The organism is Mycobacteriales bacterium (assembly GCA_035690485.1).
Classification (GTDB): Bacteria; Actinomycetota; Actinomycetes; order JAFAQI01; family DASSKL01; genus DASSKL01.
On sequence record DASSKL010000019.1, the window covers coordinates 1 to 42,906 of the forward strand.

Here is a 42,906-nt window from a genome sequence, read left to right on the forward strand (position 1 = left end):
CAGATCTCCGGGAGGCCACGATGGCGCGAGTCAACACCTACCTGAACTTCCAGGGTCAGGCCGAGGAAGCGTTCACCTTCTACGCCAAGATCTTCGGGACCGAGATCAGCATGCTCAGCCGGTTCGCGGACATGCCCGCCGCCGGGCCCGCAGAGTTGCCGGCCGACGAGCGGAACCTGGTGATGCACGCCGAGCTGCCGATCCTCGCCGGCCACCTGCTGATGGCGACGGACATGCTCCGGTCGATGGGGCACGAGACCCGGATCGGCAACAACACGACGCTCTGTCTCGACGTGGACAGCCGGGAGGATGCCGACCGGATCTACGCCGCCCTGGCCGACGGCGGGTCGGAAGGCTCGCCGATGGCCGACATGCCGTGGGGCGCCTACTGGGGCGTGACCCTCGACCGTTATGGCATCCGCTGGATGATCAACCACATGCCGGCATCCTGAGGCGTCGAGACCATGGGCCGTCTGGTGGTCATGCTGTCGATGTCGCTCGACGGGTTCTTCGAGGCCCCGGGCGGTGACATCTCCTGGCACGACGTGACCGAGGACCTGCATCAAGACATGAACGCGGTCCTCGGGGCGAGCGGTGGACTGCTCAACGGGCGTCGCAACTGGGAGCTCATGGCGGGGTTCTGGCCGCACCTGGGCTCCGACGAGCCCGAGGTGATGCAGGAGTTCGCAGCGATCTGGAAACGTGTCCCCCAGCACGTGTTCTCGACGACGCTGGACCACGTCGAGCACGGCGCCGTTCTGCACCGCTCCGTCGACGTCGTTCCCGCACTGAAGGAGCAGGCCGACGGCGACCTGTACGCCGGCGGCGGGACCCTCGCCGGCGAGCTGGCCCGCCGGGGCTGGGTCGACCGCTACGTCCTGCACGTCACCCCGGTCGTCCTCGGCGCCGGGACCCCGCTCTTCGCCCCGGGCGAGCGGCAGCGGCTACGTCTGGTGGCCCACAAGACGTACGACGGCGGCGTGATGCAGCTGCACTACGACGTAGCGCGGTGATCGGCGACCGGGAGCCCCCGGTGAAATCGTCGCGGCCGCCGCACCTGCTCGGGAGAGCGAGGGCGGCGGCCGCGACGTTCAGTTACGCAGAAATCATCATCAGCTGCAGCCGCTGGTGCTGCCGCAGCTCTCGCAGACGTAGCAGCTACCGGCCGGCCGCATCTTGACCCCGCAGGTCATGCACAGCGGCGCGTCGGCCGCCGTGCCCTGCTGGGCCTCGATGAGCTCGGTCGACGACCGTGCCTCGACCGGTGCCGGCCGCTCCCCCGGCTCGTGCGGCGTCCCCAGCGGCACCGAGTCGCGCAGCGTCTCCGGGTCGATGTCCTCATCGGAGGGCGCGGTCGCAGGCGCTGCGTCGTAGGAGGTCGCGACATGGGCCGCCCGCTCCTCAGCGGTGAAGATGCCGAGCTCGGCCCGCTGCTCGTAGGGCAGGTAGTCGAGCGCCAGCCGCCGGAAGATGTAGTCCATCACCGACTGCGCCATGCGGATGTCGGGGTCGTCGGTCATGCCCGCCGGCTCGAACCGCATGTTGGTGAACTTCTGGACGTAGGTCTCGAGCGGTACGCCGTACTGCAACGCGATCGAGATGGCGATGGAGAAGGCGTCCATGACACCGGCGAGCGTCGAGCCTTGCTTGCCGAGCTTGAGGAAGACCTCGCCGAGGCCGTCGTCGGGGTAGGAGCCGGCGGTCAGGTAGCCCTCGGCGCCCGCGACGGAGAACGACACCGTCTGGGACGGCCGCTTCTTCGGCAGCCGCTTGCGCACCGGCCGGTGCTCGTGCACCTCTGCGTCGGCAACGGCTTCATCCTTCTTGGCCTTCGCGTCGGTGAGCGGCTGGCCGACCTTGCAGTTGTCGCGGTAGATGGCCAGCGCCTTGAGGCCGAGCTTCCAGCCCTCGAAATAGATGTTCTCGACTTCCTCGATGGTCGCCGACTCGGGCATGTTGACCGTCTTGGAGATCGCGCCACTGATGAACGGCTGCACCGCCGCCATCATCCGGACGTGACCCATGGCGCTGATCGACCGCTCCCCCATCGCGCAGTCGAACACCTCGTAGTGCTCGGGTCGTAGCCCGGGCGCGTCGATGACGTTGCCGTGCTCGGCGATGTGCTCGACGATCGCCTCGATCTGCTCCTGCTGGTAGCCGAGCTTGGCCAGCGCCCGCGGCACCGTCTGGTTGACGATCTGCATCGACCCGCCGCCGACGAGCTTCTTGAACTTCACCAGCGCGAGGTCCGGCTCCACGCCGGTGGTGTCGCAGTCCATCATCAAGCCTATGGTGCCGGTCGGAGCGAGAACTGACGCCTGCGCGTTGCGCCAGCCGTTCTTCTGACCGATCTGCAGGCAGTCCTGCCAGGCCTTCGTCGCCGCGTGCAGCACCCGCGCGTCGTCCGCGCCCACCGGCTTGATGGCGTCGTTGGCCGCCTGGTGCTTGCGCATCACCCGGGCGTGGGCCTCGGCGTTGCGCTCGTAGCCGTCGTAGGAACCGACGACGCCGGCCAGCTCGGCGCTGCGCTTGTACGCCGTACCGGTCATGAGGCTCGTGATCGCCGCGGCGAGCGTCCGGCCGCCCTCCGAGTCGTAGGCGTGGCCCGTTGCCATCAGCAACGCGCCCAGGTTGGCGTAGCCGATGCCCAGCTGCCGGTAGGCGCGGGTGGTCTCCCCGATCGCCTCGGTCGGGAAGTCGGCGAAGCAGATGGAGATGTCCATCGCGGTGATGATGAACTCGACAGCCTTGGCGAACGTCACCGTGTCGAACGTGTCGTCGTCGCGCAGGAACTTCAGCAAGTTGAGCGATGCGAGGTTGCAGCTCGAGTTGTCGAGGTGCATGTATTCGGAACAGTTAGCGACGACCACACCACTGACGATGTACGAGTGGTTGCGTGGCTCGGTGAGGTTGTAGGTCGTCTCGAACCCCGCGAACTTGCGGGACCGCATGCTTACCGTCTCGTCCACGTCATAGACACGGTGAGAGTCCGTAACGTGCCTGAGGCGCTCGGCCTTCGAGGGCAGCGTGAACCCGATCTCGGCCGCGAAGTCGCGCAACGACCTGCCAGCAATGCGAAGGTCAAAAGACGGCCCGTTCTTGGTCCCGGTCTCGTAGATGCGCGACGCAATGCCATAGGTCGCAAGCAGTTCCTGTACACCGAGAAGCAGCTCTTCGGAGCGACTCCCCAGACCGACATAGCGCGTGCCCTTGGTCTCCTCGTCGACGACGCAACCATCAGCGTCGAACAGGCCCTGCAAGAACGCGGTGACAGCGTGCTCGGGTGCCTCAAACAGAGCATCAGGAACGGTCTTGCCCGAGGCTCGGCTGGAAGTCACTCCGAGCGCCTCAACGAACGCCTTGAAGGCCTGACGCGTAGTGCGCAGCTGTGCGGTGCCGTTGGCCTGGGTGCTGGGCTTCGCGGCAAACCCGGTGATCTTGGTCAGCAGATCCTGGTGCCGAGGGAGAACGACTGCTTGCTCCTCGGCCGAGCCGTAAACCGTTACTGCACCATCGTCCGTGACGCAGCCATCGCCAACGAGCCATCCCAGGAAATGGGCGAACTGCTCGTCCCACTTTTCTGGCAGAGCCATCTGCCCGCGCCCGCGCGCCAAGGAGGCCGCCTCGTGAGCCTGTCGAGGAAGCGCATCCGAGGCGAACACGCGATGAGCCCGGTGGAATGAACGCACGACCTTGTCGTCGCTGGTGAGATCCTCTGCCCGCACCCACCCCTTCGTCGTCCACACGCGATGGTTGGGGGTGCAACGAAGACGCGAACCGTCGGAGAATCGCAGCTCGAATACCTCGTTCGTCCCGGTCACCATGTAGCGAGTCGGGTTGGTGGCGACGACACGGGCAGCAGGATCCGTCTCACTGGTGAGGTCATTGGTGTAGACGGCAAACTGCTCGCCCCGGGCCGCGCGAGTGACGAGGTCACCGATGCGGATGAGGCCCTGGTCGGTGACAACACGCTGGTCTGCCGGGAAACACGGGTTGGATGCCGTGATGCGGCCGGTCTCCGGCGAGGTGTGCCAGTCGTTGATCGTGTCGTCGTACTGGATGCCGGGGTCGGCGCACTCCCAGGCGGCCTGGGCCATCTGCCGGAACAGCGTCTTGGCGTCGACCGTGTCGATGGTCGAGCCGTCGGTGCGCGCCCGCAGGTGGAACTCCTTGCCGTCCTCGACGGCGCGCATGAACTCACCGGTGACGCGCACGGAGTTGTTGGCGTTCTGGTACTGCACGGAGACGATGTCGCGGCCGCCGAGGTCCATGTCGTAGCCGGCGTCGCGCAGCGCGCGGATCTTGTCCTCCTCGCGCGCCTTGGTCTCGATGAACTCCTCGATGTCGGGGTGGTCGACGTCGAGGATCACCATCTTGGCCGCGCGGCGGGTGGCGCCGCCGCTCTTGATCGTGCCGGCGCTGGCGTCGGCGCCGCGCATGAAGCTGACCGGGCCCGACGCGGTGCCGCCCGAGGACAGCAGCTCCTTCGAAGAACGGATCCGCGACAGGTTGAGACCGGCGCCGGAGCCGCCCTTGAAGATGAGCCCCTCCTCGCGGTACCAGTTGAGGATCGAGTCCATGGTGTCGTCGACCGCGAGGATGAAGCACGCGCTGACCTGCTGGGGCGCCGACGTGCCGACGTTGAACCACACCGGCGAGTTGAAGCTGAAGACCTGGTGCACGAGCATGTGCGCGAGCTCGTGCTCGAAGACCTCGGCGTCGTCGGGGGTCACGAAGTAGCCGTGCTCCTCGCCGGCCGCGCGGTAGGTCTTCACGACCCGGTCGACGAGCTGCTTGAGGCTCCACTCGCGCTGCGGGGTGCCGACCGCGCCGCGGAAGTACTTCGTCGTCACGATGTTGACCGCGTTGAGCGACCAGAAGTCGGGGAACTCCACGCCGCGCTGCTCGAAGTTGACCGAGCCGTCGCGCCAGTTGGTCATCACGACGTCGCGACGCACCCACGTGACCTCGTCGTAGGGGTGGGTGCCCGGGCGGGTGTAGACGCGCTCCACCCGCAACCCGCGGGCAGCCCGGCGGTCCTGGGTGCTGCCACGGCCGGAGTTGCGGGCAGTGCCGCTGGCGGTCTCGGTCATGGGTCTCCTCTTCTGAACACAACGTCTGCGGCGCCGGGGGCCATCCCCGTTGCGGCCGGTGGTTCACGGTTGTCAGTGGTACGGCGGTGCGGTGCTGCGACGGATCACGTCAGGACGCTCGGGCCGGGCCGCCGTTGGGTCGGCACCGCCCCCGGGAGTCAGGGGGAAGGCCGGCCTAGGGCACGGCGAGCAGCTGCGCCGGGGGCGGTGCCGGGTCGGGGGCGCCGGTGTCGTCGTGGGGCGGCGACGTCGGCGGGGTCGCGGGGCGACCCGCGTGGGCGGCGCGCAGCGCCGCGATCTCGGCCTCGAAGTCGGCCAGGGACTCGAACCCGCGGTAGACGGACGCAAACCGCATGTAGGCCACCTCGTCGAGATCGCGCAGCGGGCCGAGGATCGCCCGCCCGACGTCCTGCGCGGGCACCTCGGCGGCGCCGCGGGAGCGGATCTCGTCCTCGACCTGCTGGGCGAGGACGGCGAGCTGGTCGTCGCTGACCGGCCGACCGGAGCAGGCACGGCGGACGCCGTCGAGCACCTTCAGCCGGGAGAACGGCTCGGTCGCCCCGGAGCGCTTGACCACGGAAAGGCTGGCGGTCTCGACCGTGGTGAACCGGCGCTCGCAGGACGGGCACGCCCGGCGGCGACGGATCGCCGCCCCGTCGTCGGCCTGGCGGCTGTCGACGACCCGGCTGTCGGGGTGGCGGCAGAACGGGCACTGCATCGTGCCCCCCTCTCCGCGCTCACGGCGCCTGCGACGGCCCGGTCTGTGGGTCACCCTGTGCGCAAGCTGTGGGTGACCTGTGGCTAACCGGGCACAACCTGTGGACGACTTACATCCGTGTAACTACTAGATGTTGTGACCGTAGGCCGCGGCGACCCGGCGCGCAAGCGCGCACCGCAAACTCCTCGGAAGATTTCCCAAAAGCGCAGGTCAGGCGGGCGTCATCCGCGTGTCGGGATCACCAGCGACTGCCCGGCGCGCAGCTCCGGGGAGCTCATGCCGTTGAGGTCCATCAGGCGCTGGACCGTGATCCGCGGGTCGTTGCCCGGGGCCACCCGAGTCGCCACCTGCCACATCGTCTCGCCGGGCCGCACGGTCACGTGGGTCACCTGCGCGTGCCGGCTCGGGGTGCCGGCGTCGCTCGAGGCGCGCCCGAGGGAGAAGGTCGCGAGCAGCAGCACGGCGAGGACCAGGACGAGCAGCACCCGGCCGCGCCGGGTCAGCCGGCTGCGCCGGGCCGGCCGACGGACACCGGGCGACCGCCGGCGCTCGGGCCGGGTCGGGTCGCGGTGGGGCGTCGACACGGCCGCAACCGCCGCGGTGCGGGGCGCGGCGGACAGCGCCGCCCGCCTCGCGCGCGGCTGCACCCGGGCCGTCGAGCTGCGCAGCGGCCGCATAGCGGACGGCCGCATCGGGCAGGGCCGCAGCCGGCCCGGCGCAGCCGTCGTCGGGACGAGGGTGGGGAAGGTGGTGCCGGCCATGCTCGCCTCCAGTGCCACGTCGAACGACTGTTCGATCGAACGTCTGTGCGATGTTGTACCACCCCGGCCCGACAAAATCACGACACGTTCGAACAGATGTTTGATCAGCGGGTCGATCCGCACTACCGTGACCCGCGGTGATCAGTCGAGGCAGGGAGGCACCCATGACCGGCCGGGTGAGCGGCAAGGGCACGCGCGGCGCGGGCCCCAAGGGCGAGGTCCGGGACTTCCCCGACGGTCCTCCCGGCGAGGACGGGCTGACTCCTCGCCAGCGCCGGGTGCTCGAGGTCATCCGTGACTCCGTCGAGCGGCGCGGCTACCCGCCGAGCATGCGCGAGATCGGCGAGGCGGTCGGCCTCACCAGCACCAGCAGCGTCTCCCACCAGCTGGCTGCCCTACAACGCAAGGGATTCCTACGCCGCGACCCCAACCGGCCGCGCGCCGTCGAGGTCCGTCACGCGGCCCGACCCGGCGACCGCCCCTACGACGAGACCGGTTCCGGCGACGACCGCCCGGCGCCCGCTTACGTGCCGCTCGTCGGGCGCATCGCGGCCGGCGGCCCGGTGCTGGCCGAGCAGGCGGTCGAAGACGTCTTCCCGCTGCCCCGCCAGCTGGTCGGCGAGGGCACGCTGTTCCTCCTGCAGGTGCGCGGCGACTCGATGGTCGACGCCGCGATCGCCGACGGCGACTGGGTCGTCGTGCGCCAGCAGCAGGTCGCCGAGAACGGCGAGATCGTCGCCGCGATGATCGACGGCGAGGCGACCGTCAAGACCTACCGGCGCCGGGACGGCCACGTGTGGCTCATCCCGCACAACCCGGCCTACGAGCCCATCCCCGGCGACGGCGCCACCGTGCTCGGCCGCGTCGTCGCGGTGCTGCGCCGCGTCTGATCGTCGTCACCGGCCGGCCGGGCAGCGGGGATCGTGAGCGGCACCGCCGTACGCAGCGGGCCGGCCAGCAGCGCGGCGTAGGTGCGCAGCAGCCGGGGCGTGCCGCGCCGCTCGTCGGCCATGACCAGCGCCCCGATGACCACTCCGCCGGCGCTGATCGCCACCGTCGTGGCCCAGCGTGGCGGCGAGCCCAGCGCGTCCTGGGTGATCTCGCCCGGCGGTGCGTCCAGCGTCTGCGGCGGCGACCAGTCGCCGACCGCCGTGCGCAGCGTCATCGCGGCCTCGCCACCGGTCACCGCGTAGAGCGCGAGCGTGCTGGTGCCCGCCGCGCGCGCCACGGCCAGCAACGACTCCTCCAGCACCGCGTCCGCCTCGCCGGCCGCCACGCCCGCGGCGGCCACGTCGAGCACGCCCTCGAGCTCGGCGCTGCGCTCGGCGAGCAGCCCTTCGAGCCGCGCGTTCGTGCGCTCCAGCCGGTCGAGCAGGGCGCCGTTCTCCGCCTGCAGGCGGCGACGCTCGAGCCGGGACTTCACCGACGTGACGATGCGGTCCGGGCGGACCGGCTTGGTGAGGTACTCGTCGACCACGCCGACCGCGTTGATCGCGGTCTCCAGCGTCGAGAACCCCGTGATCAGCACGACGGGCAGGTCGGGATCGCCGCGCTTGAGCTCGCCGACGACCTCGATCCCGGTCATGTCCGGTAGCCGGTGGTCGACCACGGCGACCAGCGGCGTGCGCTCCTCGGCGGCCCGCACGGCGGCGTTGCCGGTGCCCACGCCGTACGCCACGATGCCGGCGTCGACGAGGATCTCCACCACGGTCTCGCGCATGCCGTCGTCGTCGTCGACGACGAGCACGTAGTCCTCGGGAAACATCAGCGCCCCCTCACGCGGCAACGACTGCGCGCTCGACGAGCTGCAGGAGCATGCGTACCGGGAAGGGTTTCTGGACCACGGCAAAGGCGTCGGCGTCGACGGCCTGCGCGAGCTGCTCGTCCAGAGCGTAGGCCGTCATCAGGATCACCTGTGGCGGCGGCGGGCCCATCCGCTGCAGCACGCTGACGCCGTCGAGCTCGGGCATCCGGACGTCCATCACGACGACGTCGTAGTCCTCGACGGCGAGCCGGTCGAGCGCGAGCCGGCCGTTGGCGGCGACGTCGACCTTGTGCCCGGCGGTCTCGAGGATGTCGGTCAACGTCTCCCGCATCCCGAGCTCGTCGTCGACGACGAGAAGCCTGCTCATGCACCGTCTCCCCCTGCGCGCGAGCTGCGCGCCTCCCCCGTGTTGACATCCGCAGCAGGCGACGGCGGCTGGCGCGGCCCGGTCAGCATCGGCAGCACGACGCGGAACTGCGTGCCGGAACCGACGGCGCTCTCGCAGAGCAGCCGGCCGCCATGCGCCTCGACGATGCGCCGGGACACCGCGAGCCCGAGGCCGACGCCCTTGGCCTTGGTGGTGAAGAACGGCTCGAACAACCGGGCGCGGGTCTCCTCCGTCATGCCCGCACCGTCGTCGGCGACCAGCAGCTGCACGGCGCCGTCGGACTGCTCGATGCCGAGCGTGACGGTGCCGGTCTCGCCGATCGCCTGGTAGGCGTTGGTCAGCAGGTTGAGGATGACCTGCCGGAGCTGGTCGCGGTCCGCCGACAGCGCGGGGAGGCCGTCCACGGGGCGGCGGACCACGGCGATCTGGGTCGGCGGCGGCGCCACCGAGAGGGCCTCGTCGACGAGCGCCGGCAGGTCGACCGGCTCGCGCACCGGCTCGCGAGCGCGGGCGAACTCCAGCAGGTCCGACACGATCAGCGAGGCCGCGGTCACCTCGCGATCGGCGGTGTCCAGCTGCCGCGTCACGTCGTCGGACGGCGGCCCGCCGCGCGAGAGCTTGGTGCGCAGGAGGAACAGGACGTTGGTGAGTACGCCGAGGGGGTTGCGCAGCTCGTGCCCGACCGCCGACGCGAGCTGGCCGATGCCGGCCAGCCGCTCCTTGGCCACGAGCTCCATCTGCGTCTGCTCGAGCTCCTGCAGCGACGAGCGCAGCTCGGCGGTGCGTTCGCGCACGAGCGCCATCGCGTAGCGGCGGCGCCGGACGAGCACCTCGACCATCGCGGTGCCGACGAGCCCGAGGATCAGGCCGAAGCCCAGCACCACCCACGGCACGGCGTGCGCGGCCGTACCGGCGAGCACGCCGCGGGCCTGGGTGACGAGCAGCCACTGCAGGTCGGCGCCGGCGATGGACTTGCCGACCGTCACCTTCGCGGTGTGACCGGTGAGCGGCAGGTGCTTGGTCGTCGCCAGGATGATCTGACTAGGAACCGCCGTCGGGGTCGCGTAGAGGACGGCAGTCAGCTCGTGGAACGGCTGGTTGGGTCCGTCGCTCGACGCGTTCGGCGTCACCGCGCTGGCGCTGTAGACGGCGTAGCCGCCGCCCGCCATGGCCAGCCCCAGCCGGCGCTCACCGCCCTCGGAGTAGAGCGGCGTCGCGGTGAGCTTGCCCTCACGCGCGGAGGCCTGGATCGCCTCGAGACGCACGGGGTCGGTCACCGTGGCACCGACCGCGTCCGGCGCCTCGCCCACGCGGGCGACGACCGTGGGAGCAGCGCCGACCTTCAGCAGCTCGACGTAGACGAAGCCCGGAGCGCCCGGCTTCGGCCGCAGCTGCTTGCCCGCGATGCCGTCGAAGGCTGCGGGCGTCGGGGCGACCGCGGCCACCGCGATCATGCCGCCGAGGGTGGCGGGAAGCGAGCTCAGACTGCCGTCCAGCAGCGCCTGCGCCTCGCGGGCGCGCTCGGAGAGCAGCCGGTGCTCCTGGTCGTCGACGACGCCCCGCAACGCGAAGAACCCGCCGAACGACGCGACGAGGAACAGGGCCAGGACGGCGGCGGAAACCGGGCGCAGCCGAGCCGCACCCCGCTCCAGCCCGTCGGCCACCGCAACCTCCCGCGAACCGGACCAGATCAACCCCCGCCAGCGCTCACTATGGGGGCAGAACCGGACATCCACCATGACCCGAAAGGACCAATCACTCACGGTGAGCGTGCGGGAAGTGACCCTGCGTGACCACTCGCCGGGCTCTCGGAAAGGGCCTCGGGGGGTCAGTCGGCCGTGGCGACGGCGTAGGCCGAGAGCTCCTCGGCGAGCCACCGCGGCACCCGGGCGTGCATCTCGGTGCCCTCGCCGGTGTGCTCCTCGTCGAGCACCTCGCCGGAGTCGTGGATGCGCGCCACCAGGTCGCCGCGCGTGTAGGGCAGCAGGACGTGGACGCGGGCCGCCGGGCGCGGGAGCACCGCCTCGATCGCCGCCTGCAGCTCGGGGATGCCGGCGCCGGTGTGGGCGGAGACGCAGACCGCGTGCGGCTCGCGGCGCAGCAGCCGGGCGACGACCAGCGGGTCGGCGATGTCGGCCTTGTTGACCGCGACGATCTCCGGGATGCGCAGCACGGCGCCGTCGGAGTCGATGTCGGCCAGCACCTCGCGTACGGCGGCGAGCTGCGACTCGGGGTCGGGGTGCGAACCGTCGACCACGTGCACGATGACGTCGGCCTCGGCGACCTCTTCGAGCGTGGATCGGAAAGCCTCGACGAGCTGGTGCGGCAGGTGCCGCACGAACCCGACGGTGTCGGTCAAGGTGAAGACCCGGCCGTCGGACGCCTCCGCGCGGCGCACGGTCGGGTCGAGGGTGGCGAACAGCGCGTTCTCGACCAGCACGCCGGCTCCGGTCAACCGGTTGAGCAGGCTGGACTTCCCGGCGTTGGTGTAGCCCGCAATGGCGACGCTCGGCACCTCGCGACGGCGGCGGCCCGACCGCTTGGTCTCCCGGGTGTGGGACATGCCGGCGATGTCGCGGCGCAGCCGGGCCATCCGGGCCCGGATCCGCCGCCGGTCGGTCTCGATCTTGGTCTCACCGGGACCGCGGGTGCCGATGCCGCCGCCGGCGGCGCCGACCCGACCGCCCGCCTGCCGGGACATCGACTCGCCCCAGCCGCGCAGCCGCGGCAGCAGGTAGGACAGCTGGGCGAGCTCGACCTGCGCCTTGCCCTCGCGGCTGGTCGCGTGCTGGGCGAAGATGTCGAGGATCAGCGCCGTACGGTCGATGACCTTGACCTTCACGACGTCCTCGAGCTGGCGCAGCTGGCCGGGGGTCAGCTCGCCGTCGACGATCACGGTGTCGGCGCCGGTCGCGACGACGATGTCGCGCAGCTCGCGCGCCTTGCCGGAGCCGACGTAGGTCGCCGGGTCCGGCCGGTCGCGGCGCTGGACCATCCCGTCGAGCACGACCGAGCCGGCGGTCTCGGCCAGCGCCTTGAGCTCGATCAGGCTGTTGGCGGCATCGTCGGCCGAACCGTCGGTCCAGACGCCGATGAGCACGACCCGCTCGAGGCGCAACCGGCGGTACTCGACTTCGGTGACGTCCTCGAGCTCGGTGCTGATGCCGACGACGCGGCGCAGCGCGCGCCGGTCCTCGAGGTCCAGCTCGCCGACGGACGGGGACGTCTCGTCGCCGAAACGGTCGTCGTAGGCATGGTCATCGGCCGGCTGCTCGGGCGCCACGAGCGGCTCGAAGCGCTCGTCGGGTGCGGTGGTCATCGATCTCTCAACGTCGCGGGCCGGCTCGGTCATCCCGCGCATCGTGACACGCGCGGCGGCCAGCGGGCATCCGAGTTAGACCCGGTCAACCGCGCAGCACGCCGTCGGCGACGAGGACGGCCGGGCCGCTGAGCAGCACCCGCCGGTCGGCGTCGACGGTGATGGTGAGCCGGCCACCGGGGACGTCGACGTCGTACGTCGCGGGCAACGGGTCCCCACGCCGCTCGCGCACGGCGACCGCCGCGGCGCAGGCGCCGGTGCCGCACGACTGGGTCTCGCCCACGCCGCGTTCGTGCACCCGCATGGCGAGGTGGCCACGGCCCCGCTCGACGACGAACTCCACGTTGACCCCGGCCGGGAACACCGGCACGACGTCGGGCACCTCACACAACGGGCCTGCGTCATCGAGCGTGCCGACGACGGCGACCGCGTGCGGGTTGCCCATCGACACCCCGGTCGCAGGCCAGTGGCGGGTGCCCACTGTCACCGTGAACGCGCCCTCGATCGGGGCCCAGCGGCCCATGTCGACGGTGACGTCACCGGCCGCGGGCACGCGCACCGTCTTGACGCCGTCGCGGGTGGCGACCGCGAGCTCGCCGGGCGCGGCGAGGCCGGCCTCGACCAGGTAGCGGGCGAACACCCGGATGCCGTTGCCGCACATCTCGGCGACCGACCCGTCGGCGTTGCGGTAGTCCATGAACCAGTCGGCGGCACCGGCGTCGGCCGCGGCGTCGGGCTCCGCGGCGGTGCGGACCACGCGCAGCACACCGTCACCGCCGATCCCGGCACGGCGGTCGCAGATCGCCCGGATCGCCGCAGCGTCGAGACTCAGCGTTCCGTCGGGGTCCGGCAGCACGACGAAGTCGTTGCGGGTGCCGTGCCCCTTGACGAACCGGACGCCGTCGAGGCCCACGGCTCGATGCTAGTGCTCGATCAGCCGGTCGGCTCGCCGTGCGGGCCGCGCCAGCCGGTGCCCCGGGTCAGCATCCAGCGGGCCCGGTCGCCGCGCTGGGGGCCGCTGAACAGGTAGCCGAGAGCCCGGTCGCAGCCGAGCTCGCAGAGGCGGGCGCCCTCGGCCCACGACTCGACGCCCTCGGCGACGACGTACTTGTCGCGGGCGTGGGCGAGCCGGATGACCGACGCGACGATGTTGTCGTCCTCGAGGTCGGAGCCGACGCCGCGCACGAAGCTGCGGTCGAGCTTGACCGCGTCGATGGGCAGGTCGTCGAGCGTGGCGAGGGTGGAGTACCACGTGCCGAAGTCGTCGATCGCGGTCGCGGCACCGGCCACCCGAAGCTCGCGCAGCAGCCGCGCGGCGAGCTCCGGCGCCCGGCCCACTGCCTCCTCGGTCACCTCGACGCCGAGCGCGCCGCCTGGGAGCCCGGCGCCGGCGATCAGGTCGGCAACCATCTCGACGAAACCCGGGCAGAGCAGCTGGGCCGCCGAGATGTTGACCCACAGCTGGCGCTGCTCGCCGCCGGGGCGCGGCGGCAGCCGCTCCCACGACCGCAGCTCGTCGACGCAGCGTCGCAGCACCCATTCCCCGATCCGCGGCGCGAGCCCCAGGGAGTCGGCGATCGGGAGGAAGTCGCCGGGCCACAGCAGCCCGCACAAGGGGTGCTGCCAGCGGATCAGCGCCTCCATGCCGACGACCGCGCCGCTGGCCAGATCGACCTCGGGTTGGAAGTGCAGGACCAGCGTGTCGTCCTCGAGCGCCAGCGGCAGCGACGCGGTCACCGCCGCCGAGAGGTCAGGCGGCAGCGAGGAGGGCCGGGCGGCCGGCGCGGGCGGGCCGTTCGGGATCTGGACGCTCGACATGGGGGGTCCTCCCGCGCGTGGGCTACGCACGAACTGCTTGTCAAGACCAGGCCTCAGTGTGCTCGTCACCCGGGTCTCGCACATGATCCGGAGTGATCAGGCGCCAGACGTTATCCGACGCAAGGCGGCATCGCTGACATTCGGCTCATCTGCGTCGAGCCAGGCCACCCGCGGGTCCCGGCGGAACCAGGACCGCTGCCGGCGCACGAACCGCCGCGTCGCCCGCACGGTCTCCTCCCGGGCCTGCGCCTCGGTGAGCCGACCGTCCAGATGGGCGAGCACCTGCTGGTAGCCGAGCGCCCGGCCGGCGGTGCGGCCCTGGCGCAGACCGGCCCGCTCGAGGCGGCGTACCTCCTCGACCAGGCCGGTGGCGAACATCCGGTCGACGCGGGTGGCGATGCGCGCGTCGAGCGCGGGAGCCGGCAGGTCGAGACCGATCTGCACGGCGTCGTAGACCGGCTCGTAGGCGGGCAGGGTCGCGGTGAAGGGCCGGCCGGTCAGCTCGACCACCTCCAGCGCACGCACGATCCGGCGGCCGTTGGTCGGCAGGATCGCCGCGGCGGCGGCCGGGTCGACCGAGGCCAGCCGCTCGTGCAGCGGCTGCGGCCCACCGGCCGCCAGCTCCGCCTCGAGCCGGGCACGCAGGGCGGGGTCGGTGCCGGGGAACTCGATCCGATCGATCAGGGCACGGACGTAGAGGCCCGAGCCACCGACGACAACGGGGGTGCGGCCGCGGGCGAGCAGCTCGTCGACGCAGGCCCGGGCGCGCGCCTGGTAGTCGGCGACGCTGGCGGTCTCGACGACGTCCCAGATGTCGAGCAGATGATGAGCGACGCCGCCGCGCTCTGCCGGCGTCGCCTTGGCGGTCCCGATGTCCATGCCGCGGTAGAGCTGCATGGAGTCGGCGTTGACCACCTCACCCCCGATCGCACGGGCCAGCGCCACGCCGAGCGCGGTCTTGCCGGTGGCGGTCGGTCCGACCACCACGACCACCCGCGGGGTCACGGCGACCAGGTGGCGACGAGGTAGCCGACGCCGTACGGCGCGCCGTCGTAGAGCACCCGGCCGGTGTAGCGCCGCTCCCCCGCCGCGCCCGCGAGCACCTGCCATGCGGCCCGGCCGGCGGCCGCGAGATCGTCGGCCCGGCCGGACGTGAGGGCGAGCAGCGACGCGGAGTCCGCATCCCGCAGGGCGGTGGCGACACCGGCGTGGAACGCCGCGGCCTCCGGGTGCTCGCCACGGGGCGGTTGGACGCCGAGGCGCGCGGAGGAGTCGCCCATGACGAGCAGCGCGACCCGTTGCGGCCCGCTCGAGAGCCGCGCGCCAAGGGCGGCGCACTCCTGCGCGGGCAGGGCGGCCGGCACCGGCTGCCACTGCGTGCGCACGTCGGCGTCGGTTTCCCGGAGCAGCCACGCGCCGACGAGCAGCGACAACGGCAGGTCCGTGCCGACGGCCAGATCGAGCTCGAGGCCGTAGGCCGAGAAACCGCGGCCGACCGGCTCGTCGGGCCGCTGCCCGCCGACGGCCACCAGCACGTCGGGGCGGGCGGTGACCAGTGCCGCGACGGCACGGGCGCAGGCCGCGCGCAGGTCGTCGAGCTCACCCGCCGCGCCGGTGGCGACATCGGGGACGAGCAGGGGCGGGTGCGGGCAGACGGCTGCCGCGACGAGCACCATCGCGCGGCTACGCCGGGGCGCCGACGCGCGGCATGCCCAGCAGGACACCGGGCACCGGCGCAGCCTGCCGGGCGGCCCACGCGTCGCCGCCGCGGGTGCGCCGGTGCGCGAGCACGGGCCCGTCGGCAACCAGATGGTGCGGAGCGGCGTAGGTGACCTCGACCTCGACGACATCACCCGGCCGGGCCTCCGGGGCGCCCGCCAGGTGGACGAGCCGGTTGTCACGGGCGCGACCGCTGGTGCGCCGGGTCGCCGTGTCCTTGCGGCCCTCGCCCTCGGCGAGCAGCACCTCGACCCGCCGGCCGACCTGGGTGCGGTTCTCCTCGAGCGTGACGTCCTCGAGCAGCGCGACCAGCCGGTCGTAGCGGTCCTGGACGACGGGCTTGGGCACCTGGTCGGGCATCGTGGCCGCGGGTGTGCCGGGCCGCGGGGAGTACTGGAAGGTGAAGGCGCCGGCGAAGCGGGCCGCGCGCACGACGTGCAGGGTCTGCGCGAAGTCGGCCTCGGTCTCGCCGGGGAACCCCACGATGATGTCGGTGGTGATCGCCGCGTCGGGGATCGCGGCGCGGACGCGTTCGATGATGCCGAGGTAGCGGTCCTGCCGGTAGGAGCGGCGCATCGCCTTGAGCACGTCATCGGAACCCGATTGCAGCGGCATGTGCAGGGCCGGCATCACGTTCGGGGTCTCGGCCATCGCGACGATGACGTCGTCGGTGAAGTCGCGGGGGTGCGGGCTGGTGAAGCGCACCCGCTCCAGCCCTTCGATCTCGCCGCAGGACCGCAGCAGGTCGGCGAAGGCCGTCCGCTCGCCGAACTCCGCGCCGTAGGAGTTGACGTTCTGCCCGAGCAGGGTGATCTCGACGACGCCGTCGGCGACCAGCGTCTCGACCTCGCGGAGGATCTCGGCAGGCCGGCGGTCGCGCTCGCGGCCGCGCAGGCTCGGCACGATGCAGAACGTGCAGGTGTTGTTGCAGCCCACGCTGATCGACACCCACGCGGCGTACGCGGATCCGCGGCGCGCGGGCAGGGCGGAGGGAAACGTCTCCAGCGCCTCGACCAGCTCGACCTGCGCCTCCTGCGCGACGCGCGCCCGCTCGAGCAGCACCGGCAGCGAGCCGAGGTTGTGCGTGCCGAAGACCACGTCGACCCAGGGCGCCCGCTCGACGATCGTGGCGCGGTCCTTCTGAGCCAGGCAGCCACCGACCGCGATCTGCATGCCGGGGCGCGCCTGCTTCACCGGCAGGAGATGACCGAGGTTGCCGTAGAGGCGGTTGTCGGCGTTCTCCCGGACCGCACAGGTGTTGAACACCACCAGGTCGGCACCGGCGCCGTCGGGTGCCCGCCGGTAGCCGGCCTCCTCGAGCAAGCCGGCGATGCGTTCGGAGTCGTGCGCGTTCATCTGGCAGCCGTAGGTGCGAACTTCGTAGGTGCGCGCGCTCACGAACGTCCAGCCTACGGCGCACGACGCTCCACGTCGTCCTTGCAGCTGTCGCCACGGTGGGTGGAACTTGTGCGGCCCAGGCGCAGCCGGGTGACCGGCACGCCGCGCTATGAATGTCAGCGGGCGTACTCGCTGGCCCGCGACTCGCGCACGACCGTGATGCGGATCTGACCGGGGTAGGTCAGCTCCTCCTCGATCTGCTTGGCGATGTCGCGGGCGATGACCTGGGCCCCGATGTCGTCGACCTTGTCGGGCAGCACCATGACGCGGACCTCGCGACCGGCCTGCATGGCGAACACCTTCTCCACACCCTCGTGCGCGCCGGCGATGGCCTCGATGCGCTCGAGCCGCTGGACGTAGTGCTCGAGGCTCTCCCGCCGGGCGCCGGGCCGGCCGCCGCTGATGCCGTCGGCCGCCTGGGTCAGCACGGCCTCGACGGTGCGGACCTCGACCTCGTTGTGATGAGCCTCGATGGCGTGGACGACCTCGTCGTCCTCGCCGTACTTGCGCGCGATCTCGGCGCCGATGATCGCGTGGCTGCCCTCGACCTCGTGAGTGAGCGCCTTGCCGACGTCGTGCAGCACGGTGCAGCGCTTAAGCAGCACAGGGTCGAGACGAAGCTCGGCCGCCATCATGCCGGCGATGTGCGCCGACTCGACGAGGTGCTTGAGGACGTTCTGGCCGTAGGAGGTGCGGTAGCGGAGCCGACCGAGCAGGTTGATCAGCTCGGGGTGCATGTCGGTGAGGCCCACGTCGACCAGGGCGTCCTCGCCGGCTCGCTGGCACAGCGCCTCGACCTCGGCCTTGCTGCGCTCGTAGACCTCCTCGATCCGCTGCGGGTGGATGCGGCCGTCGAGCACGAGCTTGTCGAGGGTGATGCGGGCGACCTCGCGGCGCACCGGGTCGAAGGCCGACAGCAGCACGGCTTCGGGCGTGTCGTCGATGATCAGGTTGACGCCGGTCGTGGCCTCGAAGGCGCGGATGTTGCGGCCCTCGCGGCCGATGATGCGGCCTTTCATGTCGTCGCTCGGCAGGTGCAGCACGCTGACGACGGACTCGGCCGTCTGCTCGGTGGCGACCCGCTGGATCGCGAGCGTGACGATGCGCCGGGCGCGCTCCTCGCCCTGGTCGCGGGCCTCGGCCTCGATGTCGCGGACGATGATCGCGGCCTCGCGCTTGGCCTGCTGCTCGATGCCGCTCACCAGCTCGGCCTTGGCGTCGGCGGCAGTCAGCCCTGCGACTCGCTCGAGCTCGGCCTGCCGTTGCTCCGCCAGCTCGTCGACCTCGGCCCGGCGCCGCTCCAGCGCCGCCTCGGCCCCGGCGAGGTCGCGGTCGCGCTGCTCGACCCGCCGCTGCTCGCCGTCGAGGCGTTCCTCGCGCTCCGCGAGGCGCTGCTCGCGCCGCTCGAGGTCGGCCTTGAGGTCGGAGATCTCCTCGCGCAGCTGGCGCGCGTCGTCCTTGAGCGCGACCACCTCCTCCTCGGCCGTGCGCCGAGCGTCGAGGACGGTCTCGTTGGCGGCGAGCTCGGCGCGGCGGCGGATCTCCTCGGCGTCGCGCTCGGCGGCGCGGCGTACGCCGGCGCGGATCTCCTCGACCTCGGCCTCGTCGAGCGCTGCGGTACGCGATGCGGTCGCGGCGGCAGCAGCGGGAAAGCTGCCGGTCGCGCTGCCGGGCGCGGCCTGCTCGGGTGCTCGGAGCTCTGCCGCGGCGCCGGGGCGGACGAGCCGCTGCACCCGGACGAGGAGGGCGACCGCGGCGGCGAAGACGAGGAGGCCGGCGAGTAGCGCGACGGCGAGAACCGCCTCCATGATCGGTCCCCTTCCTCTGCCATCGGCACGGGGAACCGTGAAGGGCACCGGGACGGCGCGCCCCGCGGGGAGCCGGACGTGCTCGCCGCCGGAAGTCCGGTGCTGCGGTCAGCGCGTCGAGCGTGGGGTGCTCGACCGCCAGGTCGTTGTAAAGATCACGGTGTGGGAGAACGTGCCGGTCGTTGTGTGGTTGTCGGGTGGTGCCGTGGTGCGCGACGCCGGCTGCGGTGCCGCTATGTCGACGCTCGCCGCGGCCCGGTGGGCCGCGTGACGAGCTGGTTTCTGTCCGTGACCTGAGGCTAGGCGTGAGGCCGAACGAGGGTCAAGGTGAACCGCCGCCGTGACCGGCCCGGACCGACTCGTCGGCTGCGTCGAGCTGCTCGCGGACCACCCGCAGCGCGAGCGCCGGCGCATAGCCCTTGCGCGCGAGCATGCCGACGAGGCGCCGCTCGCGCACCTCTCGGGGCAGCCGCCCCGGTGCCGACATCCGCCGCCGCACCAGCTCGGCCGCCGCGGCCACCTCGTCGTCGACGTCGATCTGCGCGAGTGCGGCCGCGACGTGGTCGGCACCGACACCCCGCTGCCGCAGCTCGTGGCCGAGCGCGCGACGGGCGAGCCCGCGACCCGCGTGCCGGCTGGTGACCCAGGCGTCCGCGTAGGCGGCGTCGTCGACCAGCCCGACCTCGACGAACCGGTCGAGCACCGCCTCGGCCGCCGCCTGCGGGACGCCCCGCTTGGCCAGCGCGGCCGCGAGCTGCGCCCGGGTGCGCGGTGCGCCGGTCAGCAGCCGCAGGCAGATCGCGCGGGCCAGCTGCTCCGGATCGACGTCGTCCGGCACGTCAGAAGTCGACGTCGACCACCGGCTGCACCGGCACCGGCGCGTCGAGGTCGATGGGCGCATCGACCTGCGGGCCGATGCCGAGCTTCTCCTTGATGCGCTTCTCGATCTCGTCGGCGAGGTCGGGGTTGTCGCGCAGGAAGGCCCGGGCATTTTCCTTTCCCTGACCGAGCTGGTCGCCCTCGTAGGTGTACCAAGCGCCGGACTTGCGAACCAGGCCCTGCTCGACGCCGAGGTCGATCAACCCACCCTCGCGGCTGATGCCGACACCCCAGAGGATGTCGAACTCCGCCTGCTTGAAGGGCGGGGCGAGCTTGTTCTTCACGACCTTCACCCGGGTGCGGGAGCCGACCGCCTCCTGGCCGTCCTTGAGCGTCTCGATCCGCCGGACGTCGAGCCGCACGGAGGCGTAGAACTTCAGCGCCTTGCCGCCGGTCGTGGTCTCGGGAGAACCGAAGAACACGCCGATCTTCTCGCGGAGCTGGTTGATGAAGATGGCCGTGGTGCCGGTCGTGGACAGGGCGCCGGTGATCTTGCGCAGGGCCTGGCTCATCAGCCGGGCCTGCAGGCCGACGTGCGAGTCGCCCATCTCGCCCTCGATCTCGGCGCGCGGCACGAGCGCGGCGACCGAGTCGATGACGAGCACGTCGATCGCGCCGGAGCGGATCAGCATGTCGGCGATCTCCAGCGCCTGCTCGCCGGTGTCGGGCTGGCTGACCAGCAGCGCGTCGGTGTCGACGCCCAACCGCTTGGCGTAGTCGGGATCGAGCGCGTGCTCCGCGTCGATGAACGCCGCGATGCCGCCCTGCTTCTGCGCGCTGGCCACGGCGTGCAGCGCCACGGTCGTCTTGCCGCTGGCCTCGGGACCGTAGAGCTCGATCACCCGGCCGCGCGGCAGGCCGCCGATGCCGAGGGCGACGTCGAGCGCGATCGCGCCGGTCGGGATGACCTCGATCGGCGCCCGGACGTCGTCGCCGAGGCGCATGACCGCGCCCTTGCCGAACTGTCGCTCGATCTGCGACAGCGCGGTGTCGAGGGCCTTGTCGCGGTCGGGTGCTGCCATGAACCTCACCCCGTCGGGTCGAAGTGGTCGTGCCGTCGCCGGCGACGCTACGGACCGACGCCGACAGTTTTCGACGGGTCGGCCGGCATCTGTGGACGTGTCCCGTCGGCGTCCACAGTAGGCGAACATCTGTTCGATGCCAGCCGACACGCCGCGCCGATCCGGCGTACGCCGCAACCCCCCGAAGCACGGGGAGATCTCAGCGCTCGCGCGCCGGCACCTCCCAGTGGTCACAGACCGCGCGCCACACGTCCTTGGCCGACTCGCCCTCCGCGAGCGCCTGGTGGACCGTGCGCCCGCCGAGCTGGGGCAGCACCTGGTCGCGGGCGACGGAGTCGGCGTAGGCCGGCCCGAACCGCTTCTCCATCCGCCACCAGAAGTCCGTCAGCCGCACCCGTCCAGCGTATGGCCGGGCAGAACTGTCGGCGCGGCCCGCACACTGGTCCAATGGACTTCTCACCGGTGACGCGCGCATGGTTCGACGCGTCGTTCGCCGGGCCGACCGAGGCGCAGGTCGGCGCGTGGGAGGCGGTCGCCCGCGGCGACAACGCGCTGGTCGTCGCACCCACCGGCAGCGGCAAGACCCTCGCGGCGTTCCTGTGGTCGCTCGACCGGCTGGCGAGCGAGCCGGTGCCGGCCGACCGCACGCAGCGCTGCCGCGTCCTCTACGTCTCGCCGCTCAAGGCACTCGCCGTCGACATCGAGCGCAACCTGCGCGCGCCGCTGGCCGGCATGCGCGCAGCGGCGCAGCGGCTCGGTCTCACGCCCCCCGACATCGACGTCGGCGTGCGCACCGGCGACACCCCGCCCGAAGCCCGGCGCACGTTCGTCAAGCGCCCGCCGGACATCCTGATCACCACCCCGGAGTCGCTGTTCCTGCTGCTGACCAGCAGGTCCCGCGAGGCCCTTCGGACGGTCGAGACCGTCATCGTCGACGAGGTGCACGCGGTGGCCGCCACCAAGCGGGGCACCCACCTCGCGCTGTCGCTGGAGCGGCTCGACGCGCTGCGCGAACGGCCGGCCCAGCGCATCGGGCTGTCGGCCACGGTGCGCCCGGTCGACGAGGTGGCCCGGTTCCTCGGCGGCCCGCAGCCGGTGACCGTCGTCCAGCCGCCCACCGGCAAGCAGCTCGACCTGCAGGTCGTCGTCCCGGTCGCGGACATGCGCGAGCCGGGCGACGGCGTCGACGACGACGACCCGGAGCGCCGGGCCAGCCTCTGGCCGGCGGTCGAGGGCCGGGTGGCCGAGCTGATCGAGCAGCACCGGTCGACGATCGTCTTCGCCAACTCCCGGCGGCTGGCCGAGCGGCTCACCGCGCGGGTCAACGAGGTCAGTGGCAGGGAGATCGCCCGCGCCCATCACGGGAGCGTCAGCAAGGAGCAGCGGGCGGCGATCGAGGAGCAGCTGAAGGCCGGCACGCTGCCCGCGGTCGTGGCGACCAGCAGCCTGGAGCTCGGCATCGACATGGGCGCCGTCGACCTCGTCGTCCAGGTCGAGGCGCCGCCGTCGGTCGCGAGCGGGTTGCAGCGCATCGGGCGCGCGGGCCACCAGGTCGGCGCCGTGAGCCGGGGCGTGATGTTCCCCAAGTACCGCGGCGACCTGCTGTCGGCGGCGGTCGTCGCCGAGCGGATGTGCGCCGGTGCGATCGAGTCGCTGCGCTACCCGCGCAACCCGCTCGACGTGCTGGCCCAGCAGGTCGTCGCGATGGTGGCCATGGACGACTGGCACGTCGACGAGCTGCTGGCGGTCCTACGCCGCGCCGCCCCTTACGCCGAGCTGCCGCAGTCGGCCTACGACTCGGTCCTCGACATGCTGGCCGGGCGCTACCCGAGCGACGAGTTCGCCGAGCTGCGGCCGCGGCTGGTGTGGGACCGCGTCACCGGCATGCTCACCGGCCGGCCGGGTGCCCAGCGGCTCGCGGCGACGAGCGGCGGCACGATCCCCGACCGCGGCCTGTTCGGCGTCTTCCTCGCCGGCGAGGGCACCAGCCGGGTGGGCGAGCTCGACGAAGAGATGGTCTACGAGTCGCGGGTGGGCGACATCTTCACGCTGGGCTCGAGCTCGTGGCGGATCGAGGAGATCACCCACGACCGGGTGGTCGTCTCCCCCGCCCCCGGACTGGTGGGCAAGCTGCCGTTCTGGCACGGCGACGCGCCGGGCCGGCCGGTGGAGCTGGGCCGCGCGCTGGGGGCGTTCGTCCGCGAGCTGTCCCGTCTCGACGACGAGGGGGCGCGCGGTCGGCTGGTCGAGGCCGGCCTCGACAGCTGGGCGGCGGACAACCTGCTCGGCTACCTCGCCGAGCAGCGGGAGGCGACCGGCGCGCTGCCCGACGACCGCACGATCGTCGTCGAACGCTTCCACGACGAGCTCGGCGACTGGCGCATCGTCGTGCACTCGCCGTTCGGCGCGCAGGTGCACGCGCCGTGGGCCCTGGCGCTGACCGCGCGGCTGCGCGAGCGCTACGGCGTCGAGGCACAGGCGATGCACACCGACGACGGCATCGTGCTGCGGCTCCCGGAGACCGACGCGCCCCCGCCCGCCGACGCCCCGGTGTTCGACGCCGACGAGGTGGAGGCGGTGGTGCGGGCCGAGCTCGGCGGGTCGGCACTGTTCGCCAGCCGGTTCCGCGAGTGTGCGGCCCGGGCGCTGCTGCTCCCCCGGCGCCAACCCGGGCGACGCGCCCCGCTGTGGCAGCAGCGGCAACGGTCGGCACAGCTGCTGTCCGTGGCCGGCGACTACGGCTCGTTCCCGGTGATCCTCGAGGCGATGCGCGAGTGCCTGCAGGACGTCTTCGACGTCCCGGGGCTCGTCGGGCTGATGCGCGACGTCGAGAGCCGGGCGATCCGCGTGGTCGAGGTCGAGACGCAGCTGCCGTCGCCGTTCGCGCAGTCGCTGCTGTTCGCCTACGTCGGCGCGTTCATGTACGACGGCGACGCGCCGCTCGCCGAGCGGCGCGCCCAGGCGCTCAGCCTCGATCCCCAGCTGCTCGCCGAGCTGCTCGGGCAGGCACAGCTGCGCGAGCTGCTCGACCCGCACGCCGTCGAAGAGGTCGAGCGCGAGCTGCAACGGCTGCCGTCCGACCGGCACGTGCACGATGCCGAGGGAGTTGCCGACCTCCTGCGCCTGCTCGGCGACCTCACCACCGCGGAGGTCGCCGCCCGCGGCGGCCGGCCGGAGTGGCTCGAGCAGCTTGCCGGGCAGCGGCGGGTCATCGGCGTGCGAGTCGGGGGCGAGGACCGCTGGGCGGCGGTCGAGGACACCGGGCGGCTGCGCGACGGGCTCGGGGTGCCCCCGCCGGTCGGCGTACCCATGGCCTTCCTCGAACCCGTGGCGGACCCGCTGGCCGACCTCGTCGGCCGCTATGCCCGCACGCACGGGCCCTTCGAACCTTCCGACGTCGCCGCCCGGCTGGGCCTGGGCGTCGCGGTCGTGGAGCAGACGCTGCGACGGATGGGCGCGTCGGGCCGGGTCGCGCAGGGGGAGTTCCGCCCCGCCGGCACCGCGCTGGAGTGGTGCGACGTGGAGGTGCTGCGCCGCCTGCGCCGCCGCTCGCTCGCCCGGTTGCGCCAGGAGGTGGAGCCGGCGCCCGTCGTGGCGCTCGCCCGGTTCCTGCCGGCCTGGCAGCAGGTCGGTCCGGCCGCCGCCCGGGGTCACGACGCCCTGCTACGCGCGATCGAGCAGCTGCAAGGCGCGTCGGTGCCGGCATCGGCGCTCGAGTCGCTGGTCCTGCCGGCGCGGGTCGTCGACTACAGCCCGGCCATGCTCGACGAGCTGTGCGTGGCCGGCGAGGTGGTCTGGGCCGGTCAGGGAGCGCTGCCGGGCGGCGACGGGTGGCTCGCGCTCTACCCCGCCGACGGCGCCCCGCTGCTCCTGCCGGCCCCGGACCAGGAGGCGGTCGCGACGCCGCTGCACGCCCAGCTGCTGGCCGCCATGGCCGAGGGCGGTGCGCTGTTCTTCCGGTCGCTGTCCGACCGGGTCGGCTCGCTCGACGACCCGGCCCTGGTCGCCGCGCTCTGGGACCTGGTCTGGTCCGGGCACGTCTCCAACGACACCCTCGCGCCGGTGCGCGCGCTGCTCGGCGGCAGTGGCCGCGCCCGCCGCCCGTCCCGGGCCCAGGCGCGACCGGGCTTCCGCCGGCGGCCCGCGCTGCCGAGCCGCACCGGCCCGCCGACGGTGGCGGGCCGCTGGTCGCTGCTGCCCGACCGCGACACCGACCCGACCCGGCGCGCCCACGCCGTCGCGGAGACGCTGCTCGACCGGCACGGTCTGGTAACCCGCGGCGCGGTGGCGGCCGAACGGGTCCCCGGCGGCTTCGCCGGCGTATACCGGGTGCTCAGCGCGTTCGAGGAGGCCGGGCGCGTCCGCCGCGGCTACTTCGTCGAGACGCTGGGGGCCGCGCAGTTCGCCGTGCCGGGGGCGGTCGACCGGATGCGCGCCCTCGGCCGGGCCCAGCCGCAACCCGAGCCCTGGCAGGTCTCGACCCGTCGCACCGACGCCACGTCGGGCGGGGCGCTGGTGCTCGCGGCGACCGACCCGGCCAATCCCTACGGCGCCGCGTTGCCCTGGCCGCCGCGCGCCGAGGAGTCCGGCCACCGGCCCGGGCGCAAGGCCGGCGCCCTCGTCGTGGTCGTCGAGGGCGAGCTCGTGCTCTACGTCGAGCGGGGCGGCAAGTCGCTGCTGTCATGGACCGACGACCCCGAACGGCTGCAGCCGGCGGTCGACGCGCTGGCGCTCGCCGTGCGCGAGGGCGGCCTCGGGCGACTCGCGGTCGAGCGGGCCGACGGCGAGGGCGTGCTCGACTCGCCGCTCGCGGTCGCGATGCAGGCCGCGGGTTTCCACCCCAGCCCCCGCGGGCTGCGCCTGCGCGCCTGACCCTGGCGGGTGACACTGGGACGTGCCCGAAGGAGACACCGTCTGGCGCGCCGCCCGCCAGCTCGACGCGGCGCTGGCGGGCCGGCCGCTGGTCGCCGCCGACCTGCGGGTGCCGCGGCACGCGACCGCCGACCTCGTCGGGCGCACGGTCGTCGCGACGGCCTCCCGCGGCAAGCACCTGCTCACCCGGCTCGACGGCGGGCTGACCCTGCATTCGCACCTGGGCATGGAGGGCAGCTGGCGGGCCTATCCCGCCGGGCGTCGCTGGCCCGGCCCGGCCTGGCAGATCCGCGCCGTCCTGCAGACCGCGGAGACGACCGCGGTCGGCTACCGCCTGCACCGGCTCGACCTGCTGCGGACCGGCGACGAGGCGCGGGTCGTCGGCCACCTCGGTCCCGACGTGCTCGGCGCCGACTGGGACGTGACCGAGGCCGTCCGCCGGCTGCGCGCCGACCCCGCCCGGGAGGTGGGCGACGCGCTGCTCGATCAGCGCAACCTGGCCGGCATCGGCAACGTCTACAAGGCCGAGGCGCTGTTCGCCACCGGCGTCTCCCCCTGGCTGCCGGTCGGGCAGGTGCCCGACCTCGACCTCGTCGTACGAACCGCGCACGCGCAGATGACCCGCAACCGCGACGTCGTGCGGCGGGTCACCACCGACGGCCCGGGCTCACCGCGGCACTGGGTCTTCGAGCGCGCCGGCCGCCCGTGCCGGCGCTGCGGCACGATCGTGTCGGCGGCGCGGCAGGGCGAGCAGCAGCGGATGACGTACTGGTGCCGCCGCTGCCAGCCGGGACCCGACCCGGCCGGGTGATCGAGTCAGGCCGCGGCGACGACGTGACCGTCGGAGACCCGGGCCTCGGCACGGTCGATCGGTGCGACGGTCGCGGTCGCGACCGTCGCGACCTCGGCGCCGACCGCCTCGGTGCCGGCCATCTCGTCGCCCACCTCGCGCAGCACGTCGGCGAGCGGCACCTCGAGCGCGTCGCAGATCGCGGCCAGCAGCTCGGAGGAGGCCTCCTTGACGCCGCGCTCGACCTCGGAGAGGTAGCCCATCGAGATGCGCGCCTCGGCCGAGACCTCGCGCAGGGTGCGCGCCTGCTGCTGCCGGTGCCGACGCAGCACGTCGCCGAGCAGGCTGCGGAGCAGAACCATCGGGCGCTCCTTCCCGCGAGGTCGGCCGGACGCACCTGGTGGCGCGCGGTGAGTGTCAACGGTACCCGTCGGCGGGGACAGCGGCACGTTCCTCAGCGCGGTGCGTCCCAGGGCCGGGCGAACTCGAGGTGCCGCCGGAGCAGGTCGAGGGCGGCCACGACCGTGTAGCCACGCACCCGCTCGCGGTCGCCGGACAGCCGCAGCGGGCGCACCCGGTGACCGCCGGGCCCGGCCAGGCCGACGAAGACCGTGCCGACGGGCTGCCCGTCCTGCGGGTCGGGCCCGGCCACGCCCGTGGTCGACAGGCCATAGGTGGCGCCGAGCCTGCGGCGTACGCCGTCGGCCATCGCGACCGCCACCTCGGCCGACACCGCGCCCCCGGCGAGCGCGTCGGCGGGTACGTCGAGCAGGGTGCGCTTGAGGTCGGTCGCGTAGGACACCACACCGCCCCGGAAGGTCGCGGAAGAGCCGGGCATCTCGGTCAGAGCCGCGCCGAGCCCCCCTCCGGTGAGCGACTCCGCCGACGCGACCGTCGCCCCGGCGGTGGCGAGCAGCCGGTGCACGGCCCCGTCCAACGTGTCACCGTCGACGCCGTAGACTGCCTCGCCGAGCACGCGGCGAATCTCCTTCTCCACCGGGGAGATCAGCGCATCGGCCGCCGCGCGGTCGGCGGCGTGCGCGGTCAGGCGCAACCGCACCCGGCCACCCGCGGGGAGGAAGGCGAGAGTCGGGTTGCCCGCGGCATCGAGGCCGGTCACGACGTCGGCGAGCGCTTCGGCCAGCACCGACTCGTAGACGCCGGCGGTGTGGATGACCCGCGAGACGATGGCGGCGGGGCGGCCGGCCCGGGCGAGCAGGTCCGGCAGCACGGCGGTGGTGAACATCGCCTCCATCTCGTGCGGGACGCCCGGCATCGCGTAGACGGCCCGATCGTCGACCACCAGCCGGATCCCGGGCGCGGTGCCGCGGTCGTTGGGCAGCGCCGTCGCGCCCTCGGGCAGGTCGGCCTGCACGAGGTTGCGCGCCGGCATCTGCCGGCCGAGGGCCGCGTAACGGTCGCGCAGTCCCTGCACCAGAGCCGGCTCACGGCGCAGCGCGACGCCGGCGAGAGCGGCCACCGCATCACGGGTCAGGTCGTCGTGCGTCGGCCCGAGACCTCCCGTGACGACGACGGCGTCCGCAACCGCCAGCGCGTCGCGCAGCGCTGCCGCGATGACGCCGACCTCGTCCCCGACGACGACGCTGCGGCCCACGTCGATGCCGGCATCGGCCAGCCGCCGGCCGAGCCAGGCGGCGTTGCCGTTGACGATGTCGCCGAGCAGCAGCTCGGTGCCGACGGCCAGCAGGTCGACCCTCATCGGGTGGTCCGGCGCGCGGCCTCCCGGTGCGCGCGCTTGCGGGCGGTGCGCTCGCTTCCCCGCCGCAACGTCCAGGCCCGGGCGATGTAGTCGGCGCCGGTGACCAGCGTGACGACGACGGCGGCCATGAGGACGGCGAAGCGCATGTCGTGCGGCCAACCGCCCGGCAGCGGCAGCACGTAGAGCCCGATGGCGACACCCTGCAGGAACGTCTTGACCTTCCCGCCGCGGCTGGCCGGGATCACGCCGTGGCGAATCACGATGAACCGCAGCAGTGTCACGCCGAGCTCGCGGGAGAGCACGACGCCGGTGACCCACCACGGCACGCCCCCGAGTGTGGACAGGCCGATCAGCGCGGCACCGATCAACGCCTTGTCGGCGATGGGGTCGGCGATCTTGCCGACGTTGGTGACCAGCCCACGGCTGCGGGCGAGGTCGCCGTCGATGCGATCGGTGATCGACGCCACCGCGAACGCCACGAAGGCCCCGACCCGCCAGCCGGTGGCGTGTCCGCCGTCAGCGAAGAGCAGGGCGACGAACACCGGCACCAGGAGCAGTCGCAGCAGCGTCAGACCGTTGGCGATGTTGACGACGCGGGCCGTCGTCGCGGGCACGGCCGCCGGGTCGGGCGTGGGCTCGGGCACCAGCGCCTGCGCGGCCTCCCTCACGCGCGATCCGCCAGCGGCTCGGCGACGAGGTCGATCCCGACGGTGCCGGTGACCCTGGCGCGGACGACGTCGCCGACCGCCGGCGACCCGGCGCCGACCACCGTGGTCACCCCGTCGACCTCGGGTGCCTGGTGCTCGGCCCGACCCTCAGCGGTGTCGCCGTCGACCGACTCGACGAGCACGTCGACGACCTCGCCGATCCGCTCCTCCGCGCGCTGCGCGGTGAGCTCCTCGACCAGCCGGCCGATCCGGTCCACGCGCCGCGAGACCGTGTCGACGCGGACCTTGCCGTCGAGTCCGGCGGCCTCCGTGCCGTCCTCGTCGGAGTAGCCGAAGACGCCGACCGCGTCGAGGCGGCCCGCGGAGAGGAACCGCTCGAGCTCCGCGACGTCTGCACGCGTCTCGCCCGGGAAGCCGACGATGACGTTGGACCGGGCACCGGCCAGGGGCGCGCGGTCGCGGATCTGCGCCAGCAGCGACAGGAACCTCTCGGTGTCGCCGAAGCGGCGCATGCGCCGCAGCACCGGGCCGCTCGCATGCTGGAACGACAGGTCGAAGTACGCCGCCACGCCGGGCGTCGACGTCATGACCTCCACCAGCGACGGCCGCATCTCGGCCGGCTGCAGGTAGGAGACCCGGACCCGGGCGATGCCCGGCACCGCGGCCAGGTCGGGGAGCAGGCGCTCGAGCAGCCGCAGGTCTCCGAGGTCCTTGCCGTAGGACGTGGAGTTCTCGCTGACCAGGACGAGCTCGCGGACGCCCTGCCCGGCCAGCCAGGTGGCCTCGGCAAGCAGGTCGTCAGGCGCGCGCGACACGAACGAGCCGCGGAACCCCGGGATCGCGCAGAACGCGCAGCGCCGGTCACAACCGGACGCGATCTTCAGTGCCGCCACCGGGCCGCCCTGCAGCCGGTGCCGCAGCGGCGTACGGAACCGCGGCGCCGGGCCGGCGGGCCGGTCCCCGTGCCCGGGTACGGGCAGCGCCACCGACGAGCGCGCGACGGGACTGATCGGCAACAGCGTGCGCCGGTCGCGCGGGCGGTGCGGGACCAGCGGGCGGCCGGCGAGCACGTCATCGAGCCGGGCGCCGATCTGGGCGTAGTCGTCGAACGAGAGGACCGCGTCGGCCTCCGGCAGCTCACGGGCCAGCTCCGCGCCGTAACGCTCGGCGAGGCACCCGACCGCGACCACGCGCCGGCCGGTGTCGGCGGCGGCCAGCAGCGTGTCGATGGAGTCCTTCTTGGCCGACTCGACGAAGCCGCAGGTGTTGACCAGCACCGCGTCTGCGGCGTCCGGGTCGTCGACGACCCGCCACCCGTCGGCGGTCAGCCGGCCGGCCAGCTCCTCGCTGTCGACCTCGTTGCGGGCGCAGCCGAGCGTGACGACAGCGACCGACCGGGACACCCGTCCAGGGTATCCGCCGGGGGCGAGACGGCGATCAGCCTGCGGCGCTGGCGAAATCGGCCGGTGTGAACGTCAACCGGGCCACGTTGCCCTGCCCCGGAGGCGCCCCGATCTCGTGGTTGTTGACGACCAGCTGGACGGCCGGCGCGTTGCCGATGACCAGGTGCAGCGCGGTCTTGTCGGCGAAGGTCCGGGTGTCGCCCTGGCGCAGCAGGCCCTCGAAAAGTGCCTGGCCGGCGGCGTTCTTGACCGACAGCCAGGTGGTGTCACCCGTCACCCGGATCAGCACGGTGACCTGGTCGCGCGGCACCGCGGCCACGGCGTTGCTCGGGGCAGTCGCCGGGGTGGACCCGACGCTCGACGGCGTGGCCAGAGGGGTCGCCGCCCGGGTGGGCCGCGGCGGGGAGGCGGTGTTGTTGTTCGACGACCCGGACGACAGGGCCAGCTCCACGCCGGCGATCGCGCAGACCACGACCAGCACCAGCACCATCGCGGCGCGCCAGTTGGGGCGCCGGCTCGCACTCGGCTCGGACAGGTCGGTGTCCATCGGTTGGGTGGGCGCCACCGGCACCGGCGTACCGCCGTGCGCCTTGTCGTACTGGGCCACCAGCGGCTCGGCGTCGATGCCGACCACGTGCGCGATGCTGCGGATGTGGCCGCGGGCGTAGAAGTCACCGCCGCAGTGCGAGTAGTCGTCCGCCTCGATCCACCGGATCAGCTGGCCGCGGATGCGTGTCGAGGCCGCCACGTCCTCGACGCTGAGCCCGCGGGCCTCGCGTGCCTGCGCGAGCGACTGACCGACGGTGGCGTCGGACATGGGGAAGAGCCTCCTCCCACCGGTGACGACTTCGTGCGACAACGGCGTGCATGGGGTCAACAGCGACGTGCTGCACCGTGGGCGAAGCCAGTGTAGGTGCCGCGGGGGCCGTTGTGCCCAGCCCGGTGCCGGCGGTCGTCAGCCGCCGCGCAACGTGACCAGGATCCCCGCGAGCTCCTCCGGTCGCACCAGCACGTCACGTGCCTTGGAACCCTCCGACGGCCCGACGATGCCGCGGCTTTCCATCAGGTCCATGAGCCGGCCGGCCTTGGCGAAGCCCACGCGCAGCTTGCGCTGCAGCATCGACGTCGAGCCGAACTGCGTGCTCACGACGAGCTCGACGGCCTGCAGCAGCAGGTCGAGGTCGTCGCCGATCTCCTCGTCGATCTCGCGGGTGCTCTCGCCACCGCCGAAGACGTCCTCGCGGAACGCGGGTTCCATCTGCTCCCGGCAGTGCCGCACCACCCGCTCGATCTCGGTCTCGGTGACGAGGGCGCCCTGCAGGCGGATCGGCTTGCCCGCCCCCATCGGCAGGAACAGCGCGTCGCCGAGCCCGACGAGCTTCTCGGCGCCGGGCTGGTCGAGGATCACCCGGCTGTCGGCCAGGCTCGACGTGGCGAAGGCCAGCCGGCTCGGCACGTTGGCCTTGATCAGCCCGGTGACGACGTCGACGCTCGGCCGCTGGGTCGCGAGCACCAGGTGGATGCCGGCGGCACGGGCGAGCTGGGTGATGCGGACGATCGCGTCCTCGACGTCGCGGGGAGCGACCATCATCAGGTCGGCGAGCTCGTCGATGATGACGAGGATGTAGGGGTAGGGCGCGTAGACCCGTTCGCTGCCGGGCGGCGGCTTGAGCTTGCCCGAGCGCACCGCGCGGTTGAAGTCGTCGACGTGCTTGTAGCCGCTGGCGGCCAGGTCGTCGTAGCGCAGGTCCATCTCCCGCACGACCCACTGCAGCGCCTCGGCCGCCTTCTTCGGCTGCACGATGATCGGGGTGACGAGGTGCGGGATGCCCTCGTAGTGGTTGAGCTCGACCCGCTTGGGGTCGACGAGCACCAGGCGCACCTCGTCGGGCGTGGCCCTGGTGAGGATCGACGTGATCAGCGTGTTGATGCACGTCGACTTGCCGGAGCCGGTCGCACCCGCGACCAGGATGTGCGGCATCTTCGCGAGGTTGGCGACGATGAAGCGGCCCTCGACGTCCTTGCCCAACCCCACGACGAGCGGGTGGTGGTCGCTCGTCGCCGGGTGCGAGCGCAGCACGTCGCCGAGGCTGACCACCTCGCGGTCGGTGTTGGGGATCTCGACACCGATCGCCGACTTGCCAGGGATCACGTCGATGATGCGGACGTCGGGACTCGCGACGGCGTAGGCGATGTTGCGCTGCAACGCCTTGATGCGCTCGACCTTGACCGCCGGGCCGAGCGCGACCTCGTAGCGGGTGACGGTGGGGCCGCGGGTGAAGCCGACGACCGACGCGTCGACGTCGAACTCATCGAAGACCTGCGACAGCGACTCGATGACGGTGTCGTTGGCCTTGGTCCGGGTCTTCGGCGGGGAGCCGTCGCCGAGCAGGTCGGGCGGCGGCAGCCGGTAGTCGCCGTCCTGCGCGGTCAGCGCCAGCTGCTCGGCCCGGGTCGGGGACGCCGTGTGCTGCGGCGGCACCACCACGGGTGCCGCCGGCTCGGGAGTGACCTCGGTCGGGTCGGCGACGAGCGGCGACACGTCGAACGGCGCCGAGTCGAGCGGCTCCGCCATCGACCCCTGCCGGCGGCGCGGGCGGCTGCGGCGCAACGGGGGCAGCGCCTCGTCGGCGGCCGGCTCGCCCTCGACCGGCGCACGGCGGCGGAGCAGCCGATCGCGCAGCAGGGCCAGCCGCTGCGGGATCGCGTGGACGGGGGTGGCGGTCAGGACGAGCACGCCGAACAGCGCGAGCAGCACGAGCAGCGGGCCGGCCAGGTAGCCGGTGACCGCGCGGGCGAGGGGCTCCCCCGCGATCACGCCGACGACGCCGCCGGCGGCGCGGCGGCCGGCGCCGGTCTGGGGCAGCCCGTGGACCACGTGCAGCAGGCCGAGGACGCCGAGCGCCAGCGCGGCCCACCCGATGATCAAGCGGCCGCGACCGGCCGGGTCGGAGGGCCGGCGCAGGAAGCGCCAGCCGGCGCCGAGCAGCACCAGCGGAACCGCGGCGGAGCCGGCCCCCACGAGGGTGCGGATGACGCCGGCGACGCCGTGGCCGAGCGGGCCGGCGCCGTGCCACCAGACCCCGACGGCGGCGACGAGAGCAAGGGCGAGGGCGGCCAGGCCGAGGCCGTCGCGCCGGTGCGCCGGGTCCAGCTCGCGCGCGCCCCGACCGGTGCTGCGGGCGAGCCCGCCGACGGCCCGGGCGATGAGCATCCACACCCCCGCGACCAGGCGGGCGAGTGCCCTCAGCAGCCGCCCGGGCAGGCCGGGACCGGCGGGCCGGCGCGCGGACGGCCGCCGCGTCGAGGAACGGTTGGCCGTGCGGCCACGGCTCGGCGGCGTACGCCGCTTCGCCGGCGCCCGGCCGGTGGCGGGCGCGGCGCGGGTTGCGGTCGAGCCCCGGGTCGGCATGGTGATCAGCCTACGGCGTAGGCCTCAACTGTCACAGCAGCAACAGTGCGGGCGCGTCGCCGCGGGGGACGGCGGGTCGCGATCAGATCTCGACGACCACCGGGATGATCATCGGGCGCCGCCGGTAGGTGTCGTTGACCCACTTGCCGACGATGCGCCGCACGATCTGCTGCAGCTGGTGCACCTCGGCCACGCCCTCGCGAGCGGCGTCGGCGAGGGCGTCCTCGATCAGTGGGCGCACCTCGTCGAAGCGGTCGACGTCCTCGGTGAAGCCGCGGGCGAGGATCTCCGGTCCGGCGGTCACCTTGCCGCTGGTGGAGTCGACCACGGTGACGATCGTGACGAACCCTTCGTTGCCGAGGATGCGGCGGTCCTTCAGCGACGACTCGGCCACGTCGCCGACCGCGAGCCCGTCGACGTAAACGTAGCCGCACGGGATCTGCCCGACGACCGAGGCCTTTCCGTCGACGAGATCGACGACGACACCGTCGTCCGCGAGCACGACGTTGTCGCGGGGAACGCCGGCGGCCGCGGCGAGTGCGGCGTGGGCGCGCAGGTGGCGCCACTCCCCGTGCACCGGCATGAGGTTGCTCGGCCGGGTGGCGTTGAGGACGTAGAGCAGCTCGCCGGCCGGGGCGTGCCCGGAGACGTGCACGAGTGCGACGTCCTTGTGCACGACGTTGGCGCCCCACCGGGCCAGTCCGTTGATGACGCGGTAGACCGCGGTCTCGTTGCCGGGCACCAGCGAGGAGGCGAGGACGATCGTGTCGCCCGGCTCGATGCGGATCGTGCGGTGGTCACGGTTGGCCATCCGCGACAGCGCCGACATCGGCTCGCCCTGCGAGCCGGTCGACACGAGCACGACCCGGTCGGGCGGCATCTCCTCGGCCTGGCGCAGGTCGACGACCAGGTCGCCGGGCATCCTCAGGTAGCCCAGGTCGCGGGCGATGCCCATGTTGCGGACCATCGACCGGCCGACGAACGCGACCTTGCGGCCGTGCTTGTGCGCCACGTCGAGCACCTGCTGCACGCGGTGCACGTGGCTGGCGAAGCAGGCGACGATCACCCGGCGGCCGGCGCCGCGGAAGACCTCCTCGAGCACCGGACCGATCTCGCGCTCGGACACGACGAAGCCGGGCACCTCGGCGTTGGTGGAGTCCGACAGCAGCAGGTCGACGCCCTCCCGGCCCAGCCGGAAGAAGCCGCCGAGGTCGGTGAGCCGGCCGTCGAGCGGCAGCTGGTCCATCTTGAAGTCGCCGGTGTGCAGCACGAGCCCGGCCGCCGTGCGGATCGAGACGCCGAGCGCGTCGGGGATCGAGTGGTTGACGGCGAAGAACTCGCACTCGAACGGCCCGAACCGCTGCACCTGCCCCTCGCGCACGACCTGCGTCTGCGGCGAGATGCGGTGCTCGTCGAGCTTGCCCTGCAGCAGCGCGAGCGTGAGCCGCGAGCCGACGATCGGGACGTCGGGGCACTCCCGCAAGAGGTAGGGAACGGCGCCGATGTGGTCCTCGTGCCCGTGGGTGAGGATCACGGCCTCGAGGTCGTCCCACCGGTCGCGCAGGTAGGTGAAGTCGGGCAGGATCAGGTCGACGCCCGGCTGCTCCGTCTCGGGGAAGAGCACCCCGCAGTCGACGACGAGCAACCTGCCGCGGTGCTCGAAGACCGTCATGTTGCGGCCGATCTCGCCCAGGCCGCCGAGCGCGACGACCCGCAGCCCGTCGGCCGGCAGCGGGGGCGGCGGGCCCAGCTCGGGGTGCGGGTGGCTCATGCCGCGACCGCCGCGGCGCGCCCGGCGGACCTGCTCACAGGCTGATCCCGGCGTCGGCCAGGTCCCGGCGCAGCTGCCCGACCTCGTCGTCGGTCGCGTCGACCAGCGGCGGCCGCACGGGCCCGGCGGGCAACCCGGCCAGCCGCAGCGCCGCCTTCGACATGATCGCGCCCTGAGTGCGGAAGAACCCGGCGTAGGCCGGCAGCAGCGAGCGGTTGATCTCGATCGCCCGTCGCACGTCGCCGGCGGCATGCGCCGCCACGAGGTCGACGAGCCGCCGGCTGACCAGGTGGCCGGGCACGCTGACCACGCCGACCGCGCCGACCGCGAGCAGCGGCAGCGTGAGGATGTCGGTGCCGGAGTAGTAGGCGAGGTCGGTGCGGGCCAGCACCTCGGTGGCCGCCGCCAGGTCGTCCTTGGCGTCCTTCACCGCGACGATCCGCTCGTGCTCGGCCAGTCGCACCAGCGTCTCGGTCGCGATCGGGACGCCGGAGCGGCCGGGAATGTCATAGAGCATCGACGGCAACCCGGTCGCGTCGGCGACCGTGCGGAAGTGGTGCAACAACCCGGCCTGCGGGGGCTTGGAGTAGTAGGGCGTCACGACCAGCAGGCCGTGGGCGCCGGCCTTCTCGGCCTGCCGGGCCAGCTCCACGGTGTGCGCGGTGTCGTTGGTGCCGACACCCGCGACCACGTGCGCCCGGTCGCCGACGGCCTCGACGACGGCACGGAGCAGCCGCTCCTTCTCCTCGTCGGTGGTGGTCGGCGACTCCCCCGTCGTACCGCTGATGACGAGCCCGTCGCACCGCTCGTCGACGAGGTGGGCGGCCAGCCGCTGGGCGCCATCGAGGTCGAGCGCGAGGTCGTCGGTGAACGGCGTCACCATCGCCACGAGGACGCGGCCGAACGGTGTGGCCGGCGACCCGCCGGGTGTTGCAGCCATGAGCGAACGCTACCCGCCTCGCCCGGCGGGCACCGTCACGCCTGCGCCGCGCGCCGCCCCTCGCGCAGCGCGGTGACCTCGGTGCCGATGTCACCGGCCAGCGCCTGCGGGTCCTCACCCGGAAGCACGGACAGCGACTCGACCGCACCGGCGCGCACCTGGTCGGCCATCGTCACCAGGTCGCGCACCCGCTCCGTCGCCGCGCGCAGCTGTGCGGGGTCGGGGCGGCCCCGGCCCAGCGCGGCGAGGGTCGCGTCATGCGCCCGGGCGAGGCTTTCGAGCCGGTCGAGCAGCGCGGGCAGGTCACCGACGGGGGCGTGCGCGCGGACGGCGTCGCGGACGGCGCCCCGGGCCGCGTCGACCGCGCGGCCGAGCCGCCAGCGCAGCACCCCGATCCGCGGAGATCCGCCACCGGCGAGGCGCAGCGCCAGCAACATCTGCTGCACGAACGGCTCCTCGCGCGCGGTGAGCACCTGACGCACCCGGCGGCGGAACAGCAGCATCGTGCGCACGGCGCTGCCCACCGCGAACACCATCAGGATGACGGCAACGGCGACGAGCACCTCGGGGACGAGCACCCCTTCACCGTACGCCGGAACCGGGGCCGCCCCGGCCCGAAATCACGCGACGGATCAGGGGCTGACGCGGCCGAACTCGTTGAACGACTGGTAGGTCAGCGGCATCAGCCGGGCGAAGTGCTCCTCCATCTGCTCGGCGACCATCTCGATCTCCCGCTGGGGGAAGCTCGGGAACATCGACCCCTCGCGCTTGGTGCGCAGCGACAGGAAGTGCATGAGGGCACGGGCGTTGCAGGAGGCGTACATCGACGAGTAGGTCGCCACGGGCAGGACGCCGCGGGCCACCTCGCGGGCGACGCCGGCGGCGAGCATCTGCTCGTAGGCCTGGTAGGCCGCGGCACAGGCGCCGCGGGTGGCCTCCTCGACGATCGCGTGCTGCTCCGGCGTGCCGTCGACGAACGTGTAGGCGCCCGCCTTGCCCTCCTGCACCAGCGCCCGCTGCGGGCCCGGCACGTAGAAGACCGGCTTGAGCTGGCGGTAGCGCCCGCTCTCCTCGTTGTAGGAGAACGTGCGGTGGCGCATGTGCTCGCGGAAGACGAAGATCGGCGCCCGCACCAGGAACGTGAAGTGCGAGTGCTCGAACGGGCTGCCGTGCCGGTCGCGCATCAGGTAGCGGATCAGGCCGGCGGAGCGCGACGGGTCCTGGTCGGCGGCCTCCAGCGACTTCTCCCCCGCCGTGGACACCCGGGCGGCCCACACGACGTCGGCATCGGACGCGCTGGCCTTCACGAGCTCGACGGTGACGTCGCTGCGGAACTCGATGTCGTGCTCGCCCATGGCCGCCAACCTAACTCCGCGCACCGACCATCGCCGGTCAACGACGCTCTGGCGTCGCCGGATGGTCATGATCACGGAGGCTCGGTCACGGGGGGTCAGAAGACCGGGATGATGTCCTCCGCGCCGATCTCCCCCACGTCGACGCCGGAGATGTCGAGCTCGGGGATGCTGGGGAACTCGATGCCCCACCGGTCGACGATCTTGCGAACCCGCGCGATCGCCGTACGCCAGTTGTCGGCCTGCTCCTCGTAGCCGAGGATGCCGAGCCCCGCGTCGCGGGCGATGCCGATGAGCACCCGGTGGTTGTCGAGGAAGTACGGCGGCAGGTCCCAGAACTGCGCCGGCGGCTCCCAGAGGATCATCGACAGGAACACGAAGCCGGCCCGCAGCTGCTTGGTCACCTGGACCTTGTGGGCGTCGGTCAGCCCGGGCCAGTCCTGCTCCAGGATCGTCATGCAGATCTGCAGATGACGGGCCTCGTCGCGGCCGATGCGGGTGAAGATCTCCTCGAACACCGGGTTGCGGGCACCGGTCGCCATCATCCGGAACAGCGTGGACGACGCGACCTCACCCATCATGAAGCTGGTGAAGACGACCGCGAGCGGGTGCTTGCCGAGGCTGGCCGAGTAGCCGTTCCAGTAGCGCCCGCCGTTGTGGTAGAGCCAGCCGATGTTGTTGTGGGCCGCGCGCTGGAGGTCGGTGCGCGGCTCCCAGTCGAGCGGCCCGCCCGGCCAGAGCAGCCCGATCGCCCGCTGGCAGCACTCCTCGTGGTTCATCTCGTCGCGGGTGATCGAGAAGAAGCACTTGCGGACCGGGTCCTCCTCGTGCTGCTCGAAGGCGTGGATCGTGGCCCGGGCGAAGACCGCCGGGCCGCTCGCGTCGAAGTTGGCCAGCAGCGCCCACCAGTAGGCCATGGCGAGGCGTTCGTCCTCGGTGTAGCGCTCCGGCGCCAGGGCGTCCCACGGCAGGTCGGCGGGGTTCCACAGCGCGCGCTTGGACTTCTCGTAGATCTCGGCGAGCTTGGGGGTCTCGACCCGCCACTCCATCGGGTAGATGTTCGGCTGCGGGATCACCGGCGCGGGCCAGAAACCACCCTCGGGGATGTGCAGCGCGCGCTCGGGCACGGCCTACCTCCTCGGCTTGCTCCCATGGGACGCCCGCGCGGGAGCGCCGTCAAGCACCCGGAGGGGCGCGTCAGTCGAGGCCTAGGAGCGACTCGAGCCCGACCGTGAGGCCGGGCCGGCGGCGGACCTCGCGGACGGCGAGGAGCACGCCGGGCATGAACGACGACCGGTGCAGGGAGTCGTGGCGGATGGTGAGCGTCTCCCCCTCGGTGCCGAGCAGCACCTCCTGGTGGGCGACGAGCCCGGCCAGACGGATGCCGTGCACGGGGATGCCGGCCACGTCGGCCCCGCGCGCGCCCGGCAGCCCGGTCGCCGTCGCGTCGGGCATCGGGGGGCAGCCGGCGGCGGCCCGGGCGGCCGCGACCAGCTCGGCCGTGCGGGTCGCGGTGCCGCTGGGCGCGTCGATCTTGCGCGGGTGGTGCAGCTCGACGATCTCGACGGAGTCGAAGAACCGCGCGGCCTGCGCGGCGAACCGCATCATGAGGACGGCCCCGATCCCGAAGTTCGGCGCAACGACGACGCCCAGTCCGGGCCGGGCGGCGAGCCAGTCGCGCACCTGCGCGAGCCGCTCGTCGGTGAAACCGGTCGTGCCGACCACGGCGTGCACCTGCGCCTCGATGCACCAGTGCAGGTTGTCCATCACCGCGTCGGGCTGGGTGAAGTCGACGACGACCTCGCAGGCGCGCAGCGGCTCCCGGTCGTCGCCGGCGTCGACGGCCGCGGCCAGGCGCATGTCGTCGGCGGCCTCGACTGCGGCGCAGACCTCCGAGCCCATCCGGCCGGCGGCGCCGAGCACCCCGACCGCGATGGCGCTCATGCCACGGCCGCCGAGAAGTCGTGGTCGTCGAAGGGGCCGATGACCGCGAGCGCCATCGGCCCGCCGAGCACCTCGCCGGCCACCTGCCGGACCTCGTCGAGGGTCACCCGCTCGATGCGCTCGAGCACCTCGCCCACCCCGTGCAGCTCGCCGTAGACGAGCTCGGCCTTGCCGAGCCGGCTCATCCGGCTGCCGGTGTCCTCCAGGCCGAGCACGATGCCGCCGCGAAGCTGGCCCTTGCCGCGGGCCATCTCCTCGTCGGTGATGCCGCGCTCGGCGACCTCCGCCACCTGCGCGCGGCACAGGGCCAGCACCTGGTCGGCCTTCGCCGGCTGGCACCCGGCGTAGATGCCGAACAGGCCCGCGTCGGCGTACTGCGAGGTGTAGCTGTAGACCGAGTAGGCGAGACCCCGCTTCTCCCGCACCTCCTGGAACAACCGGCTCGACATGCCGCCGCCGAGGGCGCCGTTGAGGACGCCGAGCGCGAACCGGCGGTCGTCGCGGCGGGCCATGCTGGAGGTGCCGAGCACCAGGTTGGCCTGCTCGGTGGGACGGCGTACGACGGTGACGCCGCGGGCACCGGCGCCGCGCTGCCGGCCGGCACGGGCCGGGGCGTGGCGGCGCCCGTCGTCGGCGAGCGTCGGGGCGAACGCCGCCTTGACCAGCCGCAGCAGCCGGCCGTGGTCGAGATTGCCGGCGGCGGCGACCACGACGTTGTCCGGCGTGTAGCGGCGGCGGTAGTAGCCGGCGATCTGCGCCCGCGTCATCGCGGCGATCGACTCGTCGGTGCCGAGCACCGGCCGGCCGAGCGGCGCCGCGCCCCAGAGCGTCTGGGCGAACGTGTCGTGCACCGCGTCGCCGGGGTCGTCGTCGTGCATCGCGATCTCTTCGAGGATCACGTCGCGCTCGGACTCGACGTCGGGGCCACGCAGCACCGACGCGGTGACCATGTCACTGACCACGTCGACGGCGAGCGGCAGGTCGGCATCGAGGACCCGGGCGTAGTAGCAGGTGTACTCCTTGGCGGTGAAGGCGTTCATCTCGCCGCCGACCGCGTCCATCACGGCCGCGATCTCCAGCGCGTCGCGACGCCGGGTGCCCTTGAACAGCAGGTGCTCGAGGTAGTGCGACGCGCCGGACAGGGCCGGCGTCTCGTCGCGCGACCCGACGCCGACCCACACCCCGAACGCCACCGACCGCACGGCCGGGATCGCCTCGCTGATCACCCGCAGCCCGCCGGGCAGCACCGTGCGGCGGACGAGCCCGTCGGCGCCGCTCTGCAGGGTGCGGGTGGTGCCCGGCGCCTGGGCGTCCGGGTGCAGCGAGACCGGCACGCTACTCCGCGGCCGGCTGCGCGTCGGCCGGCTGCGCGTCGCCCGCGCCACCGCCGTCGACCGGGACCAGCGACAGCTTGCCGCGCGGGTCGATCTCGGCGATCTGCACCTGGATCTTGTCGCCCACCTTGAGCACGTCTTCGACGCTGTCGATGCGCTTGCCGCCCACCAGCTTGCGCACCTGGGAGATGTGCAGCAGGCCGTCCCTGCCCGGCATGAGGCTGACGAAGGCGCCGAAGTTGGTCGTCTTCACGACCGTGCCGAGGAACCGCTCGCCGACCTCGGGCTGCACCGGCGACACGATCGAGCGCACCATCTTCAGCGCGGCCTCCGCGGCCTCGCCGTTGGTCGCGCCGATGTAGATCGTGCCGTCGTCCTCGACGGTCAGGTCGGCGCCGGTGTCGTCCTGGATCTGGTTGATGACCTTGCCCTTCGGCCCGATCACCTCGCCGATCTTGTCGACCGGGATCTTCTCGGTGATGATCCGCGGCGCGAACGGCGACATCTCCGCCGGCTGGGCGATGGCCTCCGCCATCACGTCGAGGATCGTCATCCGCGCCTCGCGGGCCTGCTGCAGCGCGGCGCCGAGCACCGACGCGGGGATGCCGTCGAGCTTGGTGTCGAGCTGGAGCGCGGTCACGAACTCGCGGGTGCCGGCGACCTTGAAGTCCATGTCGCCGAACGCGTCCTCGGCGCCGAGGATGTCGGTGAGCGTGACGTAGTCGTCACCCTCGTGGATCAGACCCATCGCGATGCCGGCGACCGGTGCCTTGAGCGGCGCACCGCCGGCCATCAGCGACAGCGTCGACGCACAGACCGACCCCATCGACGTGGAGCCGTTGGAGCCGACGGCCTCGGAGACGACCCGGATCGCGTAGGGGAACTCGTCCTTGCTCGGGAGCACCGGGATCAGCGCCCGCTCGGCGAGCGCGCCGTGCCCGATCTCGCGGCGCTTCGGGGAGCCCACGCGGCCGGTCTCGCCGGTGCTGTAGGGCGGGAAGTTGTAGTGGTGCATGTAGCGCTTGCGCGTCTCGGGGTTGAGCGTGTCGATCATCTGCTCCATCCGGAGCATGTTGAACGTCGCCACGTTGAGGATCTGCGTCTCGCCCCGCTCGAACAGGCTCGACCCGTGGACCCGCGGGACCACGCCCACCTCGGCGCTGAGCTGGCGGATGTCGCGGGTGCCGCGGCCGTCGATGCGCACGCCGTCGCTGATCACGCGCTGGCGCACGAGCTTCTTGGTCAGCGCGCGGAACGCCGGGCCGAACTCCTTCTCCCGGCCGTCGAACTGACCGGTCAGCTTGTCGACGGCGGCGGCACGGATGCGGTCGAGCTCGCTCTCGCGCTCCTGCTTGTCGGCGACCGTCAGCGCGCGGCGCAGCTCGTCGGTGGCCGCCGCGGCGACCGCCTCGTAGACGTCGTCGCCGTAGTCGAGGAAGACCGGGAAGTCGCGGGTGCTGCGGTCGACGGCGGCCGCGTCGGCCAGCTCGCGCTGGGCGCGGCACAGCTCGCGGATGAACGGTTTGGCCGCCTCGAGGCCCTGCGCGACGACCTCCTCGGTCGGCGCGGTCGCCCCGCCGCGGACGAGTGCCACGGTGTGCTCGGTGGCCTCGGCCTCGACCATCATGATCGCGACGTCGCTGCCGTCCTCGAGCACCCGCCCGGCGACGACCATGTCGAACGTCGCGCGCTCCAGCTCCGAGTAGGTCGGGAACGGCACCCACTGGCCGTCGACGTGGGCGATCCGCACGCCGGCGATCGGGCCGGTGAACGGCAGGCCGGCCAGCAGCACCGAGCAGGCCGCGGCGTTGATCGCGACGACGTCGTAGAGGTGGTCGGGGTTGAGCGCCAGGATCGTCGAGACGACCTGAATCTCGTTGCGCAGGCCCTTGGCGAACGACGGCCGCAGCGGCCGGTCGGTGAGCCGGCAGGTGAGGATCGCGTCCTCGCTGGGCCGGCCCTCGCGGCGGAAGAACGAGCCGGGGATCTTGCCCGCGGCGTACTGCCGCTCC

General features: G+C 72.9%; 36 protein-coding genes. 6 read left to right on the forward strand and 30 right to left on the reverse strand.

The features are described from left to right. Together VFJ21_03500 and VFJ21_03505 are read left to right on the forward strand one after the other, a co-directional pair. Nucleotides 1-452 (forward strand): VOC family protein (locus VFJ21_03500; GenBank protein HET7406185.1); only part of this gene is annotated, 452 nt, incomplete at its 5' end. Between the two features lie 12 nt (nt 453-464). Beyond that, nucleotides 465-1,013: a dihydrofolate reductase family protein gene (locus tag VFJ21_03505; GenBank protein HET7406186.1), complete on the forward strand. Its 549-nt coding sequence runs from the start codon at nt 465-467 to the stop codon at nt 1,011-1,013. A 99-nt stretch (nt 1,014-1,112) separates the two neighbouring features. Here the strand turns inward: VFJ21_03505 and VFJ21_03510 are convergent, their stop codons facing one another. The 3 genes from VFJ21_03510 to VFJ21_03520 all read right to left on the reverse strand — a co-directional run bounded on the left by VFJ21_03510 (nt 1,113) and on the right by VFJ21_03520 (nt 6,572). Then, nucleotides 1,113-5,093 (reverse strand): vitamin B12-dependent ribonucleotide reductase, encoded by a 3,981-nt coding sequence (locus VFJ21_03510; protein HET7406187.1) that lies wholly within the window; start codon nt 5,091-5,093, stop codon nt 1,113-1,115. A gap of 175 nt (nt 5,094-5,268) precedes the next feature. Then, complete coding sequence (nrdR, locus tag VFJ21_03515) at nt 5,269-5,811, reverse strand: transcriptional regulator NrdR (GenBank protein HET7406188.1); 543 nt, start codon at nt 5,809-5,811, stop codon at nt 5,269-5,271. Between the two features lie 221 nt (nt 5,812-6,032). Further along, nucleotides 6,033-6,572, reverse strand: coding sequence for a LysM peptidoglycan-binding domain-containing protein (locus VFJ21_03520; protein HET7406189.1), 540 nt, complete (start codon nt 6,570-6,572; stop codon nt 6,033-6,035). Between the two features lie 164 nt (nt 6,573-6,736). On the opposite strand from VFJ21_03520, the gene lexA reads away from it, so the two are divergent. Then, nucleotides 6,737-7,462, forward strand: a complete 726-nt coding sequence (gene lexA, locus VFJ21_03525) for a transcriptional repressor LexA (GenBank protein ID HET7406190.1) — start codon at nt 6,737-6,739, stop codon at nt 7,460-7,462. Here the strand turns inward: lexA and VFJ21_03530 are convergent. The 10 genes from VFJ21_03530 to rny all read right to left on the reverse strand — a co-directional run bounded on the left by VFJ21_03530 (nt 7,393) and on the right by rny (nt 18,787). After that, nucleotides 7,393-8,337 (reverse strand): response regulator, encoded by a 945-nt coding sequence (locus tag VFJ21_03530; GenBank protein ID HET7406191.1) that lies wholly within the window; start codon nt 8,335-8,337, stop codon nt 7,393-7,395. The two genes, lexA and VFJ21_03530, sit on opposite strands and share 70 nt — an antisense overlap. Before the next feature lie 10 nt (nt 8,338-8,347). Further along, entirely contained in the window at nt 8,348-8,704 is a 357-nt protein-coding gene (locus tag VFJ21_03535; protein ID HET7406192.1) for a response regulator, read from the reverse strand. Then, nucleotides 8,701-10,389, reverse strand: coding sequence for an ATP-binding protein (locus VFJ21_03540; GenBank protein HET7406193.1), 1,689 nt, complete (start codon nt 10,387-10,389; stop codon nt 8,701-8,703). The genes VFJ21_03535 and VFJ21_03540 overlap by 4 nt, the downstream gene beginning before the upstream one ends. A 164-nt stretch (nt 10,390-10,553) precedes the next feature. Continuing rightward, entirely contained in the window at nt 10,554-12,044 is a 1,491-nt protein-coding gene (hflX, locus tag VFJ21_03545; GenBank protein ID HET7406194.1) for a GTPase HflX, read from the reverse strand. An 85-nt stretch (nt 12,045-12,129) separates the two neighbouring features. Then, complete coding sequence (dapF, locus tag VFJ21_03550) at nt 12,130-12,957, reverse strand: diaminopimelate epimerase (protein HET7406195.1); 828 nt, start codon at nt 12,955-12,957, stop codon at nt 12,130-12,132. Between the two features lie 20 nt (nt 12,958-12,977). Continuing rightward, the gene (locus VFJ21_03555) at nt 12,978-13,862 is read right to left on the reverse strand and encodes an EAL domain-containing protein (GenBank protein ID HET7406196.1); all 885 of its coding nucleotides are present in this window, start codon (nt 13,860-13,862) and stop codon (nt 12,978-12,980) included. A 96-nt stretch (nt 13,863-13,958) separates the two neighbouring features. After that, a complete protein-coding gene (gene miaA / locus VFJ21_03560) occupies nt 13,959-14,876 on the reverse strand; it encodes a tRNA (adenosine(37)-N6)-dimethylallyltransferase MiaA (protein HET7406197.1) in 918 nt (305 codons plus the stop codon). After that, a complete protein-coding gene (locus VFJ21_03565) occupies nt 14,864-15,535 on the reverse strand; it encodes a hypothetical protein (protein ID HET7406198.1) in 672 nt (223 codons plus the stop codon). Before VFJ21_03565 ends, miaA begins: the two co-directional genes overlap by 13 nt. A gap of 10 nt (nt 15,536-15,545) precedes the next feature. After that, the gene (gene miaB / locus VFJ21_03570; protein ID HET7406199.1) at nt 15,546-17,024 is read right to left on the reverse strand and encodes a tRNA (N6-isopentenyl adenosine(37)-C2)-methylthiotransferase MiaB; all 1,479 of its coding nucleotides are present in this window, start codon (nt 17,022-17,024) and stop codon (nt 15,546-15,548) included. A 71-nt stretch (nt 17,025-17,095) separates the two neighbouring features. Then, nucleotides 17,096-18,787 carry a ribonuclease Y gene (rny, locus tag VFJ21_03575; protein ID HET7406200.1) on the reverse strand — a complete coding sequence of 564 codons (1,692 nt, stop codon included), beginning with the start codon at nt 18,785-18,787 and terminating at the stop codon, nt 17,096-17,098. A 127-nt stretch (nt 18,788-18,914) separates the two neighbouring features. On the opposite strand from rny, the gene VFJ21_03580 reads away from it, so the two are divergent. Next, nucleotides 18,915-19,058, forward strand: coding sequence for a hypothetical protein (locus VFJ21_03580; GenBank protein HET7406201.1), 144 nt, complete (start codon nt 18,915-18,917; stop codon nt 19,056-19,058). Between the two features lie 51 nt (nt 19,059-19,109). Here VFJ21_03580 and VFJ21_03585 read toward each other — a convergent pair whose 3' ends face one another. The 3 genes from VFJ21_03585 to VFJ21_03595 form a co-directional block, all read right to left on the reverse strand. After that, nucleotides 19,110-19,625, reverse strand: a complete 516-nt coding sequence (locus VFJ21_03585) for a regulatory protein RecX (GenBank protein HET7406202.1) — start codon at nt 19,623-19,625, stop codon at nt 19,110-19,112. Nucleotide 19,626: 1 nt separating this feature from the next. After that, complete coding sequence (recA, locus tag VFJ21_03590; protein HET7406203.1) at nt 19,627-20,688, reverse strand: recombinase RecA; 1,062 nt, start codon at nt 20,686-20,688, stop codon at nt 19,627-19,629. Between the two features lie 199 nt (nt 20,689-20,887). After that, the gene (locus VFJ21_03595; protein ID HET7406204.1) at nt 20,888-21,082 is read right to left on the reverse strand and encodes a DUF3046 domain-containing protein; all 195 of its coding nucleotides are present in this window, start codon (nt 21,080-21,082) and stop codon (nt 20,888-20,890) included. Between the two features lie 53 nt (nt 21,083-21,135). Here VFJ21_03595 and VFJ21_03600 point away from each other — a divergent pair, with 53 nt between their 5' ends. Next, entirely contained in the window at nt 21,136-25,560 is a 4,425-nt protein-coding gene (locus tag VFJ21_03600) for a DEAD/DEAH box helicase (protein ID HET7406205.1), read from the forward strand. Between the two features lie 22 nt (nt 25,561-25,582). Then, nucleotides 25,583-26,371 (forward strand): DNA-formamidopyrimidine glycosylase family protein, encoded by a 789-nt coding sequence (locus VFJ21_03605; protein HET7406206.1) that lies wholly within the window; start codon nt 25,583-25,585, stop codon nt 26,369-26,371. A gap of 5 nt (nt 26,372-26,376) precedes the next feature. Here VFJ21_03605 and VFJ21_03610 read toward each other — a convergent pair whose 3' ends face one another. The 14 genes from VFJ21_03610 to VFJ21_03675 all read right to left on the reverse strand — a co-directional run. Further along, on the reverse strand, nt 26,377-26,712 hold the full coding sequence (locus VFJ21_03610; protein ID HET7406207.1) for a helix-turn-helix transcriptional regulator: 336 nt from the start codon (nt 26,710-26,712) through the stop codon (nt 26,377-26,379). Nucleotides 26,713-26,804: 92 nt separating this feature from the next. Next, nucleotides 26,805-28,070 carry a competence/damage-inducible protein A gene (locus VFJ21_03615; GenBank protein ID HET7406208.1) on the reverse strand — a complete coding sequence of 422 codons (1,266 nt, stop codon included), beginning with the start codon at nt 28,068-28,070 and terminating at the stop codon, nt 26,805-26,807. Continuing rightward, nucleotides 28,067-28,714, reverse strand: a complete 648-nt coding sequence (gene pgsA, locus VFJ21_03620) for a CDP-diacylglycerol--glycerol-3-phosphate 3-phosphatidyltransferase (GenBank protein HET7406209.1) — start codon at nt 28,712-28,714, stop codon at nt 28,067-28,069. Before pgsA ends, VFJ21_03615 begins: the two co-directional genes overlap by 4 nt. Nucleotides 28,715-28,734: 20 nt before the next feature. Then, on the reverse strand, nt 28,735-30,141 hold the full coding sequence (gene rimO / locus VFJ21_03625; protein HET7406210.1) for a 30S ribosomal protein S12 methylthiotransferase RimO: 1,407 nt from the start codon (nt 30,139-30,141) through the stop codon (nt 28,735-28,737). Nucleotides 30,142-30,175: 34 nt separating this feature from the next. Continuing rightward, the gene (locus tag VFJ21_03630) at nt 30,176-30,958 is read right to left on the reverse strand and encodes a RodZ domain-containing protein (protein HET7406211.1); all 783 of its coding nucleotides are present in this window, start codon (nt 30,956-30,958) and stop codon (nt 30,176-30,178) included. Nucleotides 30,959-31,096: 138 nt separating this feature from the next. Further along, on the reverse strand, nt 31,097-33,553 hold the full coding sequence (locus tag VFJ21_03635; GenBank protein ID HET7406212.1) for a DNA translocase FtsK: 2,457 nt from the start codon (nt 33,551-33,553) through the stop codon (nt 31,097-31,099). Nucleotides 33,554-33,635: 82 nt separating this feature from the next. Then, nucleotides 33,636-35,324 (reverse strand): ribonuclease J, encoded by a 1,689-nt coding sequence (locus VFJ21_03640; protein ID HET7406213.1) that lies wholly within the window; start codon nt 35,322-35,324, stop codon nt 33,636-33,638. A 34-nt stretch (nt 35,325-35,358) separates the two neighbouring features. Then, nucleotides 35,359-36,264, reverse strand: a complete 906-nt coding sequence (dapA, locus tag VFJ21_03645; protein HET7406214.1) for a 4-hydroxy-tetrahydrodipicolinate synthase — start codon at nt 36,262-36,264, stop codon at nt 35,359-35,361. 35 nt (nt 36,265-36,299) lie between these two features. Continuing rightward, a complete protein-coding gene (locus VFJ21_03650) occupies nt 36,300-36,842 on the reverse strand; it encodes a hypothetical protein (GenBank protein HET7406215.1) in 543 nt (180 codons plus the stop codon). 54 nt (nt 36,843-36,896) lie between these two features. After that, nucleotides 36,897-37,619: an FAD-dependent thymidylate synthase gene (gene thyX, locus VFJ21_03655; GenBank protein ID HET7406216.1), complete on the reverse strand. Its 723-nt coding sequence runs from the start codon at nt 37,617-37,619 to the stop codon at nt 36,897-36,899. 95 nt (nt 37,620-37,714) lie between these two features. After that, entirely contained in the window at nt 37,715-38,743 is a 1,029-nt protein-coding gene (locus VFJ21_03660) for a hypothetical protein (protein ID HET7406217.1), read from the reverse strand. Nucleotides 38,744-38,813: 70 nt separating this feature from the next. Further along, the gene (gene dapB / locus VFJ21_03665) at nt 38,814-39,560 is read right to left on the reverse strand and encodes a 4-hydroxy-tetrahydrodipicolinate reductase (protein ID HET7406218.1); all 747 of its coding nucleotides are present in this window, start codon (nt 39,558-39,560) and stop codon (nt 38,814-38,816) included. Beyond that, on the reverse strand, nt 39,557-40,894 hold the full coding sequence (locus VFJ21_03670) for a pitrilysin family protein (GenBank protein ID HET7406219.1): 1,338 nt from the start codon (nt 40,892-40,894) through the stop codon (nt 39,557-39,559). Before VFJ21_03670 ends, dapB begins: the two co-directional genes overlap by 4 nt. Nucleotide 40,895: 1 nt before the next feature. Next, the coding region (locus tag VFJ21_03675) for a polyribonucleotide nucleotidyltransferase (protein HET7406220.1) at nt 40,896-42,906 on the reverse strand (2,011 nt) is incomplete at its 5' end.

Bases quoted from the DNA above. Each gene is read 5' to 3' on its own strand.
- VFJ21_03505 (HET7406186.1), top strand. From the start codon at position 465: ATGGGCCGTCTGGTGGTCATGCTGTCGATGTCGCTCGACGGGTTCTTC.
- VFJ21_03510 (HET7406187.1), bottom strand. From the start codon at position 5,093: ATGACCGAGACCGCCAGCGGCACTGCCCGCAACTCCGGCCGTGGCAGC.
- nrdR (HET7406188.1), bottom strand. From the start codon at position 5,811: ATGCAGTGCCCGTTCTGCCGCCACCCCGACAGCCGGGTCGTCGACAGC.
- VFJ21_03520 (HET7406189.1), bottom strand. From the start codon at position 6,572: ATGGCCGGCACCACCTTCCCCACCCTCGTCCCGACGACGGCTGCGCCG.
- lexA (HET7406190.1), top strand. From the start codon at position 6,737: ATGACCGGCCGGGTGAGCGGCAAGGGCACGCGCGGCGCGGGCCCCAAG.
- VFJ21_03530 (HET7406191.1), bottom strand. From the start codon at position 8,337: ATGTTTCCCGAGGACTACGTGCTCGTCGTCGACGACGACGACGGCATG.
- VFJ21_03535 (HET7406192.1), bottom strand. From the start codon at position 8,704: ATGAGCAGGCTTCTCGTCGTCGACGACGAGCTCGGGATGCGGGAGACG.
- hflX (HET7406194.1), bottom strand. From the start codon at position 12,044: ATGACCACCGCACCCGACGAGCGCTTCGAGCCGCTCGTGGCGCCCGAG.
- VFJ21_03555 (HET7406196.1), bottom strand. From the start codon at position 13,862: ATGTCGAGCGTCCAGATCCCGAACGGCCCGCCCGCGCCGGCCGCCCGG.
- rny (HET7406200.1), bottom strand. From the start codon at position 18,787: ATGGAGGCGGTTCTCGCCGTCGCGCTACTCGCCGGCCTCCTCGTCTTC.
- recA (HET7406203.1), bottom strand. From the start codon at position 20,688: ATGGCAGCACCCGACCGCGACAAGGCCCTCGACACCGCGCTGTCGCAG.
- VFJ21_03600 (HET7406205.1), top strand. From the start codon at position 21,136: ATGGACTTCTCACCGGTGACGCGCGCATGGTTCGACGCGTCGTTCGCC.
- VFJ21_03610 (HET7406207.1), bottom strand. From the start codon at position 26,712: ATGGTTCTGCTCCGCAGCCTGCTCGGCGACGTGCTGCGTCGGCACCGG.
- VFJ21_03615 (HET7406208.1), bottom strand. From the start codon at position 28,070: ATGAGGGTCGACCTGCTGGCCGTCGGCACCGAGCTGCTGCTCGGCGAC.
- VFJ21_03630 (HET7406211.1), bottom strand. From the start codon at position 30,958: ATGTCCGACGCCACCGTCGGTCAGTCGCTCGCGCAGGCACGCGAGGCC.
- VFJ21_03635 (HET7406212.1), bottom strand. From the start codon at position 33,553: ATGCCGACCCGGGGCTCGACCGCAACCCGCGCCGCGCCCGCCACCGGC.
- VFJ21_03640 (HET7406213.1), bottom strand. From the start codon at position 35,324: ATGAGCCACCCGCACCCCGAGCTGGGCCCGCCGCCCCCGCTGCCGGCC.
- dapA (HET7406214.1), bottom strand. From the start codon at position 36,264: ATGGCTGCAACACCCGGCGGGTCGCCGGCCACACCGTTCGGCCGCGTC.
- thyX (HET7406216.1), bottom strand. From the start codon at position 37,619: ATGGGCGAGCACGACATCGAGTTCCGCAGCGACGTCACCGTCGAGCTC.
- dapB (HET7406218.1), bottom strand. From the start codon at position 39,560: ATGAGCGCCATCGCGGTCGGGGTGCTCGGCGCCGCCGGCCGGATGGGC.